51 protein-coding genes and 2 tRNA genes are annotated in these 57,065 nt (G+C 69.3%); 12 read left to right on the top strand and 41 right to left on the bottom strand.

Features of this window, described 5'->3' with window-relative positions; genetic code table 11:
* Positions 1-204 precede the first annotated feature (204 nt).
* Positions 205-381 carry a hypothetical protein gene (locus D9599_RS03780; RefSeq protein ID WP_198379886.1) on the top strand — a complete coding sequence of 59 codons (177 nt, stop codon included), beginning with the start codon at positions 205-207 and terminating at the stop codon, positions 379-381.
* Here D9599_RS03780 and D9599_RS03775 read toward each other — a convergent pair.
* From D9599_RS03775 to D9599_RS03720, 12 genes are all read right to left on the bottom strand, one after another.
* Positions 359-3,211, bottom strand: coding sequence for a glycosyltransferase (locus D9599_RS03775; protein ID WP_198379885.1), 2,853 nt, complete (start codon positions 3,209-3,211; stop codon positions 359-361). The genes D9599_RS03780 and D9599_RS03775 overlap by 23 nt on opposite strands.
* Positions 3,208-4,476: a hypothetical protein gene (locus D9599_RS03770; protein ID WP_198379884.1), complete on the bottom strand. Its 1,269-nt coding sequence runs from the start codon at positions 4,474-4,476 to the stop codon at positions 3,208-3,210. Before D9599_RS03770 ends, D9599_RS03775 begins: the two co-directional genes overlap by 4 nt.
* 15 nt (positions 4,477-4,491) lie before the next feature.
* A complete protein-coding gene (locus D9599_RS03765; protein WP_198379883.1) occupies positions 4,492-5,820 on the bottom strand; it encodes a hypothetical protein in 1,329 nt (442 codons plus the stop codon).
* A gap of 915 nt (positions 5,821-6,735) precedes the next feature.
* Positions 6,736-7,740 (bottom strand): hypothetical protein, encoded by a 1,005-nt coding sequence (locus D9599_RS03760; RefSeq protein WP_198379882.1) that lies wholly within the window; start codon positions 7,738-7,740, stop codon positions 6,736-6,738.
* A 119-nt stretch (positions 7,741-7,859) separates the two neighbouring features.
* A complete protein-coding gene (locus D9599_RS03755; protein ID WP_198379881.1) occupies positions 7,860-8,786 on the bottom strand; it encodes a DUF6492 family protein in 927 nt (308 codons plus the stop codon).
* 142 nt (positions 8,787-8,928) lie between these two features.
* Positions 8,929-10,128, bottom strand: a complete 1,200-nt coding sequence (locus tag D9599_RS03750) for a hypothetical protein (protein WP_198379880.1) — start codon at positions 10,126-10,128, stop codon at positions 8,929-8,931.
* A gap of 7 nt (positions 10,129-10,135) precedes the next feature.
* A complete protein-coding gene (locus D9599_RS03745; RefSeq protein WP_198379879.1) occupies positions 10,136-10,657 on the bottom strand; it encodes a hypothetical protein in 522 nt (173 codons plus the stop codon).
* A 6-nt stretch (positions 10,658-10,663) separates the two neighbouring features.
* The gene (locus tag D9599_RS03740) at positions 10,664-13,942 is read right to left on the bottom strand and encodes a glycosyltransferase (RefSeq protein ID WP_198379878.1); all 3,279 of its coding nucleotides are present in this window, start codon (positions 13,940-13,942) and stop codon (positions 10,664-10,666) included.
* A complete protein-coding gene (locus D9599_RS03735) occupies positions 13,939-16,170 on the bottom strand; it encodes a hypothetical protein (protein WP_198379877.1) in 2,232 nt (743 codons plus the stop codon). The genes D9599_RS03740 and D9599_RS03735 overlap by 4 nt, the downstream gene beginning before the upstream one ends.
* A 32-nt stretch (positions 16,171-16,202) precedes the next feature.
* Entirely contained in the window at positions 16,203-17,018 is an 816-nt protein-coding gene (locus D9599_RS03730; RefSeq protein ID WP_198379876.1) for an FkbM family methyltransferase, read from the bottom strand.
* A gap of 184 nt (positions 17,019-17,202) precedes the next feature.
* Positions 17,203-17,952 (bottom strand): hypothetical protein, encoded by a 750-nt coding sequence (locus D9599_RS03725; RefSeq protein WP_198379875.1) that lies wholly within the window; start codon positions 17,950-17,952, stop codon positions 17,203-17,205.
* An 11-nt stretch (positions 17,953-17,963) separates the two neighbouring features.
* The gene (locus tag D9599_RS03720) at positions 17,964-19,181 is read right to left on the bottom strand and encodes a sulfotransferase (RefSeq protein ID WP_198379874.1); all 1,218 of its coding nucleotides are present in this window, start codon (positions 19,179-19,181) and stop codon (positions 17,964-17,966) included.
* Positions 19,182-19,559: 378 nt separating this feature from the next.
* On the opposite strand from D9599_RS03720, the gene D9599_RS03715 reads away from it, so the two are divergent.
* Positions 19,560-21,293 (top strand): ATP-binding protein, encoded by a 1,734-nt coding sequence (locus tag D9599_RS03715; protein ID WP_198379873.1) that lies wholly within the window; start codon positions 19,560-19,562, stop codon positions 21,291-21,293.
* A gap of 294 nt (positions 21,294-21,587) precedes the next feature.
* Positions 21,588-22,046: a hypothetical protein gene (locus D9599_RS03710; RefSeq protein ID WP_198379872.1), complete on the top strand. Its 459-nt coding sequence runs from the start codon at positions 21,588-21,590 to the stop codon at positions 22,044-22,046.
* Positions 22,047-22,060: 14 nt separating this feature from the next.
* Here D9599_RS03710 and D9599_RS03705 read toward each other — a convergent pair whose 3' ends face one another.
* From D9599_RS03705 to D9599_RS03690, 4 genes are all read right to left on the bottom strand, one after another.
* Entirely contained in the window at positions 22,061-25,366 is a 3,306-nt protein-coding gene (locus D9599_RS03705) for a glycosyltransferase (protein ID WP_198379871.1), read from the bottom strand.
* Positions 25,367-25,406: 40 nt separating this feature from the next.
* Positions 25,407-25,898 carry a hypothetical protein gene (locus tag D9599_RS03700; protein WP_198379870.1) on the bottom strand — a complete coding sequence of 164 codons (492 nt, stop codon included), beginning with the start codon at positions 25,896-25,898 and terminating at the stop codon, positions 25,407-25,409.
* A 6-nt stretch (positions 25,899-25,904) separates the two neighbouring features.
* Entirely contained in the window at positions 25,905-26,957 is a 1,053-nt protein-coding gene (locus D9599_RS03695) for a Gfo/Idh/MocA family protein (RefSeq protein WP_198379869.1), read from the bottom strand.
* A 94-nt stretch (positions 26,958-27,051) separates the two neighbouring features.
* On the bottom strand, positions 27,052-27,795 hold the full coding sequence (locus tag D9599_RS03690; RefSeq protein ID WP_198379868.1) for an inositol monophosphatase family protein: 744 nt from the start codon (positions 27,793-27,795) through the stop codon (positions 27,052-27,054).
* A 91-nt stretch (positions 27,796-27,886) separates the two neighbouring features.
* Between D9599_RS03690 and D9599_RS03685 the strand changes: the two genes are divergently transcribed.
* From D9599_RS03685 to D9599_RS03670, 4 genes are all read left to right on the top strand, one after another.
* A complete protein-coding gene (locus D9599_RS03685; RefSeq protein WP_198379867.1) occupies positions 27,887-28,684 on the top strand; it encodes a 2-keto-4-pentenoate hydratase in 798 nt (265 codons plus the stop codon).
* Complete coding sequence (locus D9599_RS03680) at positions 28,684-29,649, top strand: phosphoglycerate dehydrogenase (RefSeq protein WP_198379866.1); 966 nt, start codon at positions 28,684-28,686, stop codon at positions 29,647-29,649. Before D9599_RS03685 ends, D9599_RS03680 begins: the two co-directional genes overlap by 1 nt.
* Before the next feature lie 31 nt (positions 29,650-29,680).
* On the top strand, positions 29,681-30,367 hold the full coding sequence (locus D9599_RS03675) for a cytidylyltransferase domain-containing protein (protein ID WP_198379865.1): 687 nt from the start codon (positions 29,681-29,683) through the stop codon (positions 30,365-30,367).
* Between the two features lie 75 nt (positions 30,368-30,442).
* Positions 30,443-31,153 (top strand): hypothetical protein, encoded by a 711-nt coding sequence (locus tag D9599_RS03670; RefSeq protein ID WP_198379864.1) that lies wholly within the window; start codon positions 30,443-30,445, stop codon positions 31,151-31,153.
* Between the two features lie 12 nt (positions 31,154-31,165).
* On the opposite strand, the gene D9599_RS03665 is transcribed toward D9599_RS03670, so the two are convergent.
* From D9599_RS03665 to D9599_RS03635, 7 genes are all read right to left on the bottom strand, one after another.
* Entirely contained in the window at positions 31,166-32,260 is a 1,095-nt protein-coding gene (locus D9599_RS03665; protein WP_198379863.1) for a glycosyltransferase family 1 protein, read from the bottom strand.
* The gene (locus D9599_RS03660; protein WP_198379862.1) at positions 32,257-33,351 is read right to left on the bottom strand and encodes a hypothetical protein; all 1,095 of its coding nucleotides are present in this window, start codon (positions 33,349-33,351) and stop codon (positions 32,257-32,259) included. The genes D9599_RS03665 and D9599_RS03660 overlap by 4 nt, the downstream gene beginning before the upstream one ends.
* Positions 33,348-33,986 (bottom strand): DUF4214 domain-containing protein, encoded by a 639-nt coding sequence (locus D9599_RS03655; RefSeq protein ID WP_198379861.1) that lies wholly within the window; start codon positions 33,984-33,986, stop codon positions 33,348-33,350. The genes D9599_RS03660 and D9599_RS03655 overlap by 4 nt, the downstream gene beginning before the upstream one ends.
* 136 nt (positions 33,987-34,122) lie before the next feature.
* Entirely contained in the window at positions 34,123-35,304 is a 1,182-nt protein-coding gene (locus D9599_RS03650; protein WP_198379860.1) for a hypothetical protein, read from the bottom strand.
* Positions 35,276-36,256: an NAD-dependent epimerase/dehydratase family protein gene (locus D9599_RS03645; RefSeq protein WP_198379859.1), complete on the bottom strand. Its 981-nt coding sequence runs from the start codon at positions 36,254-36,256 to the stop codon at positions 35,276-35,278. The genes D9599_RS03650 and D9599_RS03645 overlap by 29 nt, the downstream gene beginning before the upstream one ends.
* Before the next feature lie 209 nt (positions 36,257-36,465).
* Complete coding sequence (locus tag D9599_RS03640; RefSeq protein WP_198379858.1) at positions 36,466-37,167, bottom strand: response regulator transcription factor; 702 nt, start codon at positions 37,165-37,167, stop codon at positions 36,466-36,468.
* A 100-nt stretch (positions 37,168-37,267) separates the two neighbouring features.
* The gene (locus D9599_RS03635) at positions 37,268-38,479 is read right to left on the bottom strand and encodes a pyridoxal phosphate-dependent aminotransferase (RefSeq protein WP_198379857.1); all 1,212 of its coding nucleotides are present in this window, start codon (positions 38,477-38,479) and stop codon (positions 37,268-37,270) included.
* Between the two features lie 290 nt (positions 38,480-38,769).
* On the opposite strand from D9599_RS03635, the gene D9599_RS03630 reads away from it, so the two are divergent.
* Positions 38,770-39,117: a hypothetical protein gene (locus D9599_RS03630; protein ID WP_198379856.1), complete on the top strand. Its 348-nt coding sequence runs from the start codon at positions 38,770-38,772 to the stop codon at positions 39,115-39,117.
* Positions 39,114-41,057 carry a ThiF family adenylyltransferase gene (locus D9599_RS03625; RefSeq protein WP_198379855.1) on the top strand — a complete coding sequence of 648 codons (1,944 nt, stop codon included), beginning with the start codon at positions 39,114-39,116 and terminating at the stop codon, positions 41,055-41,057. Before D9599_RS03630 ends, D9599_RS03625 begins: the two co-directional genes overlap by 4 nt.
* 19 nt (positions 41,058-41,076) lie before the next feature.
* On the opposite strand, the gene D9599_RS03620 is transcribed toward D9599_RS03625, so the two are convergent.
* From D9599_RS03620 to D9599_RS03600, 5 genes are all read right to left on the bottom strand, one after another.
* Entirely contained in the window at positions 41,077-41,751 is a 675-nt protein-coding gene (locus D9599_RS03620) for a GNAT family N-acyltransferase (RefSeq protein ID WP_198379854.1), read from the bottom strand.
* Between the two features lie 310 nt (positions 41,752-42,061).
* Positions 42,062-42,886 (bottom strand): flocculation-associated PEP-CTERM protein PepA, encoded by an 825-nt coding sequence (gene pepA / locus D9599_RS03615; protein WP_198379853.1) that lies wholly within the window; start codon positions 42,884-42,886, stop codon positions 42,062-42,064.
* Positions 42,887-43,151: 265 nt separating this feature from the next.
* On the bottom strand, positions 43,152-45,395 hold the full coding sequence (locus tag D9599_RS03610) for a molybdopterin cofactor-binding domain-containing protein (RefSeq protein WP_198379851.1): 2,244 nt from the start codon (positions 45,393-45,395) through the stop codon (positions 43,152-43,154).
* 4 nt (positions 45,396-45,399) lie between these two features.
* Positions 45,400-45,858 carry a (2Fe-2S)-binding protein gene (locus tag D9599_RS03605; protein ID WP_198379849.1) on the bottom strand — a complete coding sequence of 153 codons (459 nt, stop codon included), beginning with the start codon at positions 45,856-45,858 and terminating at the stop codon, positions 45,400-45,402.
* 189 nt (positions 45,859-46,047) lie between these two features.
* Positions 46,048-46,728: an HAD family hydrolase gene (locus tag D9599_RS03600; protein WP_198379848.1), complete on the bottom strand. Its 681-nt coding sequence runs from the start codon at positions 46,726-46,728 to the stop codon at positions 46,048-46,050.
* 134 nt (positions 46,729-46,862) lie between these two features.
* Between D9599_RS03600 and D9599_RS03595 the strand changes: the two genes are divergently transcribed.
* Positions 46,863-47,171, top strand: coding sequence for a hypothetical protein (locus D9599_RS03595; protein ID WP_198379847.1), 309 nt, complete (start codon positions 46,863-46,865; stop codon positions 47,169-47,171).
* A gap of 21 nt (positions 47,172-47,192) precedes the next feature.
* On the opposite strand, the gene D9599_RS03590 is transcribed toward D9599_RS03595, so the two are convergent.
* Positions 47,193-47,426, bottom strand: coding sequence for a hypothetical protein (locus tag D9599_RS03590; RefSeq protein ID WP_198379846.1), 234 nt, complete (start codon positions 47,424-47,426; stop codon positions 47,193-47,195).
* Between the two features lie 874 nt (positions 47,427-48,300).
* On the opposite strand from D9599_RS03590, the gene D9599_RS03585 reads away from it, so the two are divergent.
* Positions 48,301-48,666: a hypothetical protein gene (locus tag D9599_RS03585; protein ID WP_198379845.1), complete on the top strand. Its 366-nt coding sequence runs from the start codon at positions 48,301-48,303 to the stop codon at positions 48,664-48,666.
* Here D9599_RS03585 and D9599_RS03580 read toward each other — a convergent pair.
* From D9599_RS03580 to D9599_RS03530, 11 genes are all read right to left on the bottom strand, one after another.
* Entirely contained in the window at positions 48,663-49,133 is a 471-nt protein-coding gene (locus tag D9599_RS03580; protein ID WP_198379844.1) for a hypothetical protein, read from the bottom strand. The two genes, D9599_RS03585 and D9599_RS03580, sit on opposite strands and share 4 nt — an antisense overlap.
* 558 nt (positions 49,134-49,691) lie before the next feature.
* Positions 49,692-49,767, bottom strand: a tRNA-Phe gene (locus D9599_RS03575).
* 90 nt (positions 49,768-49,857) lie between these two features.
* A complete protein-coding gene (locus D9599_RS03570; RefSeq protein ID WP_198379843.1) occupies positions 49,858-50,028 on the bottom strand; it encodes a DNA gyrase inhibitor YacG in 171 nt (56 codons plus the stop codon).
* Positions 50,018-51,148, bottom strand: a complete 1,131-nt coding sequence (locus D9599_RS03565; protein WP_198379842.1) for a ribonuclease E/G — start codon at positions 51,146-51,148, stop codon at positions 50,018-50,020. Before D9599_RS03565 ends, D9599_RS03570 begins: the two co-directional genes overlap by 11 nt.
* Before the next feature lie 27 nt (positions 51,149-51,175).
* Positions 51,176-51,793 carry a Maf family protein gene (locus D9599_RS03560; protein WP_375373031.1) on the bottom strand — a complete coding sequence of 206 codons (618 nt, stop codon included), beginning with the start codon at positions 51,791-51,793 and terminating at the stop codon, positions 51,176-51,178.
* 23 nt (positions 51,794-51,816) lie between these two features.
* The gene (gene infA, locus D9599_RS03555) at positions 51,817-52,035 is read right to left on the bottom strand and encodes a translation initiation factor IF-1 (RefSeq protein WP_043836045.1); all 219 of its coding nucleotides are present in this window, start codon (positions 52,033-52,035) and stop codon (positions 51,817-51,819) included.
* A 230-nt stretch (positions 52,036-52,265) separates the two neighbouring features.
* Complete coding sequence (gene hisD / locus D9599_RS03550) at positions 52,266-53,561, bottom strand: histidinol dehydrogenase (RefSeq protein WP_198379841.1); 1,296 nt, start codon at positions 53,559-53,561, stop codon at positions 52,266-52,268.
* Positions 53,558-54,253: an ATP phosphoribosyltransferase gene (gene hisG, locus D9599_RS03545; protein WP_198379839.1), complete on the bottom strand. Its 696-nt coding sequence runs from the start codon at positions 54,251-54,253 to the stop codon at positions 53,558-53,560. The genes hisD and hisG overlap by 4 nt, the downstream gene beginning before the upstream one ends.
* Before the next feature lie 49 nt (positions 54,254-54,302).
* Positions 54,303-55,562 carry a UDP-N-acetylglucosamine 1-carboxyvinyltransferase gene (gene murA / locus D9599_RS03540; protein ID WP_198379838.1) on the bottom strand — a complete coding sequence of 420 codons (1,260 nt, stop codon included), beginning with the start codon at positions 55,560-55,562 and terminating at the stop codon, positions 54,303-54,305.
* 8 nt (positions 55,563-55,570) lie between these two features.
* Positions 55,571-56,125 carry a dCTP deaminase gene (gene dcd / locus D9599_RS03535; RefSeq protein WP_198379837.1) on the bottom strand — a complete coding sequence of 185 codons (555 nt, stop codon included), beginning with the start codon at positions 56,123-56,125 and terminating at the stop codon, positions 55,571-55,573.
* A 108-nt stretch (positions 56,126-56,233) separates the two neighbouring features.
* A complete protein-coding gene (locus D9599_RS03530; RefSeq protein ID WP_198379836.1) occupies positions 56,234-56,413 on the bottom strand; it encodes a hypothetical protein in 180 nt (59 codons plus the stop codon).
* 125 nt (positions 56,414-56,538) lie between these two features.
* Between D9599_RS03530 and D9599_RS03525 the strand changes: the two genes are divergently transcribed.
* Positions 56,539-56,610: transfer RNA gene (locus D9599_RS03525), tRNA-Thr, on the top strand.
* Positions 56,611-56,845: 235 nt separating this feature from the next.
* On the opposite strand, the gene D9599_RS03520 is transcribed toward D9599_RS03525, so the two are convergent.
* Positions 56,846-57,037, bottom strand: a complete 192-nt coding sequence (locus D9599_RS03520) for a hypothetical protein (RefSeq protein WP_198379833.1) — start codon at positions 57,035-57,037, stop codon at positions 56,846-56,848.
* Positions 57,038-57,065 lie beyond the last annotated feature (28 nt).

Raw genomic sequence — 57,065 nt, 5'->3', positions numbered from 1 at the left:
CTAGCCGATCGCGCGGAGAAGGCGGCGGCCTGCCGGCCGCGCCTCGAATCCTTTCGACACATCGATGCGGTGCTGCATACCATTGTCCGCCGCCGCTTTGCTGTGGAGAGCGTGGAAGAGGTTCGTGCCTTCCTGGAGAGTGAGCCTGGCGACGAGCTGCGCTAGGCGCTTCAGCGGCGTCTGGGCGTCTTTCTGATTTCCGGCGTGCTGCTGCTGGATCTGCTGCGCCACCTGCGTGGCCGGCTCAACCCCGAAAGCGTCTTCTGCCTGTCCCTTCTCGGCGACACCGGCGACGCTCGGCGGACCTTTGGGGATCTCTCCCACAACGATCATTTCTGGGAGCGTGAGGCGGCGGTCTTCAGCGAATTGCTGGCAGCGTAGCGCCCGCGAGCAGCGCGTTCAGCAGCGAATAGGGGGCGTGCGGCACCTCCGTTACCAAGCGCTTGCCGGCCCAGCCATCCGAGCCCGGCGAGGCCGACCACAGCATCACCGGTATCGCGCGAGAGAGGGCAGTTGCAGTGGCGGCGCCGGTGGGTTCCTCGCCGAGTGGCTGAACGAGCAGCGGCACCTCCGCTATCGTCGCCCGGGCGAGGCTTGCGGGCCAGAGGAGCGCCACCTCCTCCTCGATGCCAAAGGAGTGCCGCAGCAAGGCCTCGGGCGCGAGGGGCGGAGCATCCACCAGCAGGGTCGGGCGCCAACCCCGACGCCGTGCCTCACCGCCAGCCCAGGCCAGCACCTCCCTCAGGAGCCCAAGCGGCGCACCGGACGTGGCATCGACGGCGAGGAGCGGGCCCTCGGGCGGGGGCGGCGCGTCGGGCAGGCGAAGCTGCGCGGCCAGGCCCGGCACGTCGAGCCCGATGCGGAGTTCGGGCAGGCCGGGCGGCGCCTCCTCAGTCGCGTCAAGGAGCAGGGCGGTTGGCGGAGCGGGGGTGGCGGGAGCGGGCATCCCGTTCCTGGCCAGCACCAGCCGCCGCAGCGGGGTGGAGGCGAGGGGGACCAGCGCGGGGGCTAGGCCGGGCCGATCCGCGATCAGCATCGTCAGCCGCGGCGCCGCCCCGGCCAGGGCTGCGAGCACGGCGGGAAGCGCGGGCATCGGGGAGGGGGTGAGCGGGTTCACGAGAAGGATCCCCTCGGCCAGCGCGCGCCAGCGGGGAAGGCTGTCGGCGAAGCGCTGCGGATTGCCGTGCAGCAGCAGCAGCACCTCGTGTCCCCTCGCGCGGAGATGCGCGAGCAGTGCGCGCAGGCCAGCACCGGCCACCGCGCACAGGGGCTGATCGTCCTCCACCACGAGCGCCGCCAGCGGGCCGCGGGCCGCATCCTCCAGGAAGCCCGGGGGCAGCAGCGCCGCGTCGCTTCCGAGGAGGGCGGAGGCCCTTCGGACGGGAACGGCGTGCCCGCGGAGGACGAGGAGAGGTTCGCCGCCGTGCAGGAACTCCGCGCGGTAAGGGGTTGCCCGCAGCGGCGCGCCGCGGTGGCGGCCGACGAGCTGGAACCCCCCGTAGGCGTCGCCGTAATGGCGCCACCGCTCGTGGACACCGGTGCTGGCTCGGTCGGGGATCGTCTCGCCCAGGAGTTGGCCGTCGGCCCAGATCCGAACGGCATCGACGCGTGGCAGGGAAAGCGCCCAGCCCTCGAATTCCAGCACGCCGTACTCGTCGCAGGTGGCGCGGAAGATTTCGGCACGGGGTGGCGCCTCGGGAGCGATGTCAGGCGGAAGGGGCGGTGGGAACTCGCCGCGGCCGGGTGGGCAGGGTGTCCAGCCAGGGTGCAGGGGGAGGAGCGCCGCGCGCGCCTCCAACTCTGTCCGCGCGGCCAGCACGAGGCGTGCACCCCCGCGCGCCAGGGCCGCGAGGTCCGCCTGGTCGAGGTGGAGGGAGAAGGCGGTGCGAACCTCGGTGCCGGGGCGTGACTGCCCTGCGGGAGGCGCGGCCTGCACCCAGACGGGGCGATCGCCGATGGTGGCGGAGAGATGGGAGAGCGGCGCCTCGGCCGCGATCCAGCCGGTAACGAAGGCGCTCCCCTCCTCATACCGGAAGGCGAGATCGCCGAGCCGGAAGCGCCCCGTCCGCGCGGGGCCGGCGAGGGGCGTCATTGGGACGAGCGGCTCCTTTGCGACGGCGAGGTACCGTTCAAGTGCCTGGAGGGCGTTGTTGCCGCAGTTGAGGATGGAGGAGACGGAGGCTACGGCTTGTGGGAGGTGGTTCCAGTCGTCGGGGGAGGACTGGATGACGCGCCGGATGTTTTCCTGCAGGCCCTCGATGGAGCCGAGGGGTGCGGCGAGGAGGGCGTCGCCGCAGACCTCGCGGAAGACGGGCAGGTCGTAGCAGACGCAAGGGGTGGCTGAGGCGAGGGCCTCGATGGGGGGGATGCCGTAGCCCTCGAAGAGGGAGGGGTAGAGGAGCATGCGGGCGCGCTTGAGTTCGACGAACTTCTCGGTGTCGGACAGCAGGGGCTTGACCTCGACGCCGATGCCGTGGCGGCGGGCGGCGGCCTGGATGGCCTCGCGGTAGTCGTCGTCGAGCTTGGCCGAGCCGACGATGAGCGAGAGGGTCCAGCCGCGGAGGTCGTCCGAGAGGGCGTCGATGAGGTCTTGCCCGCCCTTGTGGGGGTCGCGGGCGCGGACGAAGCAGACGACGCGCTTCTCGCGGAACTGCGGCTGGACGCGGGCGAGCGCCTTGAGGTTGATCGGCTGGTGCCAGAAGTCGAAATGGGTCGTCTGCGGGTGCGAGGCGTAGTAGCGCTTGGCGAAGCGCATGGACTGCTCGGAGTTGGAGAGGACGAGGAGGCCGTCCTCGAGGCAGCGGCGCCACTCGAGCCAGAGGTCCTCGGTGCGGGCCTCGGGGGCGAGGCTGTTGAACCAGTTGGGCGTCTCGAAGTTGAAGAGGACGAGGCGGGCGCCGCGGCGATGGGCGAAGCCGCGGGCGCCCATGTAGAAGGTGCGGTCCTGGGACTGTCCTGGGATGAGGACGACGATGTCGAAGGCACCCCCCGGCAGGCCGAGGTGGAAGTCCTTCGTCAGGTGGAGCGCCACCTGGCCAGGATGGCCGAAGTAGCGGAGCTCGTCGTAGAAGACCGGCTTGACGTTGGTGACGAAGCTCACCTCCGCGCCCGCCCGCGCCAGGCACTGCGCCAGCAGGAACGCCGCCAGACGACCACCCCCGTACACACCCGCCGCATTCGTCACAAAAACCGCCACGCGAAGGGGAGTCACGCCGTCCTCTCCGGCGCGCGTGGTGGCCAGCCGGTCAGGCGAGCGTAGGCTGCGCCGGTGCGGTCGAGCAGGAGCAGCCGCGCCCGTACCGGGTGGGGCTCCGGCTCCGCAGGCAGCCGGAGTTGCAGGCCGAGAGGGGGGATTGGCCAAGCGCCGTCCCCTGGCCCGAGATCGGGACGCGGCGGGAGCCGGGCCTGATGGAACCACGCCTCGCCGTCCGGCGAGAAGAGCAGGCCGCGCGGCGCCGGCCGGGCGCGCAGCCATCCGCGGATCAGCCGCGCCGCGCCCTCCACCCGCTCGTCCTCGATCGTGCAGCCCGGGGCGGGCCAGGGGCCGGACCTGGTGGCGCGGCGCAAGCGGAGGCGCAGGGCGGGCGCGCAGGGGCGGCCCTGTCGGAGAGGGGTGATCACTGCCTCGCCGCGCGGGGGCAGGTGCAGGTGGCAAAGTCCGGCGGAGGGGAACTCGCCGCTTCCAGCCCCGCGCCAGACGGCCGGAACGGCGCGGCCGTTCGGTGCCAGCACGCGCAACCGCTCCGTCCCCGCCGGGAAGGCTGCCTGGAGGGTGACCAGCACGCCACCCCCCCAATCGTCCCAGGCGCCGAGGAGTTCGGCGGGAAGGTCAGGCGCCGCCTCCGTGTCGGGCCCTGCCGGACCGAGTTCAGCGAGCCCCGCGGCGCGGGGGTGGCAGGGGCTAGTGACGGGCTGGGCGCGCAGTAGCAGGTCCGCCAGCTTTGCGCCGGCTTCCTCGAGGGAAAGGTCGGCAAGGCTGCCGGCCGGCGGGTGCCACACCTCGAAGCGGAGCCTCTCCGCCCAGCCGGCGTGCAGGGTGCGCGCCGCACTCTCCGCTCCTGGGGAGAGCACGAGGCCGCCGAGTCGACCCAGCCGGCGCACGTCCTCCCAGTCGGAGGTGGGACGGGAATCCGCCGGCGGATGGAGCAGGGCGAGCCGCGTCTCGGCGCGGCCGAGAAGGTCCAGGCAATCCGCCTGGAAGCCGGGGCCGGTACCGGGGGTGGGCGCCACCACTGTCCAATCCGCGGCGCCGCCGAGCAGCCCCTCCGGCACCGCATCGAGCCGGTGAAAGAGGATACGCCCCGGTGCCACCGCTACCAGCGCGGTGGGGTCCGGCGGCGGGGCAGTGGTGGCGAGATGCGCCTCACCTCCGGCGGCGGCCAGGGCGGCGGCCAGCCGCAGCGCGCGCCCGGTCTGCTCATCCCCCGCCTCGCCGGTGGCGAGGACGAGCGCGCGCAGCGGCAGGGTGCCGCTCATGGCCAGTCCTCGCCTTCAGCCGAGCGCAAGCGCGACCTCGAAAGGCTGGCGGTCAAATATCTCCAGCAGGCCGCCGCGGGTCGTGTTGCGGATCAGCCCACCATTTACCTCGATTACGCAGCGCGCCGCGAGAAAGGCGAGGGTGATGTCGCGGAGCGCCGGCGGGCACCAGGCGCGGCCGGCGCGGTAGTTCGGAATGAAGTGGTTGCCGTCCCCCACCGCGCTGCGGAAGGGATCGGCACTGGCCGCCTGGGTGAAGTGGAAGTTGAAGTCGGTGCCGTAGAGGAGGAAGCGCCGCACGCCCATCATATAGCCGAGCTGCAGCGCGACGTAGAGCGACGACCCGCCCGGCGAGACCCCGACCTCCGGCTGGAAAGAGAAGAGCGGCGGAAAGACCGGCAGTTGTCGCACCCAGATGTAGTCGCCGGTGAGCGCGGGCGGCCTCTCCGAGGCGACGAAGACCGTGCCGCCGGAGCGGGTGACGATCTCCTCCCCGAAGTCGTCGATCATCTGGCGGTCGCCGGTCACCGTGTAGCGCGCCCTCAGCCGCGTACCCTCATGGGCGAGGTGGAAGCGGTTGAAGCAGAAGGTCAGCCGCCCCTCCAGTGCGTCCAGGTCTTCGGTCCGGACGCTCGGGCCATTGCCGATGATCCAGGCGGTCTCGCCGCTGTGTCGCCCTGCGAGGTCGCGCAGCCGGGCGGAGGAGGGTGGGCGCGTCTGCGTCCAGATGGAGGGGCGGTGCAGGGCTTGTCCTGTGCCGGCCGCGGGCTCGATGGCGAGCGGCGCTTCCGGCGCCAGGTGGATCGCCAGCCGCAGCAGCCGCGCGTCGCCTGGCAGGCGCGGGATGGGCCGGCTCTCCCGCTCCATCGGTTCGGGGAGCACGGGCGCGTCCTTGTCCAGGCTCCAGGCAAGCAGGTCGAAGCGGCCGCGCGAGGGGAGGAGCGCGACGAGACCGGCGCGCTCCTCCGCCGGTGCGGGCGCGGGGTGGCGGTGGGCAGTGCCGTCGGGGAGGGTGATCTCCATCGCGACATCGCCCGGCGTGACGTCGTGTGGGAGGACGGTTCTCGCCTCCGCGCGGATGCTCCCGCGGCGCGTGGGGTGGAGGAGAATGTAGCCGTGGTCGAGCACCCGCCCCTCGCCGCCGAGCAGCCGCAGCGAGGCGCCCGTCGCGCCGCGCAGGGGGAGGTCCCATTCGAGCATTCGCGTCAGTGGGTTATAGCGGAGCGCTTCGCCTTCCATCGTTACGGCGAAGGGAGCGGGCGGGCGTGGGCAGGCCAGGATGCCGAGCGTGCGAAGGGCATCAAGGAGTGTAGGATGGGCAGCACCCGCAAACGCTTCGGGCAAGATGGTCCAGGCTGCTGGCGGGATCAGGTCCGCAAAGCCTTTCGCTGCGTCGAACGATGGAAACCAGGTTGCGTCTAGGTGAGAGGCAGCCAAGCGCTCTGCGGCGTCAAGGGCGAGGGCGGCGGTTTCGTGCCAAGCCTTGCGACCGGGCAGAAGAGGCTTGTCCGCGCACTCCCACCAATGGGTGCTCTCCCGGCGCTGCACGGCCCAAACAAGGGGGCAGCCGAGGCTGAGCAAGGACGGCGCCAGCACTGCCGCCGCTGCGCCGTCTAGGACAATGAGGGCAGGCCGCAGCAGGTGTAGACGGGCGAGCAGGCGCTCTCGGCGGCGCTGGTTCATGACGTGGCGCAGCAGCGCGGAGGGTACGGTCAGTTGGGCGCGTATGGCGTCGGGAAAGCTATCAAGCCCACCCAGCTCAGCCAGCGCGGGAGGCTGGAGTAGGGGCTGGGCACCCGGGGCGAGCAGAGTGGCCCAGCGGCAGGCGCCGAGGCGCGCGGGCAGAAAGACGGGATTGGTGAAGGCGGTGAGCCGCGCTTCCGGCGGCAGATCTCGAGGGCGTGTACTAAGGAAAGGCGTGACCTCCGCGACGACAGAAAGCGCGGCCAGCAGCGATGACGCCGGACAAGGTGCGGCATCGTCAAAAGTGTTGAAGGAAATGGGTCCTAGATAGGCGATCCGGAGCAGCGTGCGGTTCCTCTTACGACTATTTTGAGTGCTGTCTTCGAAGGCAATCCCGGCTGCTCCTCTTAAGGCTCCCGCACGCAGTCTTGGCCTGTTGGTAACGAGTTATGTAAGCGAGCCTTGGTGGTAAAACAACGACAGTGCCTTGCGTACATAGCATTGCGGGTTGTGACTAGTAAGGTCCGCGATTTGGCAGCGCAGAGCGTTCTTGTTGGTCCATGCTTTGCCCCGCGATTACTTTCGTAGAAGTGCCTGTGCAGCTAGAATGCCTTCTCTAATGTCATTCCGCTGGACCAAACCAGCTAAATCGATTTCGGTTGGGGAGATGCTGAGTACTTTCGACGGACGCTCTAGCATTTGAATAGAAAATCCATGCAAGTAAAGGTCAGAACATCTTATAGACTCGCGTTGTACGGTCGTGATCTGAAAAGAAGTGTCAACTGGCAGTTGCGGAAATACGGGCCTCACAACAAATGTCATTTTCTCCCCGGTCGGATCGAAGTAATTCGTGCCGAAGTCCAGAAGCACCCGCTTGTCTCCACTTGAAAGTGCAATGCGGGCATTAGTGCCTGCAAGGTCTAAACCTAGGCCGATCAAAGTTCCAGGGCGGGATAACCTTATCTCGTGTGTTGCTACTCCACTCAACTTTAGAAACGAATCTGCAACTAAACTATTGCGCCGATGAATAACGTCTCCTGGCAGATCGGTCAATTCGGTCGCCGCACGCAAGTAGGTAAATTCCGGGAGGCGAGTGAGCTTCGAGCCAAGATGTATATGCTGTTCCTTTAACCAGTTCAGTTGTTTCGCCAAAATGAATCCTAGCGCGTAAGCTGGCCATTGTGCAATGTGGTCAGGATCACGAAAAAGGTCCATGTGGGATAAAACGGAGCCAGCTTGAAGTTGCTCCAAATACTCATATCCATCAAAAAACGGTAGATTATTGTTTGTCGCAAACTCTATATACAATTTGCGTCCAAGGCACTCCTGGTTTAGCCCCAAGTGACACGGCATGATTAGAATAACTGGAACGCATGACGTGCCATGAAAACGCTCCAACATACCGCTCAAACGCTGCGCGATCTGATCTGCTCTTTCTGGGTGACTCCTTATCATTCCTTCTTCGTTAACTGCAAAATCGAAAATGCAGAAGTCGAATTTGCTGGGCTCGAACCGATGCAGTGAAAGCGGCAAAACAACTGATGTGCTGTGACCAAGCGAGAAGTTGTCAACCTGAGTCACTAGGCTACTGCTTGCGAGTGATCGAACATAGCTTTTAGGCCCAATGGAATTGGATGTGCCGATTATCGCTACCTTCATACTGCACCTCAAACTGTTCGTGTTTTATGAGCTCAACACACTCAAGTGCTGAAGTAGGAATAATCTGGTGAATCGGAAAACATACTCTGCAGCTTGTTCCAAACCGCCTCGGGGTGAACGCGCGAAATGCTATTACAGATCATGAATAACCCCGGCGCAGTTGCTTTATTGGCAAGCTTTGGATCCCATTTTTTGAACCCATCCTCGGTAGAGAATGAGTGGGGCGATCTGATCGCTAAACCGCCGCCCCGGACTTGCTGACTGGTGCAGTGGTAATCACTGCCTATATTTTGTAGATCCATAAAGGCGTTATATAGCGAAAATTCGGTCCACCCAAGGTTCTCTAGAAGTGGTCGCCAGCCTCTATTGCTGTAGACGGATTGAAGAAAATCGTGCAGCCTCTTGCAAATTTCAGTAGATATGGCAACCGGTGTTGGCTTCATTCCTTCAGCATCGAGATGGGCTGGAATGCCGAGAAGCTTGGCAGAAAGATCCCACCACACAGGATGCATGGTGCGAGGCTCCCAATCATTCACAAGCTTTCCACCAGAAAAAAATGACTGGTGATTAAAGTTCTTGCAAGCGAAAATATCAGAATCTAGGGTTAAATACCAGTCTGACCGAACGACTTTGTGGGCTGCAAGTTTAATGACTTGTTGTTTGTACCATCCGCTGACGTTTTCATAATCCGTGAGTTCTGGAACAACGAAGGTTTCTGGAATAAAATTAAGAGTAAGGTTTTTCTTGTGGGACCTCAATGCACGAGACGTTTGTTCGATTTCATTGTCTGGACAGATTACGTGAAGGTGGAAGGATTGCTCCTCGATCCAAAATTGCTCAATTGAGTAGATCAACATTCTGGCTCGAGCAAGATCGTGGACATTGTAGCTGTAATCTCTGTGGTCATTCTTGATATTTGCCACTTTGACGGCTTTTAAGCCTACCTTTAGAGGTAGCACACCTTCCATTTTTGTAAGTCCTTCTCAAAAAACCAATACTCACCCAGAGAACATAATCTTCAGGGATTTAATGGTAAGGCCGTGATGGGATCTTCGAGAAAACGCGCGTTGATCAATGTGGGCTTGTACGGTTTGATCAATTCGCGTTTTGTCAGAAGAAAAGACGATCGTAATCAACACGTGGAAAGCTGTTCAAATGCGTCCCAGGTGTTGCATTCACAATCTCCACCCCATACCGTTCCCCCCACAACCGGCAATAGTCGTAAGCCGCTTCCGACCACGCCGTCCGCGGCGGCACAAACACCTTGTTTGAGGTGTACTTATCCGTGAAATGCGTGGCACCCGTCGCCGCATTGCCTTCCCAGAAATCCCATCCGAGCTTACTCTTGCGGGATAGCTCCTCCGGGGAGGAGAGCGCCGTCGGGTTCACCCCGGCCTCCTCGCCCTGGCCCCGCCGCTTCACGCGGGCGATCGGGTAGCTGTGGTCGATGCCGACGAGGATGATCGGGTGGCAGCCCATCAGCGCCGCGATCTGGATGAGCGTGATCGTCACCGTGAAGGCCATGAAGACCATGCTCGGCCGCTCCGCAAAATAAGGAAAGCGGAGCGGGCTCGTGTCGCCGAAGAAGAGCTCGGAGGCGACGGGGATGGGGCAGGCATTCTCCACCCGCAGGAAGTCGAGATACTCGAAGGGGAAGAACTTGACCGATTCCCGGTCGATCGCCGCCTCGTACTCCTCGCGGTACATCTCGATCTGCAGACGATCGGAGATGCCCCAGTACTTGAAGGCGTAACCCCAGTCCTCGTAGCCGAGGAAGCAGCGGTTGGAGCCGAAGGTGATCTCGTCCTTCAGCTTCGACATGTCGGTCTGCCGCAGCGAAGGGCCGTTGCCGATGATGAAGGCGCGCTGCCCCTTGTGCTTGCCAGTCAGGCTGTCCAGCAGCCAGGGGATGCGCGCCTTGAAGTCGATATCCCGCCCGACGAATCGGAAGTCCTGCACGCCCATACCGTGCAGCACGCGCACGGCGGGGAAGCGGTCCGTCCAAGACGGCACGGTCTCGTTGTTGCGGAAGGCCATGGCGAAGGGCACGGGATCGCAGAGCAGGACGGCCTCCGCGCCCTCGGCCGCGACCCGCAGCATCAGTGGGCGCAGCGCGAGCGCCTCGGGCCAGTTCGGGTCGCCGGGCAGGGTGTGGTGCTCCAGCCCGAAGCGCAGCCCCAGGGAGCGCAGCACGGCCAGGTCCGCCGCATCCGCCACCAGCACCGGCCGCCGCCCCTCGGCGAGCGCGCGCTGGAGCCAGGCGGTGGCGATGTCGAGGTCGCTCGCCGCGACATAGGCGATCGTCAGCATGGGCGGTCTACCCCAGGAACTCGATGGTGTGCAGGGACGGGCCGGCCCAGCGGGCCGCGCGCGGATCTGGGTCTGGCAGCACCCGGTCGAAAAGGATGTCGAGCCGCCCCCATGCCGGGCGCGGCAGGGCATCGGCGGGCGGCAACTCCGCCTCGAGCGCCCAGGCTTCAGGGAGGAGCGCGGCGACCCGGTCGGGGGCCCTGACGGCCTGGGTCGCGAGCGCCTGGCCCTCATAGACCAGCCGCACCGGCCCGAAGGCCTCCGGCTCCGCGGGGCCGAGGAAGGTAAGGCTCAGGCGCGCGACCTCGGGCGCCAGCGCGCCGAGGCAGATCACCGCCTCGGGCTCCGGCCCAATCGGCCGGCAGCTCAGTCCCTTCCGCCGCTCGGCGGGGAAGAAGCCGAGGACGCGCATGCCCTCGCGCAACTCCATACGGCCGCCAGCGGCGATCGGCTGCGGCGCGGGACCGGGGAAGCGCTCGTTCCAGGGACGCCCAAGGGTGGGAACGGGCGGCGAGGCGGTTTCGCTCATCAGGTGCTACTCCGTCGCCAGCGCGGGTTCGGGGAGCACGCGCCGCTCGCCAAGGATTGCCTCCAGCGCGGCATAGGGCTTGCCCGGGCAGATGGCGGCCGACCTGACCGGCTTCACCAGCTCTGCGAGCCCAAGGCTGGGCCAGATACGCTGGAGCCCGGCGGGCGCCATCTCCCGCCACAGGCCGAGCGCGTGGCCGCCGGCGAGCGCCACGGCCTCGACCGGTCCGGGCAAGGTCTGGCCGAGATCCACCACCATCCGCACTGCGCCGGCGGGTGCGGCGCACAAGGCGGGCAGCCAGACCGGCAGCACATCCTCCGGCAGCCCGAGGCTGGCGCGCAGCGCGGCGGGCGGCATCAGCGGCGGCGCGTCAACCACGACGCCGAGCCGCAGCCCGGCCTCCGCCGCAGCGGGCGCGGCCGCCTCGATGGCCCGGCCGAGCGGCTCTGGCGCGAGGCCGACGCCGTTGAGAAGGAGCAGCGGTACCCCGGCGAGCGATGGATCGGCGATCCGCGGCACCTGCGCCGCCAGCCCCGAGATGTCGAAACCGACGGGCAGGTCGGCCTCTTCCGAACGGCCGACGAGGCGGGTGCCTGGCGGGCAATGCGCGGCCCAGTCCAGCCCGGCGGCGGTGCTGTCCTCAAGCACCAGCAGGGCCGGCCCCTTCGCCGCGGGCAGGGCAGGGGCCAGGCGCGGGTGCTGCACCATCAGCCCCACCAGCCGCGGCATGGCGCCGACAAGCGCGGCGAGGACGGATTCAACCGCAGGCGAGGAAGCGCTCCAGTCCGGCCCCGGAGCCGCGCCGTGCACGGGGTGCACCGGATTGACCAGGACCACTGCGTCCGAGAGGCGCTGCCAGCGCGGCAGGTCGTCCACGAAGCGATGGGGATTGCCGTGAAGGACGAGCAGGACCTCGTGCCCGCCCTCGCGCAGGTGGGAAAGCGTCGCGCGCAACACGGCGCCGCGCGTCAGGTCCAGCACCGTCTCATCGTCCACCACCAGCGCAAAGGCGGGAGGGCGGCCCGGGTCATCGAGGAAGCCGGGTGGCGCCAGCACGGCGTCGGCGCCGAGGGCGGCCGCGGCGCGCCGGGTTTGGGTCGCCTTGCCCTCGACACTGTGCACCACCTCGTCGCCAAGACAGAAATCGACGCGGAAGGGTGTCGTCGCCGGGTCCAGCTCCGCGGCGCGGCCGGCGAAGTGGAAGCCGCAGAGCGCGTCGCCATAGACGCGCCGCTTCTCGAAAATGTTGAGATAGAGGCGGTCGGGCACGCCCTCGCCAAGCAGCGTGTCGCCGAACCAGAACCGCATGAGGTCGATGCGCGGGGCGTTGAGCACCCAGCCTTCGAACTCGATCACGCCGTACTCGTCGTAGGTGACCTTCCGCACCTCCGCGGCGACGGGCAGCGCGTCGGGCTCGGCTTCTGCCGGCATGGCGGCTGGCAACTCGCCTTGGCTGACGGGCGCCTCCTCCCACTTCAGCTTGAAGCGCTCGACGAAGACGTCGTTCGCGGTTGTCGCGACGAGCGTCACCTCCTTCGCCGCCTCCAGCGCCGCGAGATCCTCGTTGTCGAGGTAGAGGCCGAAGGCGGGCGCCTGCGGCGGGAAATCCGCCAGCTTGGCCATGACATCCGGCCGCGCCCGGCCGCGCTGCACCCAGAGCGGGCGCGGGCCGGCGAAGGCCTGGAGCATCACCAGCGGCTCGGCCGTCGCCGCCCAGCCGAGGATCACGGCGGAAGCCGCCTCGCGCAGCGCGCGGATACCGCCGCGCTGATAGAGCTTGGGATCAGGCTTCTTCGCGGGCTTGCGGCTCGCCGCCGTCTCGAACTCGCGTGTCGCGCTGTCGAACTGCGTGCCGTCAGCCCCGAGCGCGGTGACGGTGACGGAGAGCTTCTCCTCCTCGGTGGTGAAGGGATGGAGCAGGACGAAGCCGCAATCGGGCCTGCCCAGCCAGCCGTGCTTGTCCAGCACGTCCTGCCGGTTCTGGCCGCGCAGGGCCCGCTCCAGTACCTGCCCGTTGACGGAGACGACCAGCTCCGAGCGGTCGCGGAGAGGCGTCCAGCCACGCACCTCGACGTAGCCACCGGGGTCGAGCCGCACACTGCTGATATGGACCAGCGGGGGCTGCGGGCGCCTCTCTCGCGCGAGGGGCGTCATTGGGACGAGCGGCTCCTTTGCGACGGCGAGGTACCGTTCAAGTGCCTGGAGGGCGTTGTTGCCGCAGTTGAGGATGGAGGAGACGGAGGCTACGGCTTGTGGGAGGTGGTTCCAGTCGTCGGGGGAGGACTGGATGACGCGCCGGATGTTTTCCTGCAGGCCCTCGATGGAGCCGAGGGGTGCGGCGAGGAGGGCGTCGCCGCAGACCTCGCGGAAGACGGGCAGGTCGTAGCAGACGCAAGGGGTGGCTGAGGCGAGGGCCTCGATGGGGGGGATGCCGTAGCCCTCGAAGAGGGAGGGGTAGAGGAGCATGCGGGCGCGCTTGAGTTCGACGAACTTCTCGGTGTCGGACAGCAGGGGCTTGACCTCGACGCCGATGCCGTGGCGGCGGGCGGCGGCCTGGATGGCCTCGCGGTAGTCGTCGTCGAGCTTGGCCGAGCCGACGATGAGCGAGAGGGTCCAGCCGCGGAGGTCGTCCGAGAGGGCGTCGATGAGGTCTTGCCCGCCCTTGTGGGGGTCGCGGGCGCGGACGAAGCAGACGACGCGCTTCTCGCGGAACTGCGGCTGGACGCGGGCGAGCGCCTTGAGGTTGATCGGCTGGTGCCAGAAGTCGAAATGGGTCGTCTGCGGGTGCGAGGCGTAGTAGCGCTTGGCGAAGCGCATGGACTGCTCGGAGTTGGAGAGGACGAGGAGGCCGTCCTCGAGGCAGCGGCGCCACTCGAGCCAGAGGTCCTCGGTGCGGGCCTCGGGGGCGAGGCTGTTGAACCAGTTGGGCGTCTCGAAGTTGAAGAGGACGAGGCGGGCGCCGCGGCGATGGGCGAAGCCGCGGGCGCCCATGTAGAAGGTGCGGTCCTGGGACTGTCCTGGGATGAGGACGACGATGTCGAAGGCACCCCCCGGCAGGCCGAGGTGGAAGTCCTTCGTCAGGTGGAGCGCCACCTGGCCAGGATGGCCGAAGTAGCGGAGCTCGTCGTAGAAGACCGGCTTGACGTTGGTGACGAAGCTCACCTCCGCGCCCGCCCGCGCCAGGCACTGCGCCAGCAGGAACGCCGCCAGACGACCACCCCCGTACACACCCGCCGCATTCGTCACAAAAACCGCCACGCGAAGGGGACTGGTCGCCTCGCTCATCGCGGCGTCTCCGTGGTCGGAATGGTGGTCACGGCATCGACGGAAATGCCCGCCTCCTTCAGCATCCGCAGCGCCGGGCCGAGCGCCGGTTCCTCGATCAGCCCGGCCGGCAGCAGCACCTTCGTGCAGCCGAGATGCCGCGCAAGCGCGAGCATCGGCACCGCCGGGTGCGGACAGGCGAGGCCGTCCTCGATCCCCAGGCCGGTTGCCGCCGCGTCGCGGTCGTAGCCGATCGCAGGAGCGGGCGGGCGGCGCCAGAAGGCGTCGTCGTTCGCGGCGAAGATTGTCAGCAGGGCGCCGCGGCAGGGATCGTCGGGGCCGCTCAGCTCCACCGCATCGGCGCGCGGGGGAAGGCTGCCGCGGGGGGCGAGGACGAGGTCCGCATCCTTGGGGACCGGGCCTTCGCCGACATAGGCTGTCGTGCCCGCGCGGGCGCCGCGCCATCCCGTCAGTACCGCCCGATCGGTCCAGGCAGCCTGCGGCAAGAGCGGAAGAGGCGAGAGCCCGCTTTCGAGCACCCGCTCCATCATAGCGAGGCCCTCCTCGCGATCCTCGCCGACGTCCATCAGCACGGTGTGGACGCCCGAAGTCAGCGCCTGGCTGATCGGGCGCACCCCCGGCAGGCCAGCCCCGGGATTGCGGGCGAAGACGCGGCCCTTGCCGCCGAGTTCCGCGAAGGCACGGGCGAGAAGCATCGCCTCCTCCCCGCGCGGCGGCACGAGCAGCCCGACGCCCTCCTGGTCCGCCAGCCCCGCCAGCCGGGTGGCGAGGAGACGGCGCAGGAAAGCCGGTACGGGCGGCCGGTCGGCCTCGCGAAGCGGCGGCAGGCCGAGCTCGGCCGCGAAGGCTGCCGCGTCCCAGCCTCCACCGGTCGCCGGCGCCGCGGCCGCGCCGCTGTCCTGGAAGGCGGTGAGAGCCGACATCACGGCCGCGATCGCCGCCTCTGTCCCCGTCCCGGGCGGGAGCGGGGCCGCGGGCTCGCCCACCAGCGGCACGCCCTGCCGCGCCGCGATCCGCCAGGCGAGGGAGCCGACGAGGCCGGCATCGGCCCAGCCGACGACGAGGCGCGCCCGCGCGAGGGCATCAAGCACGTCGTCGAGCAGGGCGCGATCATCGAGGAGCACGACGCGCTCCGTCGCGGGCAGGGCCCGCCGCACCGCCTCCGCGGCCACGGCGCCGAGCGCGAGCACGGTGTCGGCCGCACCCCGAGGATTGGTGGTGCGGGCGGCTAGGGCGGGGCCGAAGGGCAGCACGACCGCGGGGCTACCCGGCGCCCATTTGGCGAGCTCGACCAACAGGCCCTCGTCATCCACCAGCACCGTGCTGTGAGCGAGGAGCGCTCGCAGCGTGCTCGCGGCCTTCTCGCGCGGCACTGGCGAGAAGATCATGCGCGGCGCGAGCACGAGGGCGCGCGGCAGCAGCGCGGCGCGCGGCAGGCGGTCCGGCAGCTTGCTCAGCACGCCGAGAGCGGTGGCGGAAACCGCGATCACCATGGCCGCTCCGCTGGCGACGGCGATTCCCGACAGGGTCTGCGGCAGCATGCGGTCCACGTTCGGGAGGGATCCCGGCGCCTCCGGGCTCCAGGCCTGCTGCGGGACGGAAACGGTGTGGTGGTGCAGCACGTCCAGGTGGCGGAGCGCGGCGGAGACGCCCTCAGCGCAGTCCGTGGGCTCGCCGAAATGGAGCATGGCGACACGGTAGCCGCCCTCGCGCAGCGCGGCGGCGAGGTTCGCCACCGGCGCCCAGGCCGCGGCGCCCGACTGGGGCAGCACGTCGCCGAAGAGCAGCACGGCCGGCCGCTCGTTCTCCAGCGCGCCCAGCACGTCGCTCTCCGCGGTCCAGGTGGCATCCGCGAACCAGGCAGGGGATGCCGGGCCAAGGCGGCCGCCGAGCGGTGCCATCGCCGGCTCCATCTCCGCCAGCCCGGTCGGAGTGACGTTGATCCGGCCACCCTGGTGGGAAAGGGCGCCGCCGAGATCCTTGTGGAAGGTGTAGACGGCGCGCCCCGCGTCATCGGAACGACGCAGGGCGCTGCCGAGCGCCACACCGTCGAGGCTGATTTCCACCGAAGCCGGTGCCCCGCCGGGCTCGCCCGATGCCAGCGCGCGCACGACGAGCGCGAGACGATCGCTGACCGAGGCCTCCAGCACGCGCAGGAGCGGCCCCTCGCCAGGGCCAGCACCAGTCGCACTCCGCTGCACGGCATCCTGATCAGCGGCTATGTCCATCCTGCTCTCACCTTCGGCGCGTCGGCCACGGATTAGTCGAAGATTGCGGAAAGTCCGTGCTGATTCACGACATCGTCGATCATGCCGTGCAGCGTGCCCTTCGATACTTGATCATCGCTGGGCACGCCGAGATACCAGTTCGGCTGGCGGCCCGTGGTCCAGTCGCGCGCCTCGAAGCGAAAGCCGAGGATGTTGTAGAGTTCGTAACCGGCACTCCCGAAAAAGCCGCAGAATTCCTCGGGCGTGTAGCCGTACAACTCGGCGGCACGCGCGCGGGAATTGCGGAAGAGAAGGAGCGGCCTCGCCTCCGAAAGGATGCGGCCGGCGCCGCGCAGGGCAACCAGTTCGCCACCCTCGAGGTCGAGCGTCACCATCCGGATGCGCGGCACGCCGGCAAGCGCGTCATCGAGCCGCATGACCGGGACGAGGCTCCTGCTGACCGTGAAGTCGCCCGCGCGCTCAGCGATTGCCGAGGACCAGGCGAGGCCGGAGCGGCCGGGAGCCTCGTTCACGCGGTGGAACTCGGCCTCGCCGTTGTAGTCGGCGAGCGCGACCTGCCGAACGTCGATCGCGTAGGTGAGGTCGTCGCGTTCCGCGCGGGCGAGCAGAGTTTTTGTTGCGTGCTCAGAAGGCTCGAAGGCAATGACATGGCCGAGCGGCGCGACGTGCCGGAGCATGGCGAGCGTGTGGCCCCCGTGAAAGGCGCCGCCCTCCACCACCACGTCGCCGAGCGACAGGTGCGACGAGAACACCCGCTTCACGAGATTGCCGTAGAGGACAGCGGCTGCATCTGCGCCGTGCAGGGCGTCGTAGACCCTGCGTTTCACCGACATCGTCGCGTCGCGCACAGCTGGTGGGTTCCCACACGGCAAGGCGCCTCCACAGGAGGCGTTCCGAAACACAAGTAAACAAGTTGCGATGCACAATAGGCGGAGCCTCGAAGGCTTGGCAAGCAATCAAGGCCTTCGAAAGAACAGCATCTCAGGGAACCACCGTTCTGTCTTCGCGAGCTGTACGAATTCGAGCAGACAGCTACAGGTTTGATGCGCGGTCTATGGAAATGAGCTCGATCTCTTCCAGCGCGATGCCAAGGCGCCTGGTATCCGATCCACCCCGACTGGCCGGCGATTCCGTGCGTATTGCATCGATCTCGAGCTTCATGCTTGCCGCGCGCCGTGCCGCGCCCGGCGGCGGCGCCGCCACCAAGACGACGCGGCCCTCCGGCTTCTCCACGGAAACCTGTGTCCACTCGCCGCCATCGAGCGAGAGGCGCATTTCGTCGAGCACGTCTGGTACGAAAGCGGACTGAAGGTGCAGGCGCACCTCTACCGGCGCGACGAGTTTCGGAATGAAGATGCTCGCGTGCGGCTCCGGCCCCAGCCAGAGGAACGGCTTGCCCGCCCTGTTCCGCTCGACGGCGTAGAAGCCCTCGGATGTCATGCTCTCGTCACAGGTCACGAGCACGCGGCGCGGCAGCACCACGTCCTCCGCGACGATGCCGCCCGCACCGCCAGCCGCGGCGGCCGGCAGGGACTGCGCGTGCCACTGGGCGGCCTGCACCGCGATGAGCCTGCTCTCGATCGTCGCCATGCGGTCCAGCAGCCAGCGGCTGGAGGCGTCCGGAGTCAGCTCGGACAGTTCCTGCGCATAGGCCGAGAGCATGCGCTGGCGCATCGCCTGGTCGATGGCGGCGCCCTTCGGGTCCGCCTCACGCAGGTCCAGGCGACCCGCCAACGCGGCTGCCAGGGCCTTGGCCGCATCCTGAAGGGACCCTCCACTCATCCTCGCCCCCTTTATCCGGGCCGCCCCTGCGGCGGGCCCTGACGCGCCATCAGCATGGCGTCCTGGATATCCAGGCCGCTGCCCTCTTCATGCCCGCCAACGAGGCTGATGACGAGATCCACCATGGCGGGGATGGCAAAAACCTCCCGCTCGATCTCGGCGACCTTGCCGGCCGGAAGGTCGCCCTCCCAGACGAGCAGCACTTCCCGCGAAAGGGTGCCGACGAGTTCCAGTCGTAGCCGGAAGGCTGGGGCATTCGCCCGGAGGCCCCGCATCCGCAGGCGAAGCAGCCTTCGTCCCGCGGGCGCAATCGTGGGGAAGAGGGCAATGGCCGGGCCGGCGCCGGCCGCGCTCAGTCGTACTGTGCCCTCCGGCTCCTCCGGTGGGTCGGAGAACTCCAGGCCATGCAGCCGCAGCGCGCCGTCGCGGGCGAGTTCGCCTAGGCGAAGCGGCGCGCGGCGGAGGGACTCGGCCAGCGGTTCCGGAGGTTGGCCCGCCCGAGCCATGGCCGGGCCGCAGATCTCGAGGAACAGCGCCTTTTCCGGCGTACTCCACCCCATCTCCGCGAGGGAGAGGGGGAAGGCGGTGTCGTCCAGGCCGCTTGCGGCGGGTCGGTGCGTGCGCAGTTGCGCCAGAAGGCGACCGGCGGTGAAGGGATCGAGTCCGCAGAAGGAGGCCAGGCGGTCCACCACGTGTTCCGGCCGGGCGCGCAACTCCTCCCTGCCCACCGGCATCACCTGACCTGGGGCCGCCCGCAGGAGATCCTCGCCCGCCTCCATCGCCGCCGCGAGGGCAAGACAATGCGAGGCAAACGGCATGCGCGGCAGTGAGCGCAGCCGGCTGCCCATGGTCTCAACGGCGTCGCGCCGCATCAGGATCACCCTCGCCTCCGGCAGCAGGGGCAGGAGGTGGCGGAGGCCGGGCATCACCGCCGGTTCGGGCAGCACCTCGGCCGCGCGGAGCACCAGAGCCGCCATCCCGCCGGCGAAAAGGTCAGCCAGCAGCGCCTCGGCCATGCCGGCACTGATCAGGCGCGGCGGCGGGGCCCAGCCGACGGCGGCGAAGCGCCTTGCCTGCCGGCGGGCGGCCCCCGCGACGAGGGAGATCCGCGCCAGATCGGCCGAGCCGTCCTTGTGTGGCCAGCCCAGCGCTGCCGCGGCAGCATCGGCAAGGGCGGTGATGCCGGATCGGGAGGGGCCGGTGACCACCAGGAGTGGGGGATGTGCCATGCTGTTCAGCGGTTGCTCATCCGCCGCCGCCTCTCCTCAGCCGCCATCCCTGCCATCTCGGCTTCGTCAACTCCGCCACGCAACGCCTCCGCTCCGTCCCTGCGCGGCGCAACCGTGCCGGCGGGTGAAATGCACCCCTTAAAGCTAAGTGGCACGGCGCACGCTGAAAATGGGGCGGCCCCGCAATGAAATGGCCGAGCTACCCGGCAGTGCGGATGTTGTTGCGGAAAGGATGTGAAAACGCCCCGGTAGGATGGCTGGGGTGACCAGTATTCCCTTGCGAAAGGCGGAAAACTCTTCCTCGTCGCGGATGTTTCCGCTATTTGTGTTCTCGTTCGCGTTAATTTGAAGACTTCGCCCTTCGCGAAAGGACCTGCGATGAGTGCCTCAGTGACGAAGCTCCGCGTCAGGGACGAGGACTTCCTTGTCGCCTCGATGATCGAGCGCTGCCCGCGGACGATGATGATCCGCGAGCTCCTGCAGAACGCGCTGGAGGCAACGCAGGCGGTGCCAGAGGGCGAGCGCGTCGTCGAGTTCTCGGCCCGGATGGTCGATGGCGTGCCCAAGCTCGCCCTCTGGAACCGGGGCATCGGGCTGACCGGTGCCGAACTCTACGCGATGTGCGACATCGCGGCCTCCATCCGTAAGGAAAGCGGCCTCGACCGCAACTTCGGCATGGGGGCGAAGGTCGCCTCGCTGCCCTCGAACCAGCGCGGCATGCGCTACCGCTCCGCACGCGACGGCGTGGTGCAGGAGGTGGTGATCGGGAAGGTGGACGGCATCTACGGCCGCCTGCGGCGCCTGGGGCCGGATGGGGAGATGACGGAGGTGCTGTCCGTCCCCGGAAGCGAGCTCGAGGCGCACGACGCCTCCACCGACTGGATCGAGGTGTTGCTGCTCGGCAACGAGGCCGGGCAGGACACGGTTGCGAACCCCTATAACGGCCAGCCGCGCAGCTCCTGGCGCTGGCTGGTGGATGCCATCTGCAACCGCTTCTTCCGCTTTCCGCCCTCCGCACGGATTGTGCTGCAGGCCGGGGTCGCTGGCCTGCGCGCCCCGCGCCAGCTCGTCAGCCTCGCCGACCGCCTCCAGGCCCTCGATCACTACGAGCAGGTGAAGACGCCCGAGGGAATCATCATTCACTACGCCTACGACCCGCCGCACCCGACACGCGCGAACGTCAATGCCAGTCAGGGCACAGGGCCCGAGAGCGCCAACAGCATTGCGGGCCTCGTGCACCGGGACGAGATCTACGCGGTAAAGTCGGGTGCCGGCTGGTGGCGGGATGCGCCGAGCTACGGCATCGCCTTCGCGGCTCGGCATATCAGCATCCTCGTGGAGCTGCCGGACGACTACCCCGTGCTCCCGGAAGCCTATCGTGAGTTCCTGCGCTATCGCGACGGCAAGCAGGCACAGATCTACCTGCTCGACTTCGCAGGCCTTGTCGCCCGCAACCAGCCGCTCTGGCTCGCCAGGATCCTGGCCGAAGCGGCGCCGACGGCGACCTACACCGCCGAAGTGGAGAACGAGCTTCACCAGATGCTGGAGCAGCTCGGCGTGCCGAAGCAGCGGCCCCGCAGCCAGCCCTCGCTGGACCAGCCCCCGGCCCCGCTGCAGGACCCGAATGCCCCTCGTGTCGAACGGCCTCTGGTCGAACGGCCGCCTGTTGAACGGCCGCTCGTTCTGGAGTCCACGCCGGCCCTCTTTCTCCTGCGCGACCCTGCCGAGCTGGCGGACCGTGATCTCTTGCACCGGGCGGCCGGCTACTATCCGGAAACCCACCAGCTCCACGTCAATCTGACCTATCCGGCCGCGACGGAGTTGGCGCAGCGCCTCACCGACCTGGCTCCCGCGGACTTGGATCCGGAGCAGGTCACGAAGACGGCGATGATGATCGCGGAACGCGCCATGGTGCTGCGGATCGCCCGTGCGCTTGTTTACGCGCTGGCAAAGCGCAACCAGTCGCGCGACTGGCGCGATGCACATATGCGCGTAGCCCTCTCGCCCGAGGCCCTGACGCTGGCGGCGGATGATATCCGCACCGCTTGGCCGGAGGCCGAGGCTGCCATGCGTCAGGCAATGACTGCGTTGTCGAGCGTCGAGGCGGCCTGATCGCCTCCTCTCCTCTGGCCTCCCACCCGCCCTCCCGGCGTGGCGGGGGGGCCTTCCACGTTATCCGCTACGCGGCAGGCGTCGTGAGAGGCGCCGCCTGACTGGAGCGTGCGGACCGCCGAGAGGCCTGTTGATCGGTGCCGATAGGATGGGCCGCTCACCGCGCCGGCTTTCTCTCCTTGCCTCCGGCCTCACTTCGCGCAACAAGTTGCTCCTCACGATCTCGCGACGAACTGTGTGCCGACGATGGAGATTTCTGGCAGAGCAGACGCCTTGGCAACGCCCGGAGCCTGGATGTCGCCCGATGCCGTGCGCCTCTCCCTCGGAGGCGCCCGGCCGGATGTCGATCTGTTCGGCTGGTATGAGGCCGAGCCGGAGGGCCGCTGGTCGAGGGCCGCCTTCGCCGAGGTCATCATCCCGGCGCCGCCGGGCACCAATGGCGTGGTGATGCTGGAGTTGCAGGGCCGTGTCTTCGGCACGGCGATCGGCGGACCCGCCCGGGTGCGGTTATCGGCCGATGACGGCCCCTCGACTGAGGTCCTGTTCGGGAACGACCACTTCGCGGCCGTGCGGGCCGTCCTCCGCTTCGTGCCGGCCGGGGACCGACCGCGCAACCTGCGCCTCTCCCTCGTGCGGCTGGATCCCGTTTCGCCGGCGGAGGCCGGCGAGAGCGGGGACGAGCGCAAGATCGGCGTCTTCGCCCGCCGCATCACCTTCCACTGGAACTGGGGGGCGGGCGGCGAGGAGGCCTGATCCCGCGTCGGGCGTCACAGCGCCCAGCTGCGGCTTGCCTCCAACCAGCGGTGCAGCGCGTCCGCGCCACCCCTTGCCATGGACACGCGCAGCGCCGGCTGCCGCAGCACCGCCTCCAGGCTGTTCCAGTGCGGCGGGCGCAGAAGAAGCCCAGTCACCGACTGCTGCACGGATTGCCGCGCGTACCAGTTCGTGAAAGCCGCCATCACGGGTACGCCGGTGAGCCAGGCGAGGGCGATCAGCGCGCGCTCGTCCGCCGCGGCCTCTGGCAGCCAGAGGCCGCAGCACTCAACCCCTTTCGCGCCGAGCAGGCCGGCGAGCGGCACCGCAGCAGTCACCGCCTCGCCCTCGGGTGGAAGGCGCCGGGCCCTGCCGCCACCGGCGAGCACGAGATCGAGCCCGATCGGCGCCGTGAGCGCGTGCAGGGCCTCGGCGCCCACGGGCATGGCGCCATCAAGGCTGGCCGCGAGCAGGTAGGGCTGGCGCAGCCCAAGAGCGGCGCGGCCCCGAGCGATCCGGTGCAGCGGTGCTTCCTCCTCCATCTCGCGCATGCGCCGGAGGATCTCGCCGGAGGCGGGGCGGACAGGCCACATGCCCGGGAATGCCGCCACGGCCACATGGGCCGCCCGCAAACCAGGGCCGGTGGCTTCCGGCACGGTGCCGAAGATGTCGGGGCCGCCGAGGGCGACCGCGAGCACGCGCGGCCCGCCTTGGGCCCTGGCGGGCGCGGATGCCGCCTCCGCCGGAAGGAGAAGGTGGTCATAGGTGCCCCCCGCCTCGGCCAGCGCGGCCTCCGCCAAGGTTTGGCCGTTTCCGAGGAGGACGCGCTCCGTCGCGCTGCGGCGATCGGCCACCCGCCAGGCCGATTCCCGCCAGTGCTGCGGGAAGGCGGAGCGATAGGCGTCCATGGCATCGCGATGAAGATCGGCGAGGCGCGGCGGTCCGCCCGCCGCCGCCCCGCAGGCGAATTGCAGCAGCCGCAGCTCGTCGGTCCCCTTCCAGCGCGCGGTGTCCATCACCTCGGCCAGCAGCAGCGCCGGGCGGGCAGTCGTCAGCCGCGACAGGTCGAGTTCCAGCAGGCTCTGCGCGGCCGGAACGCGGCGGGAGCGCAGGGCGGCGAGCTTCGCGCCCTCGGGGGTTCGCAGATGGAGGCGCAGGGCGAGGGGACGCGGCGCGGAGAGGCGGAGCTGGACCCAGGCCGCGCCGGCGGGCAGCAGCAGGCCGAAGCGCGCGCTCGCCTGCCGCCCGGCCCGGCGCGGTTCGGCCGGCAGGAAGCCGGTCCAGGGCATCGGCGGCGCATCGGATGGAAGCAGCGGCGCGAAATCGGCGAGGATCGTCTCCGCCTCCCGCCCCAGCACCCTCAGCCGCTCGGGGGAGGGCGGCGCGGCGGGGGAGGCGGGGCGCAGGATTTCCACCTCGCTGAACCCTGGCAGCAATCCTTCCAGCGCGGTGTCGAAGCGCGCCGCGCGCTCGGAGGAGCCGTCATCCGCGATGGCGAGAAGGCGGCGGGGAGGGCGCGGGACCGTCTGCGCCCCCGCCAGCGCGGCGACGGCGGTGCGGGCGGCCTGAAGGGGCGCCCACCGCGCGGGGCTCGCCCAGTGGCGCCGGGCATCCGCGGCAAGGGCCTCGCGCTCGCCGGGGGCGGAGAGCAGCCGCCGGAGCGCGGCGGGAAACCTGCCGAGCGGCACCACCAGCCCAGCGGCGACGGCCGACGCCGCGAAGCCGCGGGCGGCGTGCGGCGTGCTGATGCTGGGCAGGCCGAGCGCGAGATACTGCGCGAGCTTCACGCTGGCTCCGCCGCCGGTCTCGACGGGATTGAGCGCGACGGACCAGGTGGCGAGGACGTCTCGCATCCGCTTGTCCGGCAGGACGCCGTGGCGGATGAGGTTGGCTGGCAGGGTGCCGGACAGGGTTTCGCCGACGCTGCCGACGATCTCGAAGACCACTTCGGGGAAAGCGGGCGCCAGCTCCTCCGCGATGAAGCGCGCCGCCGCCCGGTTCGGCCCGTGCGCCGAGGCGAGGAAGCCGGCGCGCAGGGGAAGCGCACCGGCCGGGTCGGCTTCCCGCGGCTCGTCCGCGAGCACGGCGTCGTGCGGGACGACGAGAACCTCCCGGTCCGCTCCGCGGAAATGCTCCGCGTCGGCCTCGCTGCAGCAGATGACGAGCCTGGCCGCCGCGGTGAGTTGCCTCTCGAGATCTTCCGTGAAGCTGGTGGCGAGCGCGGCCAGCGGATGGCCTTCCAGCAGCTCCGCCTTCAGCGGGCCCTCGACATTATGGGCGTGCAGGACCACCGACACCGACCCTGCCGCGCGCCGCAGGGCTGGAAGCAGCGGCGCCATGTAGGGATGCTCGAAGACGGTGGCGTCCAGCCGCGGGCCGAGCGCGCCCAGCAGTCTGGCGAGCAGTGGCATGTCAGCCACATGAGCGGCGCCGAGGAGATCGTGGATGGGTGCGTCGGCGATGCGCTGCAGGCTGCGCCCGAGAAGGCGCTGCGCGGCCGGACGCGGCAGGCACACCTCCAGCAGCGCCTCGCCATGAAGCACGAAGCGCGACTGTGGGCCGAGCGTGATCGCCACGACATCGCGCGAGAGGCCGCCCAGCAGGCCGAGGCTGCGCACCGCCCCGCCGTTGCGCGGGTTGTGCAGCGGGTAGTCGTTCAGGGCGAGCGTGACGGGCGTGCGCGGTGCCGGCGGCTCGGACGAGAGACGCGCCAGGCGCCCGGCGGGCGGGAAGGGGCCTGCCTCTTCCATCGCCGTGGGCGGCAAGCCGTAGAGAAGGCGGAAGACGTTGGCCTCGAGCGGGCTGGGGGAGAGAAGGAGCGCCGCGCGCTGGGCGAGGCCGTTCTCCAATGCCCATAGTTCGGCCCAGGCCGCCTCCAATCCGGGGCCGCGCAGCCCTTCCAGCACGGCACCGAGCATGAAGCCCGCCGGGCTATACACCTCAGGCCGGCCATGCCCGCGGCAGGCCCGCGCGGACCAGGGGGAGAAATGCAGGACGAGGTCCGCGTCCCCCGCGAGGCGCCGCAGCTCCGCGCGCAGCGGCGCGTTGCGCGCGGCCGCCGCGGCGAGGTCGAGGAGGAGGGTATCGCCCTGTAGCGGGGGCCGGGGCAGGGGTTCGCCGAGTGGCTCCAGGCCCTGGCGCAGCTCGCGCACGATGGAGCCGTGCTCGATGATCGTCCTGCCCTCCGTGCCGGGAAGAGGGGAGAAGAGGGTGGCGCTCCATCCCGGCGGAAGGGCGAGGCAGAAGTCGAGGGCGCGCGCATCGCCTGGCCCATCGCCGATCGCCAGCAGGCGAAGTCCTGGCGGGGGAGGGGAGGTCACGACTCCCGGTGTTGTCTTGGGCATGGCGGGGGCGGTGCGCTCAGGGCGGCGGCACGGGCGCGAGGACCAGGAGGAGCTGCTCGCCGCGCTCCGCGGCCTCGGCCGAGCCGAGCAGGCCTCGCATCATGTTGGCCGCAGGCCGACCCGCCCGCAGGCCGTTCAGGTGGAAGGCAAATCCGCCCGGATCGGGCTCACGCTGCAGGATCAGGCGGAAGCCGCCGGTCACGAGATCCTCGGGCGCGGCATCGGCGGAAAGGACGCCGTCGAGGCTGAAAGGTGCGAAATCCGCCCCGCGGGCACGGCCGTAAAGGCGCCACTCCTGCGGGCCCTCGCCCTCGGGAATGGAGCGGAAGAGAGCGCCGCCCGGCAGCGCCTCCATCTCCGGCAGCAAGGCGGGCTCCAGCTCCGCCGGACGACCTGCGAGGGCGAGGCCCCCCTGCCTGTCGCGCCACGCCCGTTCCGCCTCCTGCGCGAGGATCCCGCGCAGGCGGTTGCGGAAGAGTAGGGCCGCGAAGACGGGATCGTCGGTCAAGAAGCGTCAGTGGCCCTGGCTGTGGCCGACGATCTGCAGGTTCTCGTGGAGGTTGGGGGCGACGTTGTGTCCGTGGGCGTAGATGCAGTCCACGAGCGACATCACCTCGAGCGCCTGGCGGGAATTACCGGAGATCACGGGCATGCCGAGCGAGACAGCGTCCATGAAGTGCTCGGCCTCCTTCGCCCAGGAGGTGTCGACCTTGAAGTGCATCCGCTCCTCGCTGTCGAAGTTCGCGGCAGGCGCGGTGGCGCGGTTCTTGGCGATGGTCAGCTCCTCCTCGCCATAGGTGCCGGAGGAGGTCTTCAGCCCGTTGAGCACGAGGTAGCCGCGCTCGAGGAAGACCTCGAGCGAGAAGAGGTGGCGCCACTGCGTCATCGTGGAATGAAAGGAAACCTCCACGCCCGTCTGGCTGCTACGCATGATGGCGAAGACATTGTCCTCGATGCCCGGAATTTTCCAGTAGCGGCTGGAGACCATGGCGTGCACCTGGTCGAAGGGCGCGCCGGTCATGTGCAGGAAGAGGTCGAGCATGTGGATGCCCTGGTCGAGCAGGATGCCACCGCCGGCGCGCTCGCGGTCGGCGCGCCAGGTCTTCAGGTAGTCGCCGTCCACGCTCTTGCCGTAGCGGCCGCGCATCCACAGCATGCGGCCATAGGCGCCGCTGTCGATCACCTGCTTCATCTTCATCACGCCCGCATGGTGGCGGTGGTTGAAGCCGTACATCAGCACCCGGCCGGACTCGCGCTCGGCCTGCATGATCTCGCGCACCTCGTCCGCGTTGAAGGCGGGCGGCTTCTCGCAGAAGACGTGCTTGCGGGCACGGAGCGCCGCGATGGTGAGCGGCTTGTTCACCTCGTTTGTGGCGCAGACGAGGACGATGTTGATCTCGGGGTCGTTGATGATCTCCTCCGCCGAGGCGGCAACCGCGTAGGGCGTGTCGGCGGGAAGGTTGACGTCATAAACCTTCACCACGCGCGCCCGGCCATCCTCCCGCAGGGCTGCAGCGCGGATCTGCCCCATTTTGCCAAAGCCGATGATGCCGACGTTGTGGGCCATCTGTGCCTACTCCGGATCTAGTTTGCGTCGCTGCGGGTTGCGGGGGAGGAAATCGGCGCCGGGAAGCCTGGCGCGGCGGGCATGGAGGGGCGCATCAGCGCTCCACCAAGACGTTCACGGCGTCGCCCTCGAGCGCTTCGCAGAGGATATTTCGCGCGCCGGCGCCCTCGGCGAGGGCGAGGCCCGCCGCCACGTCCCACCACATGATGCCGCTCTCGGTGTAGCCATCGAGCCGGCCAGCCGCGGTCCAGGCGAGGGAGAGAGCGGCCGAGCCGAGCATGCGCATCTTCGTCCAGCCCGCCGTCAGGGTGCCGAGGCGCGACAGCGTGACGTTGACGTCGGCCTTGGAAGGAAAGCCGGTGGCGAGCATCTGCCGGGCCGGGGCGGGTTGCACCACCATCGTCCCGTTGAGGCTGAGGCCGAGGCCCGCGCCCCCCGTGAACAGCTCATCCCGCTCCGGGTCGTAGATGGCGCCGAGCACCGCGCGGCGCCCGGCGCAGAGCGCGATGGAAACCGCATAGAGCGGCAGCCCGCGGAAGTAGTTGAACGATCCGTCGAGCGGGTCGATCACCCAGTGAAGTTCGTCGCCCTCCGCCGCGCGCCCTGCCCAGCCGGCTTCCTCGCCGAGCACGGGGAGCGGATCGGGCTGGCGACCGAGGAACTCACGGATCATCGCCTCGGAAGCGGCGTCCTCCTGCAGCTTGATGTCACGGCCGATCTGGGAGGCCGGCGAGTTCCGCAGCAGCTTGGATTGAACGAGGTAATCGCGCGTGATCCGCGCAGCCTCGCCGGCCGTCAGCAGGAGCGACTGAAATCTTGGAGACGCAAGCGACGGCAAGTGAAAGTCCCTTTGGCGGCCAAGCTCACGAACTCTTTACAGTTGCTCGACCCCTGTGGCAATCAGAAAACGGTGAGTAAGGAGCGATTAGGTGCTGAATCAACACGATGCGCGCCATCGCGAGTTGGCGCTCAAGGTTGCCGCCGTGTTCGACGGTCTTGATGTCATCACGCCGTTACAGGATGAGCTTCCGCTGAATATTGAAGAAGCGGAAAGAATTGAAGACGAAATTGTTTTGCGGCTTGGGGGCATTGGTGCCTACAAGCTCGGCGCGACGATCTCGGCGGTGCGCGCGACCCTCGGCCTGCCGCGGCAGTTCTTCGGGCCCACGCCGCTGAACCGCACTTTCGAGGACGGCGCCGAAATCCCCGCGAACATCGCCCGCCAGCGCGGCGTCGAGAGCGAGTACGGCTTCCGTCTCGCGCGCGATCTCACCGAAGCGGATGCGGGCTTGGACGAGGCGGGGCTTCTCGCCGCCATCTCCACCGTCCACGCGACGATCGAGGTGCCGGGCTCGCGCTTCTCTGGCCTCGGCGCACATGGCGGCTTCGCGCTCGTCGCCGATGCCGGTGCAGTGGGCTCGCTGGTGGTGGGCGGTGGGCAGCCGCTCGGCGATCCCGCGCGCCTGAACGACGCGCCTGTCATTCTCGAGATCGAAGGGCAGGAGCCGGTGCAGGGTGGCGGCGCCATCATCGACGGCGGCCCGGTCGGCCCGCTGCTCGCCTTTGTCCGCAGCGCGCTCGCACGCGGCTACGCGCTGCGCGCGGGCCATGTCATCGTCACCGGCAGCTGCACGGGCTATGTGGAGGTGCCCGCGGGCAAGCGCGTGACCGCACGTTTCCCCGCGATCGGCGCGTCCGCCTCACTGCGCTTCGCGGAGGCCGCGTGATGGCCGTCACCACCGAGACGCGGATCGCGGTTCTCTCGCGCTCCTTCTCGCGTCATCCGGTGCTGCGGGCGGAGCTCGCGGCGCTCTACCCGAATGTCACCTTCAACGACACGGGCCGCACCCTGGTGGGCGCGGAGCTCGTCGAGTTCCTCCGCGGGCACGAGGCGGCCGTGGTGGCGCTGGAGGCGATCGGCGGCCCGCTTTTCGAGGCGCTGCCCGGGCTGCGGGTCGTCAGCAAGTACGGCGTCGGCCTCGACAACGTGGATCTCAAGGCTGCAGCCGCGCATGGCGTGCAGGTCGGCTGGACCGGCGGAGTGAATCGCCGTTCCGTGGCCGAGCTCGCCCTCTGCTTCATGATTGCGGGTCTGCGCGGCGTCACCACTTCGCAGGCCGAGATCCGAGCGGGCATCTGGCGGCAATATCTCGGCCGGCAGATCTCGGACGCGACGGTCGGCCTCATCGGCTGCGGGCATGTGGGCAAGGAACTTGCCCGGATGCTGCGCGCCATCGGGGTGCGTGTCCTCGCCCATGATATCCGCGACATCTCGGAGTTCTGCGCGGCCCATGGCGTGGAGAGCGTTGGCCTCGACGCGCTGATCGCCGAAGCCGACGTGGTGTCGCTCCATGTCCCCTCCACGCCGGATACGGCGAACATGATCGATGCCGGGCGCCTCGCGGCCATGCGCAAGGGCGCGGTGCTCGTGAACACGGCGCGCGGTGGCCTGGTGGACGAGGCGGCGCTGAAGGCGGCGCTGCAGTCCGGACAGCTCTCCGCCGCCCTCTTCGATGTCTTCGCAAGCGAGCCGCCGACGGACACGGAACTCCTCGGTCTGCCGAACTTCCTCGCGACAGCGCATATCGGCGGCAGCGCGAACGAGGCGGTGGTGGCCATGGGCCGCGCCGCCATTGCGGGGCTCGCGCAGGCCACGGACCCGCTCACCTTCCTCAGCCCCTGGGCACCCTGAACGGGGCCCGTTCAACCCGGACGAGACGAGCATGACGAACATCGCGATGATCCCGGCGCGGATGGGCAGCCAGCGCCTGAAGCAGAAGAACCTGCTGCCATTGCAGGGCGTGCCCCTCCTCGTGCACGCCGTGCGCAAGTGCCTCGCGGCCGGTGTCTTCGACGAGGTCTGGGTGAACTCCGAGCACGACACCTTCGGCGAGATGGCGGTGGCCGAGGGGGCGCACTTCCACAAGCGCCCGGCGGAGCTGGCGAACAACGTCGCCACCAGCGAGCAGTTCGTGGCGCAGTTCCTTGAGACGCATCCCTGCGACCGTCTCTTCCAGGTGCACTCCATCGCGCCGCTGCTGACGGTGGGCGAGATCGCGCGCTTCACCGAGGACATGATCGGCGGCGACTACGACGTCATGCTCAGCGTCGTGGACGAGCCGCTGGAGGCCTTCTGCCGCGGCGAGCCCGTGAACTTCACGCTGTCCGAGAAGACCAACTCGCAGGACCTGCCGCCGGTGCGCCGCGTCACCTGGTCGATCACGGGCTGGCGCAGCAGCACCTACCTGGCCGCCTTCAAGGGCGGGCAGTGCGCGACCTATGCGGGCAAGGTCGGGCTCAACAGCATCAACCGGCTCGCGGGGCACGTCATCAAGACCGCCGAGGACCTCGCGCTGGCCGAGGCGCTCTACCCGCTCGTGCACGACGTGACGCCGGTGGCCGCGCACTGAGCACCCTTCCGGCCGGGACGGGGGTGCAGTAGAGTCGCTCCGCATTCGGTTGGGGGAAGGATGGTCCGGCACTCGATGCAGGGCGGCGCGTTTGCCGCGGCGGATCTCCGGGGCGCCGCCGAATCGTCCGGCGCGCTCCCGGCCGACCACGCCCTGCAGCGCCGCATCCTCGACCGGTACGCAACGGAGCTCGCCGGCCTCTCGCCGGAGGCGGCGGCGGCATGGCTGCTGCAGCGGCTGGCGGCGATGGAAGCGATGCAACTCACCCTTAATTCCGGCGTGGGCCTGATGGAATGGGGCGATCCGGGGCCGGCCGCCGTGCAGGCGGTCGAGCCTCTCCAGCCCGAGCCCGAGCCCTCGCTCCCGACCGAGGCGCTGGTCGTCTGCGACCGGGAGATGCGGCAGGAGGGCTTCTACGACGCCGAGACGGGTGCGAACGGCCGTTCCTTCCGCTGGATCGGCCCTGAGCCGCGCGCGGCCGTCTTCCTGCCCCGCGTGGCGCAGCCGGCCGAGATCCGGCTCCTCGTCCACTCCGCCTTCTGCCCGGAGGTGCTGGGCGATGTCCGCGTCGCGCTCGATGGCGGCGCCTGGGCGACCGTAACCCTTGAGCAGGGGCCCGAGGGGCGCGTGCTGGTGGCGCAGCCGCCGCCAGCCGAGGTGTCCCGCGGTGGCGCCATGCGTCTCGACATTGACGTCGTGCGCACGGACTCGCCCCTCAACCGCGGCCAGTCCGACCCGCGCATGCTCGGTGTCGCACTCCGGGGGATCGAGGCGCGCTCGGTCTGAACCGGGTGGGCCTCAGGCGCCCAGCCAGTCCAGCACAGGCGCCGCCATCCGCTGCGGGCTGAAGGAAGCGGCCTGGGCAAGCGCCTTGGGCGCGAGTTCCGCCGCGCGGCGCACGTCAGACATCTCCTTCAGCGCAAGAGCGAACTCGTCCACCGAGAAGGGGTCGAAGAAGAGGCCGGCATTGCCGATCACCTCCGGGAAGCTGGAGGTGAGGGAAGCGAGCACGGGCTTGCCGAGGCTCATCGCCTCCACCGCCGGGATGCCGAAGCCCTCGTAAACGGAGGGGAGAACAAGGAACTCGGCCGACTTCAGCAGGCGGTACTTCACGAATTCCGAGACGAATCCGGTGAACTTCACGCGCTGCGCCACTTCCGGCCGCAGCCGCGCCAGGGCTTGGTCCACCAGCCAGCCGCGCTTGCCGATCACAAAGAAGGTGAGGCGCGAGGCGGCGACGGCGGGATGCTCCAGCGCGCGCAGCAGCAGGTCGAGGTTCTTGCGCGGCTCGATCGTGCCGATCACCACGGCGTAGCGGTCCAGCTCCACCGGCGGAAGGTTGCGCTCATAGGCCGCGAATTCCTCGGGCCAGTCCACGTATTGCATGAGCAGGCGCGTGCGGCGCTCGGCCCAAGGAAAGGTGGCGCAGACCGCGCGCCGCGTCGCCTCGGAGACGCAGAACACCACCTCGTCGGTCGAGAGCTCGTTGCGCAGTGGATCGAGGTGATGGGCGACATTCCGCTCGTCATGCGTCTCCGGCATCACAAGCGTGCTCATGTCGTGGATCGTGCTCGCCTCGCGCGGCACGATGTTCGGGTGGGACTTTACCGAGGGGTAGAAGAGCGGCAGGGCAGGGTCCAGCGGCGGGCGCTCCGCCGCGTCGCGCTTGTCGAGTTGCGCGCGCAGGAAGGCGCCGGAGCCGTGGCGGATGGTCTCGCGCACCTCGGCGGCGTGGAGCTGCATCATCCGCACGCTGAAGGAGAGGTCCAGCCGCCCGCTGGCATCGAGCGCCTGCACGAGGCGCCGGGTAAAGACGGAGATGCCGGTCCACTGGTCCTCGAGCAGCGGGCCAATATCGATGTTCAGGCGCGGGCGCGTGGCCGTCGTGCTCATGGCGCCTCGCTCAGCGTCACGCGCGGCACCTCGCCGACCGCGTCCTGGCGGAGCACGGCGACCGGCCGCCCGAGCCAGGAGGAGAGGAGGTTGCGAAAGCGGTTGACGGGGTTCGTCCCCACCGGAACCTCGATCCGCTCGGCCGCACCGTAGAAGTCGAGACCGTAGCGCCAGAAGGCGATGCCAGGATGTATCAGTAGCGAATCCATTCGTAGCCCGCGCGGCGGCGCCGTGACGAACTGCACGTTCCGAGAAGGGCTGCGCGGGAAGGCGACGCGCGTTTCCGAGAAGGCGAGCGTCGCGGCCGCCATCCGGTCCGTTGCGCTCGGCGAGCCCTCGGGCCGCGAGAGTTCCAGCAACAGCCGCTCTGGCCCGCCGAAGATCGCGCGCTGCACCCTCTCCGCGAGGTCCCGCATGAAGACTCCGTCGGCCAGGGCGGTCTCGCTCAGGGGAACGTAGCGGACCGGCCGGTCCTCCGGCAGCGCCTCGCCGGCGGGCGCCGCCTTGACCGGCCGCGGGTCGGCATCGTCGTGGAGCCGGGCGGCGAGGAAGGGGAAGCGCTCCACCCGCCCCGTATCGGGCGTGGTGCGCAGCCGGAGATGCACCCCCGGCGGACGGTGCCAGGCGCCACCGCAGCGAAAGGCCAGGCCGCCGTTGATCTGGGAGGCGAGGCCGCTGAACAGCTCGGGCGCGATGCCGATCAGGCGCCGCAGCGCCGCCTCCTGCGCGGGGATGCCGCGGGGGTAGAAGAACATGTGGTTGCGCAGCCCAGGCAGGGTGCGAAGCGTGTGCCCGTCGGTGAGGATGACGTGGTCCCGCGCGTTGCCGATGCGGTCGTCGAGCCAGGCGCGGGAGCGGCCATGGGTGAAGATCTCAGGCCGGGCCACGAATTGCAGCGGCACCGACTGCGCGTCCGCCTCGGCCGAGAGCAGCGCGAGCGCCGCGCGAAGCTCGACGGGCATGGCGATGTCGCGCAGCACCTCGCGCCCGAAAAGCGAGCCGGGCAGGCGCAGCCGGTCGATCCAGGATCCGGGGATGGAAACCAGCAGGCGCCCCCGGAACTCGGGCAGCGCCGCGTTGCCCTCGCTCATGACCGGCGGAACACGAAGGCGGGCGAGTTGGGGGCGGCGAGGAAGCGCGGGCGTGCGTGGAACTCGTCGCTGGCCGCGAGCAGGGCCAGCAGCCCGTAGGGCGAGAGCGCGCCCATCTCCAGCAGCGGGCCGTAGATGGCCAACCCGTCCAGGTCCACCGGCCGGCCGAGGACGTAGACATAGGCCGTGTGGATGAAGTCATCGATGCCGCGCCGGGTCATGAAGTCCTCCAGCACCGGGCCGTAGGCGCGGAGCTGCTCGATGGCGCCCGTCACGGTCGGATCGGCGGCGATGACCTTGGCGATGGTGTTGCAGGAGGGCTCGGCGCCCGCGCGGATCGGCAGGACGCGCGGCGCCTCGATTTCCCGCCCGTTCCCGGGAACGCTCAGTTCGAGCGGCGTCGCGGCCGCTTCTTCAACGGGCAGGGAGAGGCGCAGCCGGAAGGCGCACCAGCCGTGGCCGAATCGAACATGGGCCAGATCCGCACGGAAGAGGTTCGCGTGGCCCGCGGCGAGTTCCTCTCCTTCGGGGCTCCTGACGAGGACAGGGAGCGTCCGGTCGGGCTCCTCATCGTCGAAGCACCAGCCCTCGACGAAGCCGAGGGGGGTGAGCGCGTCCAGGTGTCCCCGGATCACGGCGCCGAGTAGTCGGGCATGGAGGGTTCCGGTTTCACCATCTTCATCGCGGGGCGCCCGCGCCGCGATATTTCCGCACAGTCGCTGCGCCTTGGCAAGAAGTGGCGGGGCGGTCGCCGGGGCGCGATCCGCCGGATCAGGGCAGCATGTAGCAGCTCTTGGCCTTCGCCTCGTCGCTCTGCAGCAGGGCGCGGCGGACCTCCCGCAGGGAGATCAGCCCGACATTCTGCCGGTAATACTCCTCGTCGTCCGGCAGGCGGTCCATGAGGAGAAGCCAGAGCGTGTCGAGCTGCTCACGGGTCACCGGGCGGTCCGGGTTGCTCAGGCGCTGTCGCATCGCCGCCAGCTCCGCGTCGAAGGCGTGCCGGCGATGCTCGACGCAGGCCTCGCGCTTCATCCGGATGATCTCATCCACGGCGGTCCGGGTGATGACGGGCGGCTGCGCGGGCGGCGCGGTCACGTAGGCCATCTCGTCGAAGCCCAGCACGCTGAAATCCGCGGGGCGGAAGGATTCGCCGAGCGCGCCGATGTAGCGGGCGTAGCAGACATCGGTGTTGATCCGGGCGAAGCCGAGATCGGCGCAGGCCATCGTCTTCGCCACGTCCTGAGAGGAGGCGGTGTGGGCAACCGCCTTCTCCGCGTAGAGCTCGACGATGCGCAGGTCCGGCCGAGCGCGGTAGTCCACCTCCGCATAGACTTGCAGGAAGGGCTCCAGCCAGGGCTGCATGGCCTTCCAGCAGCGGCGCGTCAGGCCGAAGCCCCAGTGGTGCTCCAGCGGCACGAGCCGGGGCGCGGCCGGATCGGAGGGGATGGCGTGGTCCCCATAGGCGGCGATGTAGCCGACCTCCGGATGCGGGCCGAGCTGGCGGCGCATCTCCTCGAGCATGCAGAGGTACCAGGGGCCGAGTTCGAGGTCCTCCTCGAAGAAGTAGCCGATCTCGGCGTGCAGCCGGCGGAAGACGAGCTCCTCGCCACGCTGGATGTTCATCGCGACGCCGAGGTTCTCCGGGGAGGCGTGCACCGTGCCCTCGGGGAAGTGCTCGCGGAACACCGCGATGCTCCTCTCGATGAGGGCGGGATCGCCGTAGACGACGCCCGAGCGCGGGGAGCGCGAGCCGTCCTGCATGAGGTGCATCTGCCGCCCCGTGACGGCCACGCCTTCCTGCGCCTTCAGAGACTGGCAGAGTCGCCCGAGGTAGTCGGGCCGGGTAAAGGAGAAGATGACGATCGGCGGGGCGACGAGCGGCAGGAAGGCGGGAATGGCTAAGCCCTCCGCTCCGGCCCGCGCCTCATCCGAAGTGCCCTCGCCACCAGCCAACGAAGTGGCCGAGCCCGTCGCGCAGGTCGGTCGTCGGCTCCCAGCCGAAATCGCGCTTCATGGCCGAGACGTCGGCGAAGGTGGCCGGCACGTCGCCGGGCTGCATCGGCTGGAGCACGCGGACGGCCTTCACCCCCAGCAACTCCTCCAGGATGGAGACCATGTCGAGCAGCTCCTCCTGCCGGCTGTTGCCAATGTTGTAGAGGCGGTGGCCACCATCGGCGGGCGGATTGTCCAGCGCGGCAATTACGCCGGCCACGATGTCGTCCACGAAGGTGAAGTCCCGCCGCATCCGCCCGCCGTTGAAGAGCTTGATCGGTTCCCCCTTCAGCATGGCGTCGGTGAAGAGCCAGTAGGCCATGTCCGGCCGGCCCCAGGGGCCATAGACGGTGAAGAAGCGGAGCCCCGTGAGCGGCAGGCGGTAGAGCTGGGTATAGACCTTGCTCATCAGCTCCCCCGCCGCCTTGGTCGCGGCATAGAGGGAGGCGGGGTTGTCCACCCGGTCCGTCTCGCGGAAGGGCCCGTCCGTGCGCGAGCCGTAAACCGAGCTGGTGGAGGCATAGACGGTGTGGCGGATGCGTCCTTCGCTCCGCCGGATGCCCTCGAGGATGCCGAGATGCCCGGTGACGTTGGCGGCCGCATAGGCGAAGGGCGCCTCCAGCGACCAGCGCACCCCCGCCTGGGCGCCAAGATGCGCGACGCGGTCGATATCGGGCTCGGCGGCCATCATCCCCAGCAGCGCCTCGGTATCCGCGAGGTCGATCCGGTGCATGCGGAAGGCGCCGGGCGGCGCATTCCCGGTAAGGGCGGCCAGCCGCGCCTCCTTCAGGGCAGGGTCATAATAGGGATTGAAGTTGTCGAGGCCGATGACCCGCTCCCCGCGCGCGAGCAGGGCGCGGCAGAGATGGGCGCCGATGAAGCCCGCGGCCCCCGTGACAAGGACGCTTCCCACGCTCAGCCCATCCCGCCGGCGGGGTGGGGGAGGCGGCGTGCCGTGGCCGCCGGGGAGCGGAGAAGCATGGGGCTGTTTCCTGTGAACCGGTCCGCGCGTCAGGCCGGATCATAACGGCCCTGGATGGCTTGAACCATCCGGACGCCCGCGGCGGAAGGGCTTGGCGAGCGCGCGCGCCCGTCCTGGACGTCACGAAGGGCGGCGCCCGCTCACCATACCAGCCGGTACCCCCTGCCGCTGACCGCCACGACCGTGACATGGCCAGCCGAGGCCGCGCCGAGCTTCTGGCGAAGGTTCGAGGCGATCTGATCCACCCCCCGCTGGTTCGGCAGGAGGCGGCGTCCGAGGACCCGCTCCGAGATCGTCTCGCGCGCGGCGAGGTGGTCCTCGGAGTCGAGCAGCACCGCGAGGAAGCCTGCCTCGCCGCCGGTCAGCCGCGTTTCCGTGCCGTCCGTGGCGACCACGCGCCGGCGGGCGGGCTCCATCCTCAGCCCGCCGAGGCTCCACGCGGCGGTCCGGGGCGGGGCATCCTTGGCGGGGCGCAGGGCAGCGTCCAGTCGGCGGCTGAGCGCCCGCACGTGTGCGACCACCTCCCCGGGCGGCAAGGGCTTGGCAAGGAAGTCGTCCGCGCCGCATTCGGGACCGAGCACGCGGTCCATCTCCACCGAATCGCCGACCGCGATGACGCAGAGGCCAGGCCGCCCGGCGGCCTCCCGCACAAGGGCGGCGGTGTTAGGAAGGCTGAGGTCCAGCACGGCGATGCAGGGATCGTCGCGGCGGAGGGAAACCCGCGCCTCGTCCGGGGTCGCGACAACCTTCGTCCGCCAGCCCTCCGCGGCGAGGGCGGCGCTGACGGTTGCGGCGAAACCCGGATCAGCGTCGAGAACAAGCACGGGCCGAGAGCCGGACATGAGAGCGCCTCCACGAGCCCGTGATGATCGGTGCTCGCTTGGGCACCGGCAAGAAGCATCTCGCGCAAGGCCGGGCCGCCGGGCGCGAGTGAAAGGGCGGCTAGGCCGCGCGCTCGCCCAGCACGCGCGTCAGCCGCGCCACCGCCTCCCGCGCGAGTTCGGGACTGACGGCGAAGCAGATGCGCACGAAGCCCTCGCCCTCCGGCCCGAAGGCCGTGCCGGGGGCGACGCCCACCTTCGCCTCGCGCAGGAAGCGGAAGGCGAGGTCGAGGCTCGTCTCTCCCGTCTCGACCCGCGCCATGAGGTAGAAGGCGCCCTCGGGTGCGAAGACGGTCACGCCCTTCAGGCGCGACAGACCCTCGACCATGATCGCCCGGCTCTCGGCGCAGCGGCCGACCATCGTGCGGATGAAACCGTCGCCCTCGTCCAGCGCCGCGACGGCCGCGTGCTGGATGAAGGTCGGAATGGAGGTTGTGTTGTACTGCCCGAGTTTGGCGAAGGTCGCGGCCAGCCCCTCCGGATAGACGACCCAGCCGGCGCGCCAGCCCGTCATCGCCCAGTTCTTGGAGAAGGTGTTGGTGACGATAAGCCGGTCGGATGGCGTGCAGATCTGCAGGAAAGAGGGCGCGAGCGCGTTGCCGTAGGTGAACTGGCCATAGACCTCGTCGGAGATGATCCAGAGGCCGCGCTCCCGCGCGAGGTCGCGCAGCGCCTCCATCTCCGCCAGCGGCATCACCCAGCCCGTGGGGTTGGAGGGCGAGTTCACCACGAGCACGCGCGTGCGCGGCGTGAGGACGGCAACGATGTCCTCGATCGGCAGGGAGAAGTGCCCGTCCGCGGAGCGGCGATAGGGCACCGTGACCGGCACGCCGCCGGTGACCCGCACGGCCTCCGCCAGGTTGGGCCAGTTGGGGGTGGGGATGACCACCTCGTCCCCGTGCTCGAGCAGCGCCTGGCAAGCCTGCATGATGGCGTTCATCCCGCCCGCGGTGATGGCGAAGCGCTCGGGCGCCACCTCCACCCCCCAGTGCCGGCGGTGATAGTCGGACAGCGCCTGATGCAGGCGCGGAATGCCGCGGGAGTAGGTGTAGCGAGTCTCGCCGCGCTGCATGGCGAGGTGGGCGGCCTCCACCACGAAGTCCGGCGTCGGCAGGTCGCCCTCGCCGATCCAGAGCTTCACCACCTCCGGGTCGTCGCGCCCACGGTCGGCCACCATGCCGATCTGGCTCGTGCCCACCGCCTGGATGCGGGCGGGAAGGGTACCCGCGAGGTTGGGCGCGGCATCGGCGGAGGGAAGGGAGGCGGCACTCATGAAGACGGCAATCCTACCGGGGCATTCCCGCCCACCCCTTGGTTAGGGAAGGCGGGGCAGCGACGAGGCGACTAGGTGGCCCTTCTGCCGCGACGTCCCGGTCGGGGGAAGGGGGAAGGCCGCGCCGAGAGAGTGGCAAAAGGGCCGCACCGGCCCCGTCACGAGGCCGGGTCCTTACAGTTGCGGCAACCTGAGGACTGACGAAACGTTTACCGGTACATGCACGAATGCTAACCGCGCACCGTTCGCCGATGCTCGCGCGCACGGCTTCTGGCGAGAGGGACAAGGCGTTGACCGCGGCAGCCTCCGACCTCAGCAGGCCCCTTCGAGGGGGTGGTACGGCGGGGGTGGATGGCGGGGCGGAGCGGCCCGGCCCCGGCGACCCCGCCCGCGGGCTTGGCCTCAAGGGCAAGGTCGGAAGGTTGCGTGATCGCCAGCCCCTGGCCGCCGAGGGGATCTGGCGCGTTTCGCTGGAGGGCGAGGACTATGCCGGGCGCCTCGTCCGGCGCTCGGCGGAGGGGGATTGGCAGCTCCTGCAAATTGATGACCTGACGGATGCGCAGCTCGAGGCCTATGAAAAGGCCATGCAGCGAAACACATCCCCAACCCCGCCGTCCCTTCTGCCGATCCCCCGATGAGGCCCTTCGACTACCACGCCGCCTTCTCCCGTAATCTCGGTTGGGTCCGTGCGGAGGAGCAGGACTCCCTGCGCGGCCGCCGCGTGGCCATCGCCGGCATGGGAGGGGTGGGGGGCGGGCACCTGATCGCCCTCGCGCGGCTCGGCATCGGCGCCTTCACCATCGCCGACCTCGATCGCTTCGACGTGCCGAACATCAACCGGCAGGCCGGTGCCTTTGTCAGCACCTTGGGGCAACCGAAGGCCGAGACACTCGCCGCCATGGCGCGGGACGTGAACCCGGAGTTGCGGATCCGCAGCTTCCCGAACGGCGTGACGCCGGAGAACCTCGACGACTTCCTTGAGGGCGCCGACCTCTTTGTGGATGGCATCGACTTCTTTGCGATCGACATCAAGCGCCGCGCCTTCGCCCGTTGCCGGGAGCTGGGCATCCCAGCCCTGACGGCCGCGCCTATCGGAATGGGCGTGGGCCTGCTCGCCTTCATGCCGACAGGGATGAGCTTCGAGCAGTATTTCCGCCTGGAGGGCCATCCGGAGGAGGAGCAGTACCTCCGCTTCCTCCTCGGCGTGGCCCCGCGCGGCCTGCACCGGGCCTATCTTGTCGATCCCTCCTATATCGACCTCGCCAATCATCGCGGCCCCTCAACCGGGGCGGCCTGCCTGCTCTGTTCGGGTGCGATCGCGGCGATGGCCACGCGCATCCTCCTTCTCCGCGGCGGGGTGGAGGCGGCGCCGGTCCACCATCATTACGACGCCTATCTCCAGCGCTTCGTCGCGACGAAGCTGCGGCGGGGGAACGACGAGCCGGTCCAGCGCCTGAAGCTCGCGGTGGCCCGGCGGCAGTTCGCGGCCATGCTCCGCGCGCCCCGCCCGCCGGAGCCGCCGGCGACCCCGATGGAGGCCATCCTGGAGGCCGCCCGCTGGGCGCCGAGCGGAGACAACGTCCAGCCCTGGCGGTTCGAGATCCTGGGCGAGGATGCGGTGCGCGTCCGCTTCGACCCGCACGACCCCGCCAACCCCTACGAGTACCGGGGCGGCGAACCCTCCATCCTCTCGGCCGGCATGATGCTGGAGGCGCTGCGGATCGCGGCGACGATGCAGGGCCGGCTGATGGAGGGCCGGCTTGACGAGAGCACTGGCCGGCTGGTGGCCGAGCTGCGCTTCCCCGTCGCGGCCGGGGTCGAGCCCGATCCGCTCTACGCCCTGCTGCCGCTGCGCTCGGTCGATCGCCGGCCCTACCGTCGCCGGCCGCTGCTCCCGCGGGAGAGGGCGGCGCTGGAGGCGGCGCTGGGGCCGGGGCTGGAACTGCGCTGGCACGAGGACGATGCGGGCCGCCTCGCCTTCGCGCGCCTTGGCGCCATGGCCACGCGCTTCCGCCTGCGCCTGCCCGGCGCCCATGCCGTTCACCGCAGCGCCATCGATTGGGCGCCCGGGAACAGCCGGACGGGCATTCCGGCTGGAGCGACCGGTCTTTGGCGGCCGACCCTGCCGGTGATGCGCTGGGCCATCCGGGATTGGCGGCGAATGGTTGCCCTGAACCGGCTGGGCGGGGCGCACAGCGCTGCCCTGCAGCTCGACTGGGCGACGGCGCTAGGCAGCGCAGCCTTCTTCACCGTCGCCCTGCCCGAGGGCGCGGCGCGGGATACGGAGGGGCTGCTGGCGGCGGGTGCGAGCCTGCTGCGCCTGTGGCTCACGGCTACCCGCCTGGGGCTGGCCATGCAGCCGGGGATCGCGGTGCTGCTCTGCGCCGGCATGGTCGGCAGCGAATTGCCGAGCCAGGCCCTGAGGCGGGATGTGGAGCGCTGCGCCGTAGGGCTGCGGGCGCTTGCCGGACCGGCGGCGGACCGGCTGATCTTCCTTGCCCGCATTGGGGAGCCGAAGGGGGCGCCACCGCGGCAACGCTCCGTCCGCCGCCCGCTGGCCGACCTGCAGGGCGGCTGACGCGGCGAGGGGCTGCCTTCTAGGCCGCGACAGCCTCGATCTGGTGCGGCCAGAGCGTGCCGCCGTCAGTCACGTATTCCCACACGGCCCGGCGCTCCTCGCGCATGCGGCCGAGAACTTGGGTCACAGGGCCCCAGCAGGGCTGGCGCAGGCCATGGTACTCGACGGCCGGGCCAAGCGGCTGGAAGTGGATGCCGCTGCCGCGGAGGAGGCGGAGCAGGGTGTGCTCCATAATGGCGCACCAGTTGTGGATGCCCATCTCGGAGCTGAGCTGCACCACGCCGCGCATGAGGCCGAGGCGGAGCGGGATGCCGTCCGCCGAGGAGTCGCGGAGGGCCTTGGAGATCGCGAAGCGGCTGATCTCACCCGTCCGGTAGGTCGGCAGGGAGCGAAACGCCCCTTCGCCGCAGAGGCTCTGCATCGGGAGATCCAGGCCCTGCCCCCGATTAGCGGGGGCAACGATCCGAACCGTGCCCACGAGGCGGCCGGTGCTTCGCTGTGTCAGGAGCGCATGACCGGCACGCCGGTCGAAGCGATCAGTCTCCAGGGTGCCATCCCCTGGCTCGTAGCCGCGTTCCATGCAGTAGACCTGATGCCGAAGGCGGTATGCATCCCGGAGCCGTTCAGGCGTGTCCGCGATGGTGACCTCGAAATCCTTCGCTGCGTCCAGGACCCCGCTGACTGCTGCTGTCATCGCTCGCCTTTTCTCTTCACGCATCCGTGTGGTGAACAGAATTCGCGGAAGTTGCAAGTCGAGTTTGATGAATCTGAGGTTTGGGGGGTCATTTCGCCACGACGTGCAGAGTTGAACCTAAACTCTGCGCTCTTTATTCCTAATATTACGACGTCAGCACAAAAAATTCCACTTGCGTGTGTGGTAACCGGGAACCCCACAGGTTTGTATTGATGCCGTTTTAAAACTCCTCTGCTGCAGGCATGAAAAAAGGGCGGTGCCTTTCAGCACCGCCCCTTGGCCGACGTATGGCCAAGCCGATCCCTGGGGATCAGGCCGTCTTGCGGCGGCGCCGCGTGAAGGCCCCCAGGCCGGCCAGGGCCGTCCCGAAGATCATCATGGAGGCGGGCTCCGGAACCGGCGTCGGCGTGGCGGTGAAGGAGACGTCGCCGCCGCCGCCGTTGATCAGGAAGCTCCGGCCGTTGTTCACGACCGTCACAATCTGCTCGTTGTTGTTGAAGGCGCCGAACAGACGGAGGGTCGAGTTCGCCGGCGAAAGGATGAAGTTCGCGAGCTGCTGGACGTAGGTGGCGCTGATGTTGGCGCCAGCGCCCGTCGGGTTGGCCGAGAAGCTGGTCGTGCCGTTGATCAGGCTGCCCGTGGCGAGAACGGTGGTCGCACCGGTGTTGTTGACCGTCGGCGTGCCGCTGGCAACGCTGAAGGTCGACGCCCCGATTGCCCCGTAGAGCGTGTAGGTGAGGGAGTTGAAGGCGCCCTGCGAGTTCTGGTTGAAGTTCGCCGCGTTCTGCGTGCCCGTACCGCTGTACTGGAAGTACAGGCTGTACGCGGAGCGGTTGCCAGTCGGGTCGAAGGTGTTGCCGTTCAGCGAAGCATTGTTCACCTGGAGGAACCCGGTCTCGGTGAAGGACGTCCCGTTCCCGCCCGAGTTGTTGCCGAGATCAACCCGGGAGAAGTCCTTCAGGTTGAGCACGTCCGCGGTGAAGGACGAGGCGCCCGGCGCGAAGGAGCCGGGATCGAAGGTGACGGCGGTCTGCGCCTGGGCGGCAACAGTGCCGACGGTGAGCGTGAGAGCAACAGCGGTACCCGCCAGAGTCGCCCTCGTGAGGGCCTTCGCTGTCGCAGAGAGGTTGCGCATGCGCTGCTTCCTTACGATCGGAGCGGCGGAATTACCGGTCCTGGTCGATCGCAGGCTCTTATTCGCACATGCCGTGCCAGTCAAAAAACTCAATACATTCAAGCATCTGAACAAAAATGAATGTGGGTGGCGGTCAAGGTGTAAGATCGCTCGACACACAACTCGCAGTAAACATTACGGAACGGACTGCCGCCTCTCCGAAGCGGGGTAAGTAAGGACGAGGGACGTGCACCCCGCCCGCATCGCTGCTCTCTTCGGTGGCGGGTCAGGCAAGGAGGGCGGCGCGCACCCGGTCCGGGGTAAGCGGGATCTCGGGTGCGCGGCGGCCGGTGGCGGCCAGCACCGCGTTGGCAATGGCAGCCCCGGTCGGCGCCTGGCTGCCCTCGCCGGCGCCGAGCGGGGGCTGCTCCGGCCGGTCGACGATGGCGCTCTCGATCCGCGGCAGTCCCGGGAATTCCAGGATGGGGTAGTCGGCGTAGTTGTCGCTGACGATGCGGTGGGCGTTCCAGTGGCCCTCCTCCATCAGCGTCCAACTGGTGGACTGCACCATCCCGCCCTCGATCTGGTTCCGCAGGCCATCGGGATTGACGACGCGGCCGGCATCCACCGCGGCCCAGAGCGCGAGGGGGCGGACCTCACCGCTGCGGGTATCGACCTCCACCCGCGCGACGACCGCCACGTAGCAATCCGTGTTCTTGTAGCGGGAGAGGCCGAGGCCGGTGCCGGTCATCACCGGCTCCAGCGCGGGGGCGAGCCGCACCGCCTCAGGTGTCCAGCCGGAGAGCCGGACGGCTCGGTGCAGCACCTCCGCCAGCCGCGGATCGGTTAGGTTCGCGAGGCGGTAAGAGACGGGGTCCTTCCCTGCGAGCGCCGCCAGCTCATCGATGAAGAGATCGCCGCAAAGGGCGTTAAAGTAGCCGCCGAGCGTGCGAAGGGCGGAGGTGCGGATTGGCGCCTCCGGCAGGAAGTGCGAGGAGATCCGCTGGTTCGGGATGCCCGCGTAGATCGGCACGGCGTTGCGTGCGGCAGCCCCCGCCGGCAGCGGCGCGTCGGTCGAGACGGGCGGCGCCACCGGGTTCTCGAGATACCAGGCGGAGCGAAGATTGCAGCCTCCGGCGCCCGGCTGCCCGGGCCGGGTGTTGTGGGAGAAGCTTCGCACGTCGTGCGACCAGGAGGTGGGCGTGCCATCGACGCCGACCCCGGCCTCCATCCGCACGATCATGGCGGAGCTCCAGGGCTCCCAGGCCATCTCCTCCTCATGCGTCCACTGCACCCGAACGGGCCGACCGCCGGCCGCGCGTGCCAGGAGGGCGGCGTCGAGGGCCACGTCGTCGGCGCCGTTGTGCCCGTAGCAGCCCGAGCCCTGGGCGTGGATCACACGGATCGACCCCTCCTCCACCCGCAACGCCCGGGCGAGGTCGGTGCGGAGCGGGAAGGGGCCCTGGCAGTGGGACCAGACGGTCAGCTTGCCACCTTCCCACTGCGCGAGGGCGCAGGAGGCACCGATCGAGGCATGGGCCTGGAAGCCGCGGCGGTACTCGGCGCGGTGAAGGCGCGCGGCGCCCTGGGCCTCGCCAGCGGTGCGGTGGAGAACCTTCTCCTCCGCTGGCACGCCTTTCATGTAGTCGAAGACGCCGGCGCCACCGAAGAGCGGGGGGCCGCTCTCCCAGGTCGCGGCCTCGGCGATACGGCTGGCGGCCTCGCGGGCCTGCTCCTCCCGCCGCGCGAGGACGCCGAGGAAGGAGCCGTCGCGCACCACCTCCACCACCCCCGGCAGAGCCCGCGCGGCGGCCTCGTCGAAGGAGAGAAGGCGGGCGGCATAGCCGGGCGGCCGCGCCACCGCGCCGAAGAGCATCCCCTCCGGCCGCAGGTCATGGATGAATACCTGTTGGCCGAAGACCTTGGCCGGAAGATCGGTGCGCGGGAGCGAGGCGCCGATTGGCCCCGCCTTCGCCGGGTCCTTCCGTCGCGCGCCCGTATCGACGGGGCGGACGAGGGAGACGCGGCTCGCGGCCTCGCCATAGGTCATCTGGCGTCCGTCGGCGCCGTGAATGACGCCCCCCTCCACCGTCAGGCGCCCGGGCTCGCTTCCCCATGCCTCCGCCGCGACGCGCAGGAGGGTAGCGCGCAGGTCGGCACAGGCCATACCCAGCGCCTCGCCGCCGTAGCGGACGGACATGGAGCCGGCGGTGAAGCCCTCGTTCGGCGAAGCGGCGGTGTCGGCCGAGAGGATATCCAGCGCGGCGGGATCGATGTCGAGCTCGTGGGCGGCGATCTGGCGCATGGCCGTCAGCACGCCCTGGCCGAGTTCCACGCGCCCCGTCGTTACGCTCACCCGCCCGTCCGGGGTCACGCGGACCCAGGTGTCGAGCTTCGGGTTGGCGAGGAGCATGGGCGTGACCTCGCCCGCCGCCCGCGCCGGGGCGTCCAGGCGGAAGCCGATGGCGAGCCCCGCGGCGACGACGCCAAGGCCGAAGCTGCGGCGGGTGAGGGAAGTGCTGGCGGACATGGAGTCAGGCCCCCTTCCGTGCGGCGCTCATCACCGCGCGCACCACGCGCGGCTGGGTGCCGCAGCGGCAGAGATTGCCCCGCATGCCCTCCAGCACCTCTGCCTCGGTGATGCCGGGGTGGTCCTGGATAAGGGCGGCGCCCTGCATGATCATGCCATTGGTGCAGTAGCCGCACTGCGCTGCCTGCTCCACGAGGAAGGCTTCCTGCAGGGGATGCGGGTGCCCTGGCGTGCCCAGCCCTTCCAGCGTGGTCACCTGCCGCCCTTCGGCTTCGCCGAGCGAGAGCTGGCAGGAGCGGATAGCCTGGCCGTCGAGGTGCACGGTGCAGGCGCCGCACTGCGCGCGGCCGCAGCCAAGCTTCGGACCGTTCAGCGCCAGGTCATTGCGCAGGACGTAAATGAGTGGGGTGGAGGGATCGACATCGACCTCCACTCCGCGGCCGTTGACCGTGAGCCTCGCCATGATCCCCGTTCCTCCCGCCTGCCGCGGCCCGGGACAGGGGCCTGCGACCGTTGCCACTCTGTGCTTCTTGGCCCTTGGAGGGGGAGGGGTGGCCTCACCGGCTGGGCTGAGCGGAGGATGGAACGGCCCGGGCGCGCTTTCCAAGCCTTTTCGGCGGGTGCAATCGATTGGCCGGGGTAGTGTGGGCTCTCAGCCGATCGCGGGAACCCTGGCCAGGGGCGAGGCCTCGTAGCCGGCGAGAAGCGCTGCCGGGTCCGCATAGACCGCGACGCAGCCGGCTCGCCGAAGGTCCGCCTCTGGAAAGCCGCCGCAGAGGACGCCGATAGTGCGCAGCCCCGCCTTGCCGGCGGCCTCCGCGTCATAGGGTGTATCGCCCACAACGACAGCGCGGGAGGGATCGAGCCCACCGAGGGCGGAGAGCGCGGCCTGGAAGATGTCGGGGAAGGGCTTGGACCGCTCCGCGTCGTCGGAGGAGGTCTCGGCGTCCACGAGATCCTCGATATTCGCGAGCTTCTTGTAGACGCCCAGCTCGTCCCCCTTCGCGGAGGAAGCGAGGGCGATCCGGGTGCCGTCCTGACGGATGCGGAGGAAGAGGTCGCGCACCGCCGGGAAGGGCCGGATCCGCGGCATATAGCGTTCCTGCATGATGCGGGCGCGGTGCTCGGACAAGGCCTTGCCCTTTTCCTCCAGCTCCTCCGCGTCGAGGAAGACGGGCATGAGCTGGTCCCCGCCTTTGCCGATCTGCCCACGGACCTCCGCGTAGTCGATCTCGTGGCCAAAATCCCGGAGGGCGTCCTGCCAGGCGTGGGCGTGGAGATCGACGGAATCGACCAGCGTTCCATCCACGTCGAAAATCACGGCCTCGATCATCGCATGGGCTCCTCTGCGGCCTTCCTCAACGCAAGGGCGAAGGCTCAGATGCCTTCCGTCGTGCGGAATGGCCGCCCGGGCGAACCCCGCCGCGCCGTGGGCGTTAGGCCCTCAGCTTCCCCAAGGAGAGCGCCATGATCGATACGAACAAGGAAAAGGGCGCCCACATCATGCCCGAGGAGGCGAATGTCTCCAGCGGGTCCTCGATGAGCGGGCCGGTGCCGAGGCCGCGCGACAAGTTGCCGGAGCACCAGTACAAGCCGAGCCCCGGCGACAACAACAACTTCACGGGGCCCGATGCCCCGGGCGGGCCGGTGAACATCAAGGTCAAGGGCGCCGAGGGCGATGCGCCGGGGCAGCCGAATGAGCTGGACAGCCCCGACAACGGCGTGACGCAGGAAACGAAGGCGAAGACGACCGGACTGGGTAAGCACGGCGTCTAGCCCGATCAGCGCCGTGGCGGCTCAGCCGCCGCGGCGACGGATCAGGCTCGCGACCACCATCAGCATCACGCCGAGCGCCACGACCCCGTAGGTGCCGGGATCGGAGCGGATCGCCTCGATCGCGGCGGAGGGGATCCACAGCACCGAATGGATTGCCCTCATCGGTAGCCAGAGAAGCGTGTCCCAGCCGACTTGCCGCGCGGCTAGGCCGAGCGCCACCAGCAGGATCCCGAGCGACCACAACCTACCGGACATGCCGGACCTCCCGCTTGTGCTGATGGTCGGCGCGGGTGGGGGCGCCGACCAGGTCGTCCGGCCTTGCCACGGATCAGCGTCCTTCAATGCGCGCCTCTCCTCTCGCCGCGGAAGAATGATCCGCCGCGCGGCGGGGATGTGGGGCTTCTCACGGCGACGTTCATCCTCTGGCCGTGAAAGGCTGGGCGGTAGCTTGCGCCGGATCTTAGGGGGGTGGTGCCTGGGGGCGGCATCGAACCCGCGACACTGCGATTTTCAGCCAGGGTGGGTAGAACACCAGTTGCTGCCATAGCTAGACAGAAGGAGGCCATCTCGGTGGTTGAGCTTGGTGCTTGGCTGCACGAACTGGCAGTCTGCTAACGTGCGGTTGGCACGCCGATCGGCAGTCGGGCTTGTTCAAGCCGTTGGCGGGAGGAAGCATGCCGTGCTGAAGCTCCGCCTTAGCCGCCAGAACCCGTGAGGGGCGAGCCATGTTGTGCCGAGCCGGGACGATCCGAGTTAGCCTGGATCAGGAGGGCCGCCGCCTCTTGCTGGCCCAGGTGCGTGCTGTGCTGAGGTGACGGGTCAGCTGCAGCTGCAAAGCAATGCTGAGGACCGGCCGCGCGCGCCAGCTCGGAACCGTCAAGGCTGGCTAATGATCCGGTGCGGCTGCGGCTACCATGTGGATTACCCGATCGCCTCGCTGGTGGAGGAGCATGGGGCCCCACATGCATCTCAGCCGGTGGCGGCGGCGCAGCTCCAGCCAGAGACTCCACCAGTATGGGTCAAGAGCGTGGCACCGGCGACGGCCTGGCCGTCCACGCATCGCATGAGACGTAAGCAAGCTGTAAGGACACCTCGAACAAAGTGAGCTTTTAGTAAATAAGAGAAAAAAATGGACAAACGCTTGATCAAGGCGGTGCAGCTTATGTCGAAGATTGGCCGGGAGGACCTATCTGAAGAGCAGCAGTCACTCGCTTTTCGAGGCTACTTCGATATTTTGGAACAGGTCTCGACCGATCCAGCGGCTGCAGGAGAGGACCAGCAGCTGGCGCGGGAGATCCTACACGAGGCCCGGCAGTACTCGCTCATGCACACTGCCGAAGCGGTTGAGATATTGGCGAACTTAGCAAAGGAAGCCGAGGATCCGGCTGTGCGAGCTGACGCCAAAGCAAGCTTGGCACAAGCAGCTGAAGCCCTGCGCCAGAGAGGCGAGGATATCAGTAAGCGGATCGCACAGCCGAATGGTAAGCCGAGCTAGTAAGCCAAGTGGCTACGCCATTCGGCGATGTCGTGGATCTTGGTTGCGTCCATGCGGACACCGTGAAAGCGTCCTGAGCACTCTGTGACCTCATGGGTGAACGGAGCAGGCCGCAGCCCGCAGGTCCCATAAGGCCGAATGAAGAGAGGCCTAAGCCTCCCCACCATGGTCAGAAGGTCGTCCAGCATGTCGCGCGCCCAGCCCTCGGCCACGGTGCCCGACAGGGTTACCGAGCCGTCCGGCGAGTTCGCTTCGATCTGCGTTGCCCGAGCCTTGGCGATCATCCCGGCCAGCGTTACCGGCCTCGCCCGGCCGATCGCATCCCGGCTCTCGGAATAGGCGCGCCAGGTGGGGCCGTCCTCCTGGACGTCGGCCGCATCGTTCGCTGCCTCGATGCGCCAGGCGCGTTCGGCGCAAAGACGGATCAGCTCGGCGTCGAGGTCGGCGGGGCCGGCGGGGCCGGCCATGTCAGATCGGTGGGATCGAATCGCTCCAATCCACCTTGAAGTGTTTAAGAGGGCGTCGCTGTGGGGGCGGCGTTAGAAGTCGGGTTAGTTATGATTCGGGAGCCTCACACTCTCGGGTAGAGGCCAGACCGGGCGGCGTATTCCAGTTCCCTGCTCGGCTGCTCACTTTTCGTGATGTCGGCCAGCTTGCAAGTATAATGGTGCTGCCGTTGTGGAGTGCTGGATTCATGAAAAGGGTCGGAGCACGCGATGACGATGTTGCCGCAGGACTCATAGACTGTCGGCCGTGGGGGAGTAGCGTACCCAACCGGGCACCTTTTTGAAGACCTCACCATCTCGCAGTCAGGCAACAGCCCCATCCGGCGGAGCGTGGGTTTCTGCGTTCCACTACAATCTCTCGGGGTGAGGTCGGCGTCAGGTAATGAGCGCGGACAGGCGCCGCTACGGATGCCGGCCTCGATACAAATGAGGCCGCAACCACTGGATGGTTGTGTCTTCGGCCACAGCTACGCAACGCAGCGCTCACCGAAAAATCCAGCAAAAAAAGCAGCAAAGGAATGGTGCCCAGGGGCGGAATCGAACCACCGACACTGCGATTTTCAGTCGCATGCTCTACCAACTGAGCTACCTGGGCCCAAGCGAAGCGGCGTTGCCGCCGGTAGAGGCGCGGGGGATAGACGATGCCGTGGCGCCTGTCCATCCCGCCCACGCGCATTCTTCGCGATCAATCGACGTCCTGCTCCTCCGCCGTCTCCGGGCGTCCCGGAACGGCGTAGGTCTCCCCCAGCCAGCGACCGAGATCGATGGCGCGGCAGCGGGGCGAGCAGAAGGGACGGGCACTGGGCTGCGCGGGCTTGCCGCAGACGGGGCAGGCGGCGCTCTTGTTATCCGGCATGGGCTGGCTGGTCCTCGATCACGTCCTCACCCGGCGCCAGGGTCGGGTCGGAAACCAGTGAAATGGGGTGCGCGGCCCCCGCTGCGAAGTCCTCCAGCGCGCCGGGCAGGCCGCGAAGGGCCGCCAGAACTTTCGGATGTGCCCGCAGCGCCAGGGTGGCGGCAGGACGGGCCGCGGCCTCCCGCGCGGCGCGGCGCAGGGCAACGAGGCCGTGGGTGAGAGGCGAAATAGGCTGGCCGAGCACCTCGTGCAGGGGCGGGTGGACGCGGGTTCGCACCATCTCCATCAGGCCGAGGCCCGTGAGTCCGACCACGCGGAGCAGGGGGTCTGGCCCGGCCGCCCGACGCAGCGCTGGCAGCAGGTCGGCACGCGATTTCGCGGAGCCGCCGGCGAGGTCCAGGAGGATCGGGCCCGCCAGGTGGCGCAGGCGGATCTGGCGGGCGGCCTCGGTCAGGGCGGCGGCGTTCACAGCCCGGTGGGCGCCGTTGTCGCGCCCGGCGGCAGCGCCCGTGTCCACGTCGAGCGCCGTGAGGGCGGAGGTGGGATGCACCAGCAGGCGGCCACCGCCCGGCAACGGTACTTCGGCGGCGGCGAGCAGGTCGAACTCAGCCTCCACCGCCTCGTCGAAGGCAGGGCGGGAGAGGAGTTGCACGCGCCCCGCGCCGAGCGCGGCCCGCAGGCGCGCGGCCTCGGCCGGATAGTCCGACAGGACGGGGGCGGCGGGATGGGCGGCTGCTAGCCGCAGCGCGGCGTCGGGGCCGCGGTGCAACAGGCGGAGTGGGCCGTCACGTGGAAGGTCCTTCGGCACCCCAGTAGCCGAGAGGCGCGGCCCCTTGCCGCCCTGCGCCGCGCGGGTGACGCGCAGCGGAAGGGAGGTGCCCTCGGTCACGCCCTCGCCGCCTTGGGCGTCGGGGAGGAAGCCACCGACCTCTCCCTCCATCGCGACGAAGACGCCGGAGAGGGCGGGCACGCGGGCGGTGACGCGGGTGAGATGGATGTCCCCGACACCGTCCGGCAGGGAGGGCCGTTCGACGAAGGCCGCCTGCAGCGCGCCATCTCGCCAGAGCGCCACGCGGCGCTCCCCAGGGGAGGTGGAGACGAGGATCCGGGGCTCAGCCATGGCGGCCCGCCGGCGCCGTGGCGGGGGTCAAGGCGTGAGCCAGCCGGCGCCGCGAAGGAGCTGCGCGGTCTCGAAAAGCGGCAGGCCCACGACATTGGAGTGGCTGCCCGAGAGGAAGCGCACGAAGACTTCGGCCCGCTGGTGGATGGCGTATCCGCCGGCTTTGCCCTCCCACTCGCCGGAGCGGACGTAGTCCTCCGCCTGGGCGTCGGTCAGCCGGTGGAAGGCGAGGGTGGTCTCGACCACTCGCTCCCGCACGCGGCCGTCGGGCGTGACGAGGGCGACGCCGGTGGTCACGCGGTGGCGGCGGCCGGAGAGAAGGTCGAGGAAACGACGCGCCTCGGCGGCGTCCGCAGGCTTGCCGAGGATGCGGCGGCCCACGCCCACCACCGTGTCAGCGGCGAGCACAAGGCATCTGGGGGAACGGCGGGCGACGGCCTCGGCCTTGGCGCGGGCCAGGCGCTGCGCGAGGCGGCGCGGCAACTCCGCCTTGCGCGGCGTCTCGTCGAGATCGGCGGGTTCAATCCGGTCGGGTACGATGCCGAGCCGGGCCAGCAGGTCCAGGCGACGCGGGCTGGCGCTGGCAAGGATCAGGGGCGGGCGGGAGAGGGCGTCGTCCAGCCCCGCGGTCGGGCCCCGGGTCAGGGGGCCGTCACCGTCAACAGGGGTCACTTGAAGCGGAACGTGATCCGGCCCTTGGTGAGGTCGTAGGGCGTCATCTCGACGTTCACGCGGTCACCGGCGAGCACGCGGATGCGGTTCTTGCGCATCTTGCCGCTGGTGTGGGCGAGCAGCATGTGCTCGTTGTCCAGCTTCACGCGGAACATGGCGTTGGGCAGAAGCTCCATCACCTGGCCGCTGAACTCGATCATGTCTTCCTTCGACATGCGTATCCTTCATAATGAGCGCGGCGCCCTGCCAAAGGGGGCGGCGCATGGATCCACGGAGGGCGCGGATGCGCTCCCGGCCCGGCACGCAAATGAGCGCGGCCCCGGTGGGGAACCGCGCATCCTGTGGCAGAGCCTCCGAAAGATGATGCTTCGGGGCGTCCCGGTCAAGGAAATGGCGGGTTTGCGCCTGCATTGGTGACCTGCGGGAGGCGGGAAGGGGCCGCCCCTCAGGCCATCCCGATCCGGCCCGCAATGCTACGTGCATGAGCCTCCAGCCCTTCCGCCCGGGCCAGTGCCACGGCGGCGGGACCGGTGGCGCGCAGCCCGGCCTCCTCGGCCGCGATCCAGGTGGTGCGCTTGAGGAAATCGAACACCGAGAGGCCGGAGGCGAAGCGCGCGGTGCGGCCGGTGGGCAGCACGTGGTTCGGCCCGGCCACGTAGTCGCCCAGCGCCTCCGGGCACCAGGGACCGAGGAAGGCCGCGCCCGCGTGGCGGATGCGGGCGAAGAGGCCGGCGGGGTCGGCGGTCATGATCTGGAGATGCTCGGGCGCCAAGCGATCGGTCAGGGCCGCGGCCTCCGTCCAATCGCGCACCAGCACCACCGCACCGTGCCGGCACCAGGATTCGCCGGCGATGGCGGCGCGGGGGAGGGTGGCCAGCGCCGCCTCCACCGCCGCGGGCACGGCATCGGCGAGCGCCGGGCTGTTGGTGACGAGGATGGATTGGGCGGCCTCGTCGTGCTCGGCCTGGGCGAGCAGGTCCATGGCCACGCGGGCGGGGTCTTGGTTGCCGTCCGCCAGCACCACGACCTCCGAGGGGCCGGCGATGGAATCGATGCCGACTCGCCCGAAGACCTGGCGCTTGGCCTCCGCCACATAGGCGTTGCCGGGTCCGGTGATCTTGTCCACGGGGGCGATGCTGGCCGTGCCCCAGGCGAGGGCCGCCACGGCCTGGGCGCCGCCGATGCGCCAGACCTCTGTCACCCCCGCGCGGCGGGCGGCGGCGAGCACCAGTGGGTTCAGCTCCCCGTCAGGGGTCGGCACCACCATGGCCAAGCGCGGCACGCCGGCGACGCGCGCGGGGATGGCGTTCATCAGCACCGAGGAGGGATAGGCCGCCTTGCCGCCGGGCACGTAGAGGCCGGCCGCGTCCACGGCGTTCCAGCGCATGCCCAAGGTAAGCCCGGCCGGGTCCGGCACGGTGACGTCGGTGGGCATCTGGGCCTTATGGAAGGTCTCGATGCGGGCGGCGGCGGTGTCCAGCGCGGCCATGAGGTCGGCCGGGATGGAGGCGGTGGCCGCGTCGATCTCCTCGGCCGTCACGCGCAGCGCGGCGGCGTCGCGGGGCTGCCAGCGGTCGAAGCGTGCGGTCAGGTCCAGAAGCGCGGCGTCACCCTCGGCGCGGACGCGGGCGATGATCTCGGCCACCGCCCCGTCCACGCGCGCGGTGGTGTCGCGGGCCATGTCCAGCAGGGCGGCGAAGCCGGCCTCGAAGCCGGCGTTCCTCGTATCGAGGCGCTTCATGCCGCCAGGGCCTCGCGGAAGCGGGCCAGCCAGGCGCCGATCAGTTCGGGCTCGGTCTTCAGCGCCGTGCGGTTGACGATCAGGCGGGAGGTGACGGGGGCGATCACCTCGCGCTCCACCAGCCCGTTCGCCTTAAGGGTGGAGCCGGTCTGCACGAGGTCCACGATAAGGCGCGCGAGGCCGAGGGAGGGGGCAAGCTCCATCGCGCCGTTGAGGTGCACGACCTCCGCCTGCACGCCGCGGGCGGCGAAGTGGCGGCGGGCGATGCCCGGATACTTCGTGGCGACCGTCACGCGCGACCAGCGGGCGTACTCGCCCTCCACCGGGTCGTCGGCGGGGCCCGCGACGCTGACGCGGCAGCGGCCGACGCCGAGGTCGAGGGGCGCGTAGATCTCGGGGTAGTCGAACTCCATCAGCACGTCGGCGCCGCAGATGCCGATCTGCGCGCCGCCATGGGCGACGAAGGTGGCGACGTCGAAAGGCCGCACCCGTACCACGTCGAGGCCCGGGTGGTTCGTGGGGAAGCGCAGGTGGCGGCTGTCCTCGTCGTGGAAGTCGCTGCCCGGCACCAGGCCGGCGCGGGCGAGGATGGGTTGGACTTCCTTGAGGATGCGGCCCTTGGGCAGGGCGAGGATGAGGCCGGTGGTCCCGGCCGTGGCCGGGAGGGTCTGGGAATTGATCGGGTGGTCCATGGGGGAGCCTAGCACCGCCTTCGCGAGGTCTCGATGAAGGATTCTTGAGCTAACCGGGAAGCCGCTCGATATCGGCGCCGACGGCGGCGAGCTTCGCCTCCAGCCGCTCGTAGCCGCGGTCCAAGTGGTAGACGCGGTTGACGATCGTCTCGCCCCCCGCGGCCAGCCCGGCCAGGATGAGAGAGACGGAGGCGCGCAGGTCCGTCGCCATGACGGGCGCGCCGGAGAGGCGGGAGACGCCGCGCACGATGGCCGAAGACCCGTGGACGTTGATGCGCGCGCCCATGCGGTTCATCTCGGGCACGTGCATGAAGCGATTCTCGAAGATCGTCTCGGTGATCATCGAGGCGCCCTCGGCCACCGCCATCAGGGCCATGAACTGGGCCTGCATATCGGTGGCGAAGCCCGGAAAGGGCTCGGTCATCACGTCCACGCCGCGAAGGCCGGAGAGGCGCTTCACGATGACGCCCTTCGGGGATTCGTCCACCTCCACGCCCGCCTCCCGCAGCACGCGGGCGACCGTGCCGAGGTGCTCGAGCTTCGCGCCCTCCAGCAGGACCTCGCCGCCGGTAATGCCGGCGGCGCAGGCAAAGGTGCCGGCCTCGATCCGGTCGGGGACGATGGGGTGGGTGGCGCCGTGCAGGGCCTTCACGCCCTCGATCCGCAGTCGGTCGGTGCCGATGCCCTCGATCCTGGCGCCCATGGCGATGAGGCAGTGGGCGAGGTCGTCGATCTCGGGCTCGCGGGCCGCATTCACCAGTTCCGTGATGCCGTCGGCCAGCGTCGCGGCCATCAGCAGGTTCTCGGTGGCGCCGACCGAGACCTGGGTGAAGTAGATCTTGGCGCCGCGCAGGCCCTCGGGCGCGGTCGCGTTCATGTAGCCGGAATCGAGGTCGATCTTCGCACCCATCTCCTCCAGCCCCTTGAGGTGGAGGTCCACGGGGCGCGTGCCGATGGCGCAGCCGCCGGGGAGCGAGACCTTCGCCTCCCGGTAGCGGGCCAGCAGCGGGCCGAGGACGAGGACGGAGGCGCGCATCTTCCGCACGAGGTCATAGGGCGCGACGAGGTTCGTCGCCGTCCCCCCAAGCGTCATGGTGCGGGCGTTGGTGTCGTGATCGACCGAAAGGCCGTGCTGGGCGAGCAGCCCGGCCATGGTGCGCGTGTCGTCCAGCGCGGGGGCGTTGGTCAGCACGAGCGGCCCCTCGCTGAGAAGGGCGGCGGCCATCAGGGGGAGGGCGGCGTTCTTCGCGCCGCCGATTGGAATGCTGCCGCGCAGCGGGCGGCCGCCGCGGAGACGGATGCGGTCCATGATCGTTCCTAGAGCCGCGGCAGGGCGACGCCGCGCTGGTGCATGTATTTGCCCGCCCGGTCCGCATAGGAGACATCTGGCGGCGTCTCCCCCCGAAGGAAAAGGAACTGGCAGATGCCCTCATTCGCGTAGATGCGGGCGGGCAGGGGGGTGGTGTTGCTGATCTCGATCGTCACCTGCCCTTCCCATTCGGGCTCGAGTGGGGTGACGTTCACGATGAGGCCGCAGCGGGCATAGGTGGACTTGCCGAGGCAGATGACCAGCACGTCCCGCGGGATGCGGAAATACTCGACCGTGTGGGTCAGCACGAAGGAGTTGGGCGGCACGATGCAGGTATCGCCCACGCGGGTGACGAAGCTCTCGTCCGAGAAGCGCTTGGGGTCCACCAGGGCGTTGTCGACATTGGTGAAGATCTTGAACTCCCCGGCGGCGCGGGCGTCGTAGCCGTAGCTGGAAAGGCCGTAGGAGATCACCCCCTCCCGCCGCTGCGCCTCCACGAAGGGCTCGATCATGCCCTGCTCCGTCGCCATGCGGCGGATCCAGTGGTCGGGCATGATGGGCATGATGGGGTTCCCTCGGGCACTTCCCCGGGATTTGCGGCAGGCGGGGCGGGGCGGGGGATAGACCCTGGGCCGCGGGGCGGCAACCGGTTGGCTGCGGGAGTTGAGCGCTCAGTCCTTCTCGGTGGCGGGAGGACGCGGGCCGCGCTCCCGCGATTGGGCCTTGCGGCGCTTCAGGTTCTCCCGGAGCGCGGCGGCTAGGCGCTGTTCGCGCTCAGCCTGGGCAGGGCTGCGGGCGGGCTTCGGGGGCGGCGTTGCGGGGGTAGGGGGCTCGGGCGGGTCGTCGGTCATGGCCAGGAAGGCATCGCGGGGGCAGGGCGGCGGGTCAAGCGGTCCGAGGACTGCACTTCCTGGCTCGTCAGGGTTGCGCGCGGCGGTGGAGGCGGGTAGTTAGCGCCACGCCCGCAGGCCGGTACGCTGCCGTAGCTCAGTGGTAGAGCACTCCCTTGGTAAGGGAGAGGTCGAGAGTTCAATCCTCTCTGGCAGCATTCCTCCAGGATACCGTGCTGGGAAGGCCGCCATCGCCTGGCCGGTCCAAGGCATTATTACAGTAGAACCGGTATTTCAGTCCTCCCGGCGCAAGCCGTAAGGCGGCTGCACCTGCCCATGCCGCTGCGGTTCGTGCCTCCCAGGACATCGAGCGCCCCACATCCGACTCACGGCTCCGCTACAGGCTGCGGCCGCGTCACTCTCCTGCGGGAAAAGCGATGGAGGGCGGGCGGCTCAACGCGTCTTCTGCATATGGAGCAGGACGAGAAGTTCCGTCAGCAGGTCGTCCGCCTGCTTGAGATTGCTGGCGCGCACGTGGTCGGCCAGCTCGCTGATGGCGGACAGGATGCCGTCATGCGGCCGCACTGACCCGGCCAGGGTCGATTTCAACGACGGAACAACAGAGCCGCTCACGTTCATTTCCATTCCTGGATCCTCCGCCCCTGCCTTGACG

The organism is Roseomonas sp. KE2513, from assembly GCF_016107305.1.
In the GTDB taxonomy this organism is placed as follows: domain Bacteria; phylum Pseudomonadota; class Alphaproteobacteria; order Acetobacterales; family Acetobacteraceae; genus Roseomonas.
The sequence above is the reverse complement of the archived record's forward strand: the minus strand, read 5'-3'. Positions and strand labels throughout refer to the sequence as shown.

Coding starts and splice junctions, on each gene's coding strand:
- D9599_RS03770 (WP_198379884.1), bottom strand. CDS start 4,476: ATGAGCGGCACCCTGCCGCTGCGCGCGCTCGTCCTCGCCACCGGCGAG.
- D9599_RS03755 (WP_198379881.1), bottom strand. CDS start 8,786: ATGGAAGGTGTGCTACCTCTAAAGGTAGGCTTAAAAGCCGTCAAAGTG.
- D9599_RS03750 (WP_198379880.1), bottom strand. CDS start 10,128: ATGCTGACGATCGCCTATGTCGCGGCGAGCGACCTCGACATCGCCACC.
- D9599_RS03745 (WP_198379879.1), bottom strand. CDS start 10,657: ATGAGCGAAACCGCCTCGCCGCCCGTTCCCACCCTTGGGCGTCCCTGG.
- D9599_RS03740 (WP_198379878.1), bottom strand. CDS start 13,942: ATGAGCGAGGCGACCAGTCCCCTTCGCGTGGCGGTTTTTGTGACGAAT.
- D9599_RS03735 (WP_198379877.1), bottom strand. CDS start 16,170: ATGGACATAGCCGCTGATCAGGATGCCGTGCAGCGGAGTGCGACTGGT.
- D9599_RS03725 (WP_198379875.1), bottom strand. CDS start 17,952: ATGAGTGGAGGGTCCCTTCAGGATGCGGCCAAGGCCCTGGCAGCCGCG.
- D9599_RS03720 (WP_198379874.1), bottom strand. CDS start 19,181: ATGGCACATCCCCCACTCCTGGTGGTCACCGGCCCCTCCCGATCCGGC.
- D9599_RS03715 (WP_198379873.1), top strand. CDS start 19,560: ATGAGTGCCTCAGTGACGAAGCTCCGCGTCAGGGACGAGGACTTCCTT.
- D9599_RS03710 (WP_198379872.1), top strand. CDS start 21,588: ATGTCGCCCGATGCCGTGCGCCTCTCCCTCGGAGGCGCCCGGCCGGAT.
- D9599_RS03695 (WP_198379869.1), bottom strand. CDS start 26,957: ATGGCCCACAACGTCGGCATCATCGGCTTTGGCAAAATGGGGCAGATC.
- D9599_RS03680 (WP_198379866.1), top strand. CDS start 28,684: ATGGCCGTCACCACCGAGACGCGGATCGCGGTTCTCTCGCGCTCCTTC.
- D9599_RS03675 (WP_198379865.1), top strand. CDS start 29,681: ATGACGAACATCGCGATGATCCCGGCGCGGATGGGCAGCCAGCGCCTG.
- D9599_RS03670 (WP_198379864.1), top strand. CDS start 30,443: ATGCAGGGCGGCGCGTTTGCCGCGGCGGATCTCCGGGGCGCCGCCGAA.
- D9599_RS03665 (WP_198379863.1), bottom strand. CDS start 32,260: ATGAGCACGACGGCCACGCGCCCGCGCCTGAACATCGATATTGGCCCG.
- D9599_RS03660 (WP_198379862.1), bottom strand. CDS start 33,351: ATGAGCGAGGGCAACGCGGCGCTGCCCGAGTTCCGGGGGCGCCTGCTG.
- D9599_RS03640 (WP_198379858.1), bottom strand. CDS start 37,167: ATGTCCGGCTCTCGGCCCGTGCTTGTTCTCGACGCTGATCCGGGTTTC.
- D9599_RS03635 (WP_198379857.1), bottom strand. CDS start 38,479: ATGAGTGCCGCCTCCCTTCCCTCCGCCGATGCCGCGCCCAACCTCGCG.
- D9599_RS03625 (WP_198379855.1), top strand. CDS start 39,114: ATGAGGCCCTTCGACTACCACGCCGCCTTCTCCCGTAATCTCGGTTGG.
- D9599_RS03620 (WP_198379854.1), bottom strand. CDS start 41,751: ATGACAGCAGCAGTCAGCGGGGTCCTGGACGCAGCGAAGGATTTCGAG.
- pepA (WP_198379853.1), bottom strand. CDS start 42,886: ATGCGCAACCTCTCTGCGACAGCGAAGGCCCTCACGAGGGCGACTCTG.
- D9599_RS03610 (WP_198379851.1), bottom strand. CDS start 45,395: ATGTCCGCCAGCACTTCCCTCACCCGCCGCAGCTTCGGCCTTGGCGTC.
- D9599_RS03605 (WP_198379849.1), bottom strand. CDS start 45,858: ATGGCGAGGCTCACGGTCAACGGCCGCGGAGTGGAGGTCGATGTCGAT.
- D9599_RS03600 (WP_198379848.1), bottom strand. CDS start 46,728: ATGATCGAGGCCGTGATTTTCGACGTGGATGGAACGCTGGTCGATTCC.
- D9599_RS03595 (WP_198379847.1), top strand. CDS start 46,863: ATGATCGATACGAACAAGGAAAAGGGCGCCCACATCATGCCCGAGGAG.
- D9599_RS03590 (WP_198379846.1), bottom strand. CDS start 47,426: ATGTCCGGTAGGTTGTGGTCGCTCGGGATCCTGCTGGTGGCGCTCGGC.
- D9599_RS03585 (WP_198379845.1), top strand. CDS start 48,301: ATGGACAAACGCTTGATCAAGGCGGTGCAGCTTATGTCGAAGATTGGC.
- D9599_RS03580 (WP_198379844.1), bottom strand. CDS start 49,133: ATGGCCGGCCCCGCCGGCCCCGCCGACCTCGACGCCGAGCTGATCCGT.
- D9599_RS03570 (WP_198379843.1), bottom strand. CDS start 50,028: ATGCCGGATAACAAGAGCGCCGCCTGCCCCGTCTGCGGCAAGCCCGCG.
- D9599_RS03565 (WP_198379842.1), bottom strand. CDS start 51,148: ATGGCTGAGCCCCGGATCCTCGTCTCCACCTCCCCTGGGGAGCGCCGC.
- infA (WP_043836045.1), bottom strand. CDS start 52,035: ATGTCGAAGGAAGACATGATCGAGTTCAGCGGCCAGGTGATGGAGCTT.
- hisD (WP_198379841.1), bottom strand. CDS start 53,561: ATGAAGCGCCTCGATACGAGGAACGCCGGCTTCGAGGCCGGCTTCGCC.
- hisG (WP_198379839.1), bottom strand. CDS start 54,253: ATGGACCACCCGATCAATTCCCAGACCCTCCCGGCCACGGCCGGGACC.
- murA (WP_198379838.1), bottom strand. CDS start 55,562: ATGGACCGCATCCGTCTCCGCGGCGGCCGCCCGCTGCGCGGCAGCATT.
- dcd (WP_198379837.1), bottom strand. CDS start 56,125: ATGCCCATCATGCCCGACCACTGGATCCGCCGCATGGCGACGGAGCAG.
- D9599_RS03530 (WP_198379836.1), bottom strand. CDS start 56,413: ATGACCGACGACCCGCCCGAGCCCCCTACCCCCGCAACGCCGCCCCCG.
- D9599_RS03520 (WP_198379833.1), bottom strand. CDS start 57,037: ATGGAAATGAACGTGAGCGGCTCTGTTGTTCCGTCGTTGAAATCGACC.